This is a genomic window from Methylobacterium sp. J-092, assembly GCF_022829325.1.
Lineage (GTDB): Bacteria > Pseudomonadota > Alphaproteobacteria > Rhizobiales > Beijerinckiaceae > Methylobacterium.
Genome location: NZ_JAKSXU010000082.1, coordinates 1 through 55,271, shown reverse-complemented (window position 1 = coordinate 55,271; position 55,271 = coordinate 1). Strand labels below are relative to the sequence as shown.

Annotated in this window: 51 protein-coding genes (1 of these 51 running past the window's edge); 24 read left to right on the top strand and 27 right to left on the bottom strand. The window is 72.0% G+C overall.

The annotated features are described in order from the left end of the window. The 9 genes in view from puhB to bchF are tightly spaced (at most 31 nt apart) and all read right to left on the bottom strand, a layout consistent with a single transcriptional unit that may run on beyond the window. Positions 1 to 520 carry the 5' portion of a photosynthetic complex putative assembly protein PuhB gene (gene puhB / locus MKK60_RS09785; protein ID WP_243933291.1) on the bottom strand. Its footprint begins 182 nt before the window's first position, so only the first 520 of its 702 coding nucleotides appear in the window; its start codon is at positions 518 to 520; its stop codon lies beyond the left edge, outside the window. Next, positions 517 to 1,293, bottom strand: a complete 777-nt coding sequence (puhA, locus tag MKK60_RS09780) for a photosynthetic reaction center subunit H (RefSeq protein WP_147728032.1) — start codon at positions 1,291 to 1,293, stop codon at positions 517 to 519. Before puhA ends, puhB begins: the two co-directional genes overlap by 4 nt. 31 nt (positions 1,294 to 1,324) lie before the next feature. Beyond that, complete coding sequence (locus MKK60_RS09775) at positions 1,325 to 2,755, bottom strand: BCD family MFS transporter (protein WP_243985375.1); 1,431 nt, start codon at positions 2,753 to 2,755, stop codon at positions 1,325 to 1,327. Then, positions 2,752 to 3,459, bottom strand: coding sequence for a magnesium protoporphyrin IX methyltransferase (gene bchM, locus MKK60_RS09770; RefSeq protein ID WP_147727571.1), 708 nt, complete (start codon positions 3,457 to 3,459; stop codon positions 2,752 to 2,754). Before bchM ends, MKK60_RS09775 begins: the two co-directional genes overlap by 4 nt. Before the next feature lie 11 nt (positions 3,460 to 3,470). Beyond that, positions 3,471 to 4,364: a ferredoxin:protochlorophyllide reductase (ATP-dependent) iron-sulfur ATP-binding protein gene (gene bchL / locus MKK60_RS09765; protein WP_147727570.1), complete on the bottom strand. Its 894-nt coding sequence runs from the start codon at positions 4,362 to 4,364 to the stop codon at positions 3,471 to 3,473. Continuing rightward, the gene (locus MKK60_RS09760; RefSeq protein WP_243985373.1) at positions 4,361 to 8,080 is read right to left on the bottom strand and encodes a magnesium chelatase subunit H; all 3,720 of its coding nucleotides are present in this window, start codon (positions 8,078 to 8,080) and stop codon (positions 4,361 to 4,363) included. The genes bchL and MKK60_RS09760 overlap by 4 nt, the downstream gene beginning before the upstream one ends. Continuing rightward, complete coding sequence (bchB, locus tag MKK60_RS09755) at positions 8,055 to 9,617, bottom strand: ferredoxin:protochlorophyllide reductase (ATP-dependent) subunit B (RefSeq protein WP_243985365.1); 1,563 nt, start codon at positions 9,615 to 9,617, stop codon at positions 8,055 to 8,057. The genes MKK60_RS09760 and bchB overlap by 26 nt, the downstream gene beginning before the upstream one ends. Positions 9,618 to 9,621: 4 nt before the next feature. Next, the gene (locus MKK60_RS09750) at positions 9,622 to 10,923 is read right to left on the bottom strand and encodes a ferredoxin:protochlorophyllide reductase (ATP-dependent) subunit N (RefSeq protein WP_243985364.1); all 1,302 of its coding nucleotides are present in this window, start codon (positions 10,921 to 10,923) and stop codon (positions 9,622 to 9,624) included. After that, positions 10,920 to 11,435: a 2-vinyl bacteriochlorophyllide hydratase gene (bchF, locus tag MKK60_RS09745; protein WP_147841440.1), complete on the bottom strand. Its 516-nt coding sequence runs from the start codon at positions 11,433 to 11,435 to the stop codon at positions 10,920 to 10,922. Before bchF ends, MKK60_RS09750 begins: the two co-directional genes overlap by 4 nt. Before the next feature lie 278 nt (positions 11,436 to 11,713). On the opposite strand from bchF, the gene MKK60_RS09740 reads away from it, so the two are divergent. From MKK60_RS09740 to MKK60_RS09690, 11 genes are all read left to right on the top strand, one after another. Next, positions 11,714 to 12,601, top strand: coding sequence for a B12-binding domain-containing protein (locus tag MKK60_RS09740; protein WP_243933281.1), 888 nt, complete (start codon positions 11,714 to 11,716; stop codon positions 12,599 to 12,601). Positions 12,602 to 12,636: 35 nt separating this feature from the next. Continuing rightward, positions 12,637 to 14,085: a transcriptional regulator PpsR gene (gene ppsR / locus MKK60_RS09735; RefSeq protein ID WP_243985363.1), complete on the top strand. Its 1,449-nt coding sequence runs from the start codon at positions 12,637 to 12,639 to the stop codon at positions 14,083 to 14,085. Positions 14,086 to 14,288: 203 nt separating this feature from the next. Beyond that, the gene (chlG, locus tag MKK60_RS09730) at positions 14,289 to 15,170 is read left to right on the top strand and encodes a chlorophyll synthase ChlG (RefSeq protein ID WP_147728498.1); all 882 of its coding nucleotides are present in this window, start codon (positions 14,289 to 14,291) and stop codon (positions 15,168 to 15,170) included. Next, the gene (locus MKK60_RS09725) at positions 15,170 to 16,537 is read left to right on the top strand and encodes a BCD family MFS transporter (protein ID WP_243985362.1); all 1,368 of its coding nucleotides are present in this window, start codon (positions 15,170 to 15,172) and stop codon (positions 16,535 to 16,537) included. The genes chlG and MKK60_RS09725 overlap by 1 nt, the downstream gene beginning before the upstream one ends. 136 nt (positions 16,538 to 16,673) lie before the next feature. Beyond that, positions 16,674 to 17,858 (top strand): geranylgeranyl diphosphate reductase, encoded by a 1,185-nt coding sequence (locus MKK60_RS09720; RefSeq protein WP_243985361.1) that lies wholly within the window; start codon positions 16,674 to 16,676, stop codon positions 17,856 to 17,858. 11 nt (positions 17,859 to 17,869) lie between these two features. Further along, positions 17,870 to 18,337, top strand: a complete 468-nt coding sequence (locus tag MKK60_RS09715) for a TspO/MBR family protein (RefSeq protein ID WP_147728829.1) — start codon at positions 17,870 to 17,872, stop codon at positions 18,335 to 18,337. Further along, positions 18,337 to 18,693, top strand: coding sequence for a hypothetical protein (locus tag MKK60_RS09710; RefSeq protein WP_243932079.1), 357 nt, complete (start codon positions 18,337 to 18,339; stop codon positions 18,691 to 18,693). The genes MKK60_RS09715 and MKK60_RS09710 overlap by 1 nt, the downstream gene beginning before the upstream one ends. Positions 18,694 to 18,735: 42 nt before the next feature. Then, positions 18,736 to 20,325, top strand: a complete 1,590-nt coding sequence (locus MKK60_RS09705; RefSeq protein ID WP_147841444.1) for a c-type cytochrome — start codon at positions 18,736 to 18,738, stop codon at positions 20,323 to 20,325. A 124-nt stretch (positions 20,326 to 20,449) separates the two neighbouring features. Further along, positions 20,450 to 21,844: a dihydrolipoyl dehydrogenase gene (locus tag MKK60_RS09700; RefSeq protein ID WP_243985357.1), complete on the top strand. Its 1,395-nt coding sequence runs from the start codon at positions 20,450 to 20,452 to the stop codon at positions 21,842 to 21,844. A 115-nt stretch (positions 21,845 to 21,959) separates the two neighbouring features. Continuing rightward, positions 21,960 to 24,569 (top strand): histidine kinase dimerization/phosphoacceptor domain -containing protein, encoded by a 2,610-nt coding sequence (locus MKK60_RS09695; protein WP_243985355.1) that lies wholly within the window; start codon positions 21,960 to 21,962, stop codon positions 24,567 to 24,569. Beyond that, positions 24,566 to 25,153 carry a biliverdin-producing heme oxygenase gene (locus MKK60_RS09690; RefSeq protein ID WP_147841447.1) on the top strand — a complete coding sequence of 196 codons (588 nt, stop codon included), beginning with the start codon at positions 24,566 to 24,568 and terminating at the stop codon, positions 25,151 to 25,153. The genes MKK60_RS09695 and MKK60_RS09690 overlap by 4 nt, the downstream gene beginning before the upstream one ends. 13 nt (positions 25,154 to 25,166) lie before the next feature. Here the strand turns inward: MKK60_RS09690 and gmk are convergent, their stop codons facing one another. The 5 genes from gmk to mutM form a co-directional block, all read right to left on the bottom strand. Beyond that, positions 25,167 to 25,838, bottom strand: a complete 672-nt coding sequence (gene gmk / locus MKK60_RS09685) for a guanylate kinase (RefSeq protein ID WP_147728705.1) — start codon at positions 25,836 to 25,838, stop codon at positions 25,167 to 25,169. A gap of 45 nt (positions 25,839 to 25,883) precedes the next feature. Next, positions 25,884 to 26,747: a YicC/YloC family endoribonuclease gene (locus MKK60_RS09680; RefSeq protein ID WP_243985352.1), complete on the bottom strand. Its 864-nt coding sequence runs from the start codon at positions 26,745 to 26,747 to the stop codon at positions 25,884 to 25,886. 63 nt (positions 26,748 to 26,810) lie between these two features. After that, complete coding sequence (locus tag MKK60_RS09675) at positions 26,811 to 27,161, bottom strand: VOC family protein (protein ID WP_243985350.1); 351 nt, start codon at positions 27,159 to 27,161, stop codon at positions 26,811 to 26,813. 49 nt (positions 27,162 to 27,210) lie between these two features. Beyond that, the gene (mltG, locus tag MKK60_RS09670; RefSeq protein WP_243985348.1) at positions 27,211 to 28,593 is read right to left on the bottom strand and encodes an endolytic transglycosylase MltG; all 1,383 of its coding nucleotides are present in this window, start codon (positions 28,591 to 28,593) and stop codon (positions 27,211 to 27,213) included. Between the two features lie 173 nt (positions 28,594 to 28,766). Next, the gene (mutM, locus tag MKK60_RS09665; RefSeq protein ID WP_243985340.1) at positions 28,767 to 29,693 is read right to left on the bottom strand and encodes a bifunctional DNA-formamidopyrimidine glycosylase/DNA-(apurinic or apyrimidinic site) lyase; all 927 of its coding nucleotides are present in this window, start codon (positions 29,691 to 29,693) and stop codon (positions 28,767 to 28,769) included. A gap of 206 nt (positions 29,694 to 29,899) precedes the next feature. Between mutM and ubiE the strand changes: the two genes are divergently transcribed. After that, positions 29,900 to 30,694: a bifunctional demethylmenaquinone methyltransferase/2-methoxy-6-polyprenyl-1,4-benzoquinol methylase UbiE gene (gene ubiE, locus MKK60_RS09660; RefSeq protein WP_147729355.1), complete on the top strand. Its 795-nt coding sequence runs from the start codon at positions 29,900 to 29,902 to the stop codon at positions 30,692 to 30,694. A 25-nt stretch (positions 30,695 to 30,719) separates the two neighbouring features. Beyond that, positions 30,720 to 32,276, top strand: coding sequence for a 2-polyprenylphenol 6-hydroxylase (gene ubiB / locus MKK60_RS09655; protein WP_243985334.1), 1,557 nt, complete (start codon positions 30,720 to 30,722; stop codon positions 32,274 to 32,276). Positions 32,277 to 32,313: 37 nt separating this feature from the next. Here the strand turns inward: ubiB and MKK60_RS28445 are convergent, their stop codons facing one another. Next, positions 32,314 to 34,707, bottom strand: a complete 2,394-nt coding sequence (locus tag MKK60_RS28445; RefSeq protein WP_279604045.1) for an EAL domain-containing protein — start codon at positions 34,705 to 34,707, stop codon at positions 32,314 to 32,316. 310 nt (positions 34,708 to 35,017) lie between these two features. After that, the gene (senA, locus tag MKK60_RS09635; protein ID WP_243985326.1) at positions 35,018 to 36,307 is read right to left on the bottom strand and encodes a selenoneine synthase SenA; all 1,290 of its coding nucleotides are present in this window, start codon (positions 36,305 to 36,307) and stop codon (positions 35,018 to 35,020) included. Positions 36,308 to 36,334: 27 nt separating this feature from the next. Here senA and senB point away from each other — a divergent pair, with 27 nt between their 5' ends. Continuing rightward, positions 36,335 to 37,357 carry a selenoneine biosynthesis selenosugar synthase SenB gene (gene senB / locus MKK60_RS09630; RefSeq protein WP_243985324.1) on the top strand — a complete coding sequence of 341 codons (1,023 nt, stop codon included), beginning with the start codon at positions 36,335 to 36,337 and terminating at the stop codon, positions 37,355 to 37,357. Then, a complete protein-coding gene (gene coaBC, locus MKK60_RS09625) occupies positions 37,354 to 38,628 on the top strand; it encodes a bifunctional phosphopantothenoylcysteine decarboxylase/phosphopantothenate--cysteine ligase CoaBC (RefSeq protein WP_243985321.1) in 1,275 nt (424 codons plus the stop codon). Before senB ends, coaBC begins: the two co-directional genes overlap by 4 nt. 16 nt (positions 38,629 to 38,644) lie before the next feature. Here the strand turns inward: coaBC and MKK60_RS09620 are convergent, their stop codons facing one another. Both MKK60_RS09620 and MKK60_RS09615 read right to left on the bottom strand, forming a co-directional pair. Next, complete coding sequence (locus MKK60_RS09620) at positions 38,645 to 39,289, bottom strand: glutathione S-transferase family protein (RefSeq protein ID WP_243985317.1); 645 nt, start codon at positions 39,287 to 39,289, stop codon at positions 38,645 to 38,647. An 85-nt stretch (positions 39,290 to 39,374) separates the two neighbouring features. Beyond that, on the bottom strand, positions 39,375 to 40,019 hold the full coding sequence (locus MKK60_RS09615; protein WP_147727392.1) for a L,D-transpeptidase: 645 nt from the start codon (positions 40,017 to 40,019) through the stop codon (positions 39,375 to 39,377). A 177-nt stretch (positions 40,020 to 40,196) separates the two neighbouring features. Here MKK60_RS09615 and MKK60_RS09610 point away from each other — a divergent pair, with 177 nt between their 5' ends. Next, positions 40,197 to 40,640, top strand: a complete 444-nt coding sequence (locus MKK60_RS09610; RefSeq protein ID WP_243985316.1) for a VOC family protein — start codon at positions 40,197 to 40,199, stop codon at positions 40,638 to 40,640. Between the two features lie 17 nt (positions 40,641 to 40,657). Here MKK60_RS09610 and MKK60_RS09605 read toward each other — a convergent pair whose 3' ends face one another. Then, positions 40,658 to 41,101 (bottom strand): cyclic nucleotide-binding domain-containing protein, encoded by a 444-nt coding sequence (locus tag MKK60_RS09605; RefSeq protein WP_147727394.1) that lies wholly within the window; start codon positions 41,099 to 41,101, stop codon positions 40,658 to 40,660. Positions 41,102 to 41,268: 167 nt separating this feature from the next. On the opposite strand from MKK60_RS09605, the gene MKK60_RS09600 reads away from it, so the two are divergent. Further along, positions 41,269 to 42,063, top strand: a complete 795-nt coding sequence (locus MKK60_RS09600; RefSeq protein WP_243933263.1) for an SCO family protein — start codon at positions 41,269 to 41,271, stop codon at positions 42,061 to 42,063. Between the two features lie 6 nt (positions 42,064 to 42,069). On the opposite strand, the gene MKK60_RS09595 is transcribed toward MKK60_RS09600, so the two are convergent. Then, a complete protein-coding gene (locus MKK60_RS09595; RefSeq protein WP_243932093.1) occupies positions 42,070 to 42,282 on the bottom strand; it encodes a hypothetical protein in 213 nt (70 codons plus the stop codon). A 173-nt stretch (positions 42,283 to 42,455) separates the two neighbouring features. On the opposite strand from MKK60_RS09595, the gene MKK60_RS09590 reads away from it, so the two are divergent. Then, a complete protein-coding gene (locus MKK60_RS09590) occupies positions 42,456 to 42,650 on the top strand; it encodes a general stress protein (RefSeq protein WP_147727396.1) in 195 nt (64 codons plus the stop codon). Positions 42,651 to 42,806: 156 nt separating this feature from the next. Here the strand turns inward: MKK60_RS09590 and MKK60_RS09585 are convergent, their stop codons facing one another. Continuing rightward, positions 42,807 to 43,184, bottom strand: a complete 378-nt coding sequence (locus tag MKK60_RS09585) for a hypothetical protein (protein ID WP_243932095.1) — start codon at positions 43,182 to 43,184, stop codon at positions 42,807 to 42,809. A 425-nt stretch (positions 43,185 to 43,609) separates the two neighbouring features. Then, complete coding sequence (locus MKK60_RS09580) at positions 43,610 to 44,413, bottom strand: response regulator (RefSeq protein WP_147727398.1); 804 nt, start codon at positions 44,411 to 44,413, stop codon at positions 43,610 to 43,612. Positions 44,414 to 44,608: 195 nt separating this feature from the next. Between MKK60_RS09580 and MKK60_RS09575 the strand changes: the two genes are divergently transcribed. After that, positions 44,609 to 44,857, top strand: coding sequence for a NepR family anti-sigma factor (locus MKK60_RS09575; RefSeq protein WP_313901118.1), 249 nt, complete (start codon positions 44,609 to 44,611; stop codon positions 44,855 to 44,857). Positions 44,858 to 44,924: 67 nt separating this feature from the next. Here MKK60_RS09575 and MKK60_RS09570 read toward each other — a convergent pair whose 3' ends face one another. Further along, entirely contained in the window at positions 44,925 to 45,101 is a 177-nt protein-coding gene (locus MKK60_RS09570; protein WP_003599466.1) for a DUF1328 domain-containing protein, read from the bottom strand. An 851-nt stretch (positions 45,102 to 45,952) separates the two neighbouring features. Between MKK60_RS09570 and MKK60_RS09565 the strand changes: the two genes are divergently transcribed. Both MKK60_RS09565 and MKK60_RS09560 read left to right on the top strand, forming a co-directional pair. After that, positions 45,953 to 46,873 carry a DUF2865 domain-containing protein gene (locus MKK60_RS09565; RefSeq protein ID WP_243932097.1) on the top strand — a complete coding sequence of 307 codons (921 nt, stop codon included), beginning with the start codon at positions 45,953 to 45,955 and terminating at the stop codon, positions 46,871 to 46,873. 85 nt (positions 46,874 to 46,958) lie between these two features. Continuing rightward, the gene (locus MKK60_RS09560) at positions 46,959 to 47,900 is read left to right on the top strand and encodes an MBL fold metallo-hydrolase (protein ID WP_243985315.1); all 942 of its coding nucleotides are present in this window, start codon (positions 46,959 to 46,961) and stop codon (positions 47,898 to 47,900) included. 36 nt (positions 47,901 to 47,936) lie between these two features. Here the strand turns inward: MKK60_RS09560 and MKK60_RS09555 are convergent, their stop codons facing one another. Then, positions 47,937 to 48,716, bottom strand: coding sequence for a DUF1499 domain-containing protein (locus MKK60_RS09555; RefSeq protein WP_243985313.1), 780 nt, complete (start codon positions 48,714 to 48,716; stop codon positions 47,937 to 47,939). Positions 48,717 to 48,814: 98 nt separating this feature from the next. On the opposite strand from MKK60_RS09555, the gene MKK60_RS09550 reads away from it, so the two are divergent. Beyond that, on the top strand, positions 48,815 to 49,315 hold the full coding sequence (locus MKK60_RS09550; protein ID WP_147844407.1) for a MarR family winged helix-turn-helix transcriptional regulator: 501 nt from the start codon (positions 48,815 to 48,817) through the stop codon (positions 49,313 to 49,315). 42 nt (positions 49,316 to 49,357) lie between these two features. Here MKK60_RS09550 and MKK60_RS09545 read toward each other — a convergent pair whose 3' ends face one another. Continuing rightward, positions 49,358 to 51,310, bottom strand: a complete 1,953-nt coding sequence (locus MKK60_RS09545; RefSeq protein WP_243985311.1) for an AsmA family protein — start codon at positions 51,308 to 51,310, stop codon at positions 49,358 to 49,360. Between the two features lie 217 nt (positions 51,311 to 51,527). Between MKK60_RS09545 and MKK60_RS09540 the strand changes: the two genes are divergently transcribed. Together MKK60_RS09540 and MKK60_RS09535 are read left to right on the top strand one after the other, a co-directional pair. After that, positions 51,528 to 52,265, top strand: coding sequence for a CoA transferase subunit A (locus tag MKK60_RS09540; RefSeq protein WP_243985308.1), 738 nt, complete (start codon positions 51,528 to 51,530; stop codon positions 52,263 to 52,265). Positions 52,266 to 52,439: 174 nt separating this feature from the next. Then, positions 52,440 to 53,099 (top strand): 3-oxoacid CoA-transferase subunit B, encoded by a 660-nt coding sequence (locus MKK60_RS09535; RefSeq protein WP_147729342.1) that lies wholly within the window; start codon positions 52,440 to 52,442, stop codon positions 53,097 to 53,099. A 3-nt stretch (positions 53,100 to 53,102) separates the two neighbouring features. On the opposite strand, the gene MKK60_RS09530 is transcribed toward MKK60_RS09535, so the two are convergent. Together MKK60_RS09530 and MKK60_RS09525 are read right to left on the bottom strand one after the other, a co-directional pair. Next, positions 53,103 to 53,900, bottom strand: a complete 798-nt coding sequence (locus MKK60_RS09530) for an ABC transporter permease (protein WP_243985307.1) — start codon at positions 53,898 to 53,900, stop codon at positions 53,103 to 53,105. Beyond that, positions 53,897 to 54,817 carry an ABC transporter permease subunit gene (locus MKK60_RS09525; RefSeq protein WP_243985305.1) on the bottom strand — a complete coding sequence of 307 codons (921 nt, stop codon included), beginning with the start codon at positions 54,815 to 54,817 and terminating at the stop codon, positions 53,897 to 53,899. Before MKK60_RS09525 ends, MKK60_RS09530 begins: the two co-directional genes overlap by 4 nt. Between the last annotated feature and the right edge of the window lie 454 nt (positions 54,818 to 55,271).

The following is a 55,271-nucleotide window of genomic DNA, read 5'->3' as shown; positions in this document are numbered from 1 at the left end:
GCCAGGGGCGGGCATGCGGCCACAGGTGCAGGTAGGCGACGCGGGTGCCGGCGCTCAGCCGGAGCGGCAGGTCGCCGGTGCCGTCGGCGAAGCTGTGCAGGGCGGCATCCTCCACCTGCGCCAGCGGCAGGTTGAAGGTGACCGGCAGCGCGATGCCGATCCGCATCACCACGCGGCGGTTGGTGATGGTGTAGGTCGTGGTCCAGGAGGCGAGCCAGCCGAGGCCGCCGACGACGGCCAGCGCGGCGGCGCAGGCGGCGAAGGTCGGCCACGAGGCCTCGAGGCCCGCCAGCACCGCGCCGTCGAGGGCCGCCGGCAGGATGGTCCAGGCGGCCAGCACGCCGAACCACAGCACCACGAACCCGCCGTGCATCGGGCGGGCGGCCATGCCGAAGGCGGCCGGCCGGCCCTGCCACAGGATGTGCTCGCCCGGCGGCAGCGCCTCGGGCAGGCCCTCGGGGATCCGGTCGTCGCGGACGGTGTCGTCCGAGGGCGTATCGTGGGTCCGGCGGCCGCTCATAGCAGGGTCTCCGCGCGCTGGGGCGTGGCGTACAGGGTGCCGGCGCCGAAATAGGCGATGATCTTCTCCTCCTCGAGGAGGGTCACCGCGTCGGGGTCGGCGTGGGGCGGGATGTCCGAGAACTGCCGGGCGAGCAGCGCCTCGGTCTTCACGGTGCGCGAGAACCGCCCCGTTCGGCAGAAGGTGACCGGCATCAGCACGCGGCGTCCGCCGGCGCCGAGATCGACCTCGTAGTAGCGGGCGAAGCTTTCGCCGCGGTCGACCCAGATGTCGGACACCGTTCCGGCGATCTGGCTGTCGGCGCCGAACACGCTCATGCCGATCGGGTTGGGGCCGTCCTCGTGGACCATGAAATGCGTCGCGACGCGCAAGGGGACGATCCGCTTCTGGCCGTCGAAGGTGTGATCGAACGCGTCGTCGCGGCTGACCCAGGAGCCGGGGCCGACATGGGCGAACATCGGGTCGGCGCCGGTCGGCTCCAGCGGGGCGCCCGGCCAGGGCTCGCGCTTGCTGCCGAGGTAGTTGCGGTCGGGCCTGGTGTCGGCCTGCGGCGCCTGCTTGATCTTGCCGTCGGCGAGGTGGAACAGCTTCGGCGTCGGGATCAGGATCGGGTCGGGGCGCTTGAGGGTGCCCGTCACCTCGGCCTCGAGGGGATAGCCCTCGCGCCGGTCCTCGCGCCGGAGCCAGAAGACCAGGCCGAAGAAGAACAGGAAGAAGGCGTACAGGACGATCTGCGCGACGTCGACGTAGCCGGTGAGTGCTCCCGTGGGCAGTGCTCCTGGTGGCATGGCGATCTCCCGAGCTTCAGGTGGAGGAGGTGGACAGGGCGACGCGGGGCCTGCCCCGCGCCGCCGCTTGCTGGCTGCGGTCCCGGACCAGCGGGCCGATCGCGACCAGCGTCGCGAACAGCAGCGCGATCTCGATGTGGTAGACGACGAGGTAGCCGATCGAGGGATCGCTCATGCCCTCGCCGAGCGCCCCCGAGACGGCGAGCGCCGAGCCGACGTCCCGCACGATGCCGCTGCCGGCGATGGCGAGGCCAGCCGCCGACGCCTGGACCGCGCCCCAGGCGCCGAGCGCGAGCCCGGTATCCTCCGGCCCGGCCTTCGCCATGGAGGCGGTGAGCGTGCCGTGGGCGAACAGGCCGCCGCCGCAGCCGATCAGGCTGACGCCGGCCGCGAAGACCTGCGTCGAGCCGAGCGGGGCCGCGAACACGACGCAGGAAAAGGCAAGGATGCCGATCACGGCACCCGCCGCCGCCACCCGGAACGGGTCGCCGCCCCGGTTGAGCCAGCGCGCCGCCGCCAGCAGCCCGAGGCCGCCGCCGGCCGCCAGCATCGCGGTCAGCGCCGTGGTCGCGCCGACCGAGAGGTGCAGGATCTGCCCGCCATAGGGTTCCAGCAGGATGTCCTGCATCGAGAAGGCGGCGGTGCCGAGCCCGGTGGCGACGAGGCGGCGCCGCGCCAGCCCCTGCCCCGCATAGGCCGCCCAGGATTCGGAGAAGCTCGGCTGCGCCGCGTCGCGGGCGCGGTCGGGGTCGCGCGCCTCCTGCTTCCACAGGGCCAGCCCGTTGAGCACGATGGTGACGAGGGCCGTGCCCTGGATTACCTGGATCAGCCGCACCTTCGAGAAGTCGGCGAGCAGCAGGCCGAAGGCGACCGCGCTGACCATCATCCCGACGAGCAGCATGACGCAGAGCAGCGCGACGACCTTGGGCCTTGCATGGGCCGGTGCGAGGTCGGTGGCGAGGGCGAGCCCCACCGTCTGCGTGGTGTGGAGGCCGGCGCCGACCAGGACGAAGGCGAGCGCGGCGGCGACCTGCCCGGCCCACATCGGGCCGGTGGTGTCGCCCGACAGCAGCAGCAGCGCGAACGGCATGATGGCGAGCCCGCCGAACTGCAGCAGCGTGCCGAACCAGATGTAGGGGACGCGGCGCCAGCCGAGCACCGACCGGTGCGTGTCCGAGCGGAAGCCGATCAGCGCCCGCAAGGGGGCGAAGATCAGCGGCAGGGACAGCATCAGCGCGACGACCCAGGCCGGCACCTCCAGCTCGACGATCATGACGCGGTTGAGCGTGCCGATCAGCAGCACCGCGGCCATGCCGACGGTGACCTGGAACAGCGACAGCCGCATCAGCCGCCCGAGCGGCAGCTCCTTCGTCGCCGCGTCGGCGAAGGGGAGGATCGACGGCCCGAGGGCCGCGACGTGCCGGATCAGGCGGAGGCCGAGCTTCATCGGCGGCCCCGCGCCAGCTCGATCGCGTTCGAGAGGTAGAAGCCGCTGTTGACGCGCTGCGTGCGCGTCAGCGCGAACTCGGCCAGTGCCGGCTCCCGGCCGATCCGCTTGGCCAGCGCGCCCAGCGTGATCGGCACGATCGCCGGCGCCCGGTCGGCCCTCGGGAACAGCGTGCCGGCGGCGTGCATCGCGGTGAGCAGGGCGGTGCGGGGCGCCACCGTGAATACCACCGACCCGTCCGTGCGCGCGCCGAGCGCAGCGAGCGCCCGGGCGATGTCGGCGGCGCCGTAATGGATCAGCGAATCCATCGCCACGACGTGGTCGAAGCGGCCGAGGCTCGGATCGAGCATGTCGCCGACCCGGAAGTCGATCGACCCGCCGCCCGCGATCGGCCCGGCGCGCTCGGCCGCGAGGCCGACCAGCGTCGCCGACACGTCGATGGCGACGACCTCGGCGCCGCGGCGCGCGGCCTCCAGGCTGAGCGCCCCAGTGCCGCAGCCGGCATCGAGGATGCGCCGGCCGGTCAGGTCGTCGGGCAGCCAGGACAGAAGCTGAGCCCGCATCGTGTCGCGACCCGCCCGCACCGTCGCGCGGATCTTCGAGACCGGTGCGTCGGAGGTGAGCCGCGCCCAGGCCTCGACCGCGGTGCGGTCGAAGTAGGTGGTGAGCTGCGAGCGGCGCTCGGCGTAGGATGCGCTGGTCATCACGAGACCCCTCAATCAAATCCCAGGAACTCGAAGAGGTCGCGGTCCTTCATCGGGATCGCGGAGAGCGGCTTTCCGCCGGCGTAGAGGTAGGCGGCCAGCCGCATGTACTCGGCCTTCACGGCCTCCAGCTCCGGCGTCTCGTCCATCTCGAACAGGGTCGACTTCTTCAGGCGCGAGCGCCGCACGACGTCGAGGTCGGGGAAGTGGGCGATGCGCTCCAGGCCGACGGCGGCGTTGAAGCGGTCGATCTCGTCGGTCTTGGCCGAGCGGTTGGCGATGACGCCGCCGAGCCGCACGGGGTAGTTCTTCGCCTTGGCGTGGATCGCGGCGACGATGCGGTTCATCGCGAAGATCGAGTCGAAGTCGTTGGCGGTGACGACCAGCGCCTGTTCGGCGTGCTGGAGCGGCGAGGCAAAGCCGCCGCAGACCACGTCGCCGAGCACGTCGAAGATCACCACGTCGGTGTCCTCCAAGAGGTGATGCTCCTTGAGGAGCTTCACCGTCTGGCCGACGACGTAGCCGCCGCAGCCTGTGCCGGCCGGCGGCCCGCCGGCCTCGACGCACATCACGCCGTTGTAGCCCTCGGCGACGAAGTCCTCGACGCGCAGCTCCTCGGAGTGGAACTGCACCGCCTCCAGCGCATCGATCACGGTGGGCGCCAGGCGCTTGGTGAGGGTGAAGGTCGAGTCGTGCTTCGGGTCGCAGCCGATCTGCAGCACCCGCTTGCCGAGCTTCGAGAAGGCGACCGACAGGTTCGACGAGGTCGTCGACTTGCCGATGCCGCCCTTGCCGTAGACGGCGAAGACCTTCGCCGTCGTGCCGATGGCGACGTCCAGCGAGACCTGGACGCTGCCTTCCGGCTCGCGGCGGGCGGCGACGGGGTTTCGAATCGCGATGTTCATGCCGCAACCTCCGCGGTGATGCCTTCGAGACGGTCCTCGAGCTCCTCCTCGGCGCGGGCGAGCGCGTCGCGCGTCGCCGCATCGGGAGTCCAAAAGCCGCGCTGGTGCGCCTCGATCAGCCGGTGCGCGACCTTGGCCGAGGCGGTGGGGTTGAGGGCGGCCATGCGCTCGCGCATGGCGGGGTCGAGGACGTAGGTCTCGGTGATGCGCTGGTAGATCCAGGGCGCGACGCCGTCGCTCGTGGCCGACCAGCCCATGGTGTTGGTGAGGTGCGCCTCGATCTGGCGGACGCCCTCGTAGCCGTGGCCGAGCATACCCTCGGTCCATTTCGGGTTGAGCATGCGGGTGCGGGTCTCGAGCGAGACCTGCTCGGAAAGCGAGCGCACGGTGCCCTCGCCGCGGGTCTGGTCGCTGATGAAGATCGGCACCGCGGCGCCGCGGGCCTCGGCCACCGCCCGGCCCATGCCGCCGAGCCCGTCGAAGTAGTGGTCGACGCTCGTCACCCCGACCTCGACCGAATCGAGGTTCTGGTAGGCGAGGTCGACCTTGGCCAGCACGCTGCGCATCAGCGCGCGCTGCGGTGCCGGCTGGCCGGTGCGGCCGTAGGCGAAGCTCTTGCGGCGCGAGAAGGTCTCGGCGATCTCGTCCTCGTCCTCCCAGCGGCCGGACTCGACCAGCCCGTTGACGTTGGCGCCGTAGGTGCCCTCGGCGTTCGAGAACACCCGCAGCGCCGCGGTCTCGAGGTCGATGCTGTGCTCGGCCTGATGCGCGAGGGCGTGCTTGCGGACGAAGTTGCACTCCACCGGCTCGTCGGCGGTGGCGGCGAGGTACGAGGCCTCGGCGAGGAGCTTCGTCTGGAGCGGCAGCAGGTCGCGAAAGATGCCGGAGAGGGTGACGACCACGTCGATGCGCGGGCGGCCGAGCGTCTCCAGCGGGATCAGGGTCGCGCCGCAGAGCCGGCCGTAGCCGTCGAAGCGCGGCGCCGCGCCGATGAGCGCCAGGGCCTGGGCGATCGGGCCGCCCTCGCTCTTGAGGTTGTCGGTCCCCCACAGCACCAGGGCGACGCTCTCGGGCAGCGCCGCGCCCTCGTCGCGGTGACGGGCGAGGATCCGGGCGACCTGCCGCGCGCCGTCGGCGACCGCGAAGGCCGAGGGCAGGCGGTAGGGATCGAAACCGTGCAGGTTGCGTCCCGTCGGCAGCACGGCCGGGTTGCGCAGCAGGTCGCCGCCGGCCACCGGCGCGATGAAGCGCCCGTCCAGCGCCTTGAGCAGGCCGGCGACCTCGTGGTCGCGGGCGAGCAGCGCGTCGGTCTCGGCCAGCGACCGGAAGGCAGCGCGGTGGGTCTCGTCGAGGGGCAGGCCCGCGGCGGCGAGCGCCGCGTCGACCCCCTCGCCCGCCACGAGCGCCGCGATCCCGGCCCGCTCCGGCACGAGGCCGGCGGAGGCTTCGGCCAATGCCAGCAGCAGGTCGACCCGCTCCTCGGGCGGCGTGCCCTGCCCCACCACGTGCATCCCGTGCGGGATCAGGGTGTGCTCCAGCTCGTGCACCGCCTGGCCCAGCGCCTGGATGCGGGCGGCGAGGTCGTCCCAGGCCGGCTCGGCCGGCGCGAGGTCGAGGGCGGCGGCCTGGGCCTGGACGAGCAGGCCGAGGTCGCGCCGCTCGGCTTCCGCCTCGGGCTCCAGGGCGCGCCAGCGCTCGATCGAGGCCTTGAGGTCGATCAGCCCGCGGTACAGCCCGGCCTGGGCGAGGCTCGGGGTCAGGTAGCTGACCAGGGTCGCGGCCGAGCGGCGCTTGGCGATCATCCCCTCGGAGGGGTTGTTGGCGGCGTAGAGGTAGACGTTCGGCAGCGGCCCGATCAGCCGCTCCGGCCAGCACGATTCGGACAGGCCGGTCTGCTTGCCGGGCATGAATTCGAGCGCGCCGTGGGTGCCGAAATGCAGCACCGCGTCGGCGCGGAAGTCGTCGCGCAGGTAGCGGTAGAAGGCCGAGAAGGCGTGGGTCGGCGCGAAGCCGCGCTCGAACAGCAGGCGCATCGGGTCGCCCTCGTAGCCGAAGCCGGGCTGCACGCCGACGAAGACGTTGCCGAACTGCGCGCCGAGGACGAAGAGGGCCGAACCGTTGCTGTTCTGGCGCCCCGGCGCGGGCCCCCACTGCGCCTCGATCTCGGACAGGTGCCGCTCGCGCCGGACGTGCTCCTCGGCGGGGATGCGGTGATGGACGTTGGCGGGCGTGCCGTAGCGGGCCGAGTTGCCGGCGAGCACCGCGTTGCGCAGGTCGTCGACCGTGTCGGGCACCGCGACGTCGTAGCCGTCCGCCTTCATCGCCGTCAGGGTGTTGTGCAGCGACTGGTACACCGACAGGAACGCCGCCGTGCCGATCGAGCCGGCGTTCGGCGGGAAGCCGAACAGCACGATCGCCACCTTGCGCGCGGCCCGCGCGGTCGACCGCAGGGCGACGAGGCGCTCGATGCGGGCGGCGAGCATGTCGGCGCGCTCCGGGTGAACGCGCATGTCGCGGGCGTTCTCGCCCATCGACGCGCCGGAGCGGCCGCCGAACACCATCGGCGCGGTGGCGCCGTCGAGCTCGGGGATCGCGACCATCATCGTGGCCTCGACCGGCGAGAGGCCGCGGTCGGAGCCCTCCCACTGCTCCAGGGTCTGGAACTCCAGCGCGTGGGCGGCGAGGTAGGGCACGTCGAGGTCGGCGAGCGCCGTCTCGGCCGCCGCGGCGTCGTTGTACGCGGGCCCGCCGACCAGCGAGAACCCGGTGAGCGAGACCAGCGCGTCGATGGCCGGCCGGCCGTCGCGGCGGAAGAAGGCGTCCACCGCCGGGCGGTTGTCGAGGCCCGAGGCGAAGGCCGGCACCACCGCGAGGCCGCGGCCTTCGAGCGCCGCGATCACGCCGTCGTAATGGGCGGTGTTCCCGGCCAGCACGTAGGAGCGCATCACCAGCAGGCCGACCCGACCCTTCGCAGGGCCGCTCGAAGGCCCCTTGGGCATGGGGAGCGCGGCGAGCGACTCGCCGATGCGGCCCTTCATGCGCGGGTGGTAGAGGCCGGTCTCGGGATAGCTCAGCGGCGCGGGTGCGGCCGCGATCTCGCGCCAGGCGAGGCGCGGGCCGGCGGCGTAGCGCCCGACCAGGAAGCGCACGAGGTTGGCGATGTTCTCGTCCGAGCCCGAGAGCCAGTATTGCAGGGTGAGGAAGTAGGCGCGCACGTCCTGCGCCGAGCCGGGGATGAAGCGCAGGATCTTCGGCAGCTTGCGGATCATCGCCATCTGGCGGGCGCCGTTGCCCTGGGCGCCCGGCTTGCCGCGCAGCTTCTTCAGGAAGTCGAGGGCGCCGCGCTTGGTGCCGTCCATGTCGAACCGGTTGAGGCGGGTGGTCTTCACCACCTCGCCGGCCGAGAGGCAGCCGATCATCGCGTCGCAGTGCGGGCGACGGGCCAGCAGCGCCGGCAGCACGGCGCGGACGTGCTCGTCCATGAACAGCATCGTCGCGAGCACGATGTCGGCCCGGGCGATGTCGGCCTTGCAGGCGGACAGGCTCGCGGGCGCGGTGTCCCACTCGGCGGCGGCGTGGAAGTCGAGGACGAGGCCGGGCATCTCGCTGCGCAGCCGGAGGCGGGCGCGCTCGAGGGCGCTCGCCATGTGGTTGTCCATCGTCACGACGACGATGCGGAGCTCGGGCCGTTCAGCGACCGAAATGCGCTTTGGCATCGTACAAGGTCTCGACGGTGATGAGCGGCAGCGCCCGCTCCCTGGCGAAGGTTTCCGTGTTGGTGCGGGCTTTTCCTCGGACGAAGAACGGGATCTTCCGCAGCTCCTTCTCGGCCTCCACGGCCCAGGTCGGAGCGGTCGGGCCGGCGAGCGTCACCGAGGTGACGGGCTCGGGAACCGGCGGGGCGGGCGCGGGCGCCCCGGCGGGGGCCTTGCCGCCGAGATGGGACGGGGCGCGGTCGTTGAACTCGGGGTCCTCGCGGAACATCCCGAGCAGGTGCTCCTCCAGGCCCATCATCAGCGGGTGGACCCAGGTGTCGAACAGGACGTTGGCGCCCTCGAAGCCCATCTGCGGCGAGTAGCGCGCCGGGAAGTCCTGGACGTGGACCGGCGCCGAGATCACCGCGCAGGGCAACCCGAGCCGCTTGGCGATGTGACGCTCCATCTGCGTGCCGAGCACCAGCTCGGGGCCGGCCGCCTGGATCGCCGCCTCGACGTCGAGGTAGTCGTCGGAGATCAGCGCCTCGATGCCGTGGAGCGTGGCCTCCGCTCGGACCTCGCGGGCGAACTCGCGGCCGTAGGTGCCGAGGCCGACGACCCGGAAGCCGAGCTCGGCCTTCGCGACGCGGGCGGCGGCGATCGCGTGGGTGGCGTCGCCGAAGATGAAGACGCGCTTGCCGGTGAGGTAGGTCGAGTCGACCGAGCGCGAATACCAGGGCGCGCGCGACGGCGCCCCGGCGAGCACCGGCGCCGGGTCGATTCCGGCCAGCGCCGCGACCTCCTCGACGAAGCGGATCGTCGCGCCGACGCCGATCGGCACCGTCTCGACCATCGGCTGGCCGAAGGTCTTCTGCAGATACTGCGCGGCCGCGCGCGCCACCTCCGGGTAGAGCACGACGTTGAAGTCGGCGTCCTTCAGGCGGCCGAGGTCGGCCGGGCTTGCGCCCATCGGCGCCACGACGTTGACGGCGATGCCGAGCCGCCCGAGCAGTCCGGTGATCTCGGCGAGGTCGTCGCGATGGCGGAAGCCCAGCGCCGTCGGCCCGAGGATGTTGCAGGACGGACGCCGGCCCTCCGGCTTCGGCTCCGGGGACGGCGAGCCGGAAAGCCCGCGGACCAGCCGGTAGAAGGTCTCCGACGCGCCCCAGTTCTCCTTCTTCTGGTAGGCCGGCAGCTCCAGCGCGATCACCGGGATCGGCAGGTTCAGCGCCTTGGCGAGGCCGCCCGGATCGTCCTGGATCAGCTCCGCCGTGCACGAGGCGCCGACGATCATCGCCTGCGGCCGGAAGCGCTCGTAGGCGGCGGCGGCCGCGTCCTTGAAGATCTCGGCGGTGTCGGAGCCGAGGTCGCGGGCCTGGAAGGTGGTGTAGGTGACCGGCGGGCGGGCGTCGCGCCGCTCGATCATCGTGAACAGCAGGTCGGCGTAGGTGTCGCCCTGCGGCGCGTGCAGCACGTAGTGCAGCCCCTCCATCGCGGTGGCGATGCGCATGGCGCCGATATGCGGCGGTCCTTCGTAGGTCCAGAGGGTGAGCTGCATCGCCTCAGACCTCCAGCCGGGTGCGGCGGACGAGCGGGCGGGCGAACAGCTCGGCGAGGTCGCCGGCTTGGTCGTAGCCCTGGATCGGCGTGAACAGCAACTCGATCGACCACTTGGTCGCGAGCCCTTCCGCCTCCAGCGGGTTGGCGAGGCCGAGGCCGCAGACCGTCAGGTCGGGCCTCTCGGCCCGGGCCCGGTCCATCTGCGCGTCGAGGCTCTGGCCCTCGACGATGTCCGTGCCGTCGGGCAGCAGGGCGAGGTCTTCCGCGAGGTGCCCGCGGTGCAGGTAGGGCGTCCCGACCTCGCACAGGCCCATGCCCAATTCCCGCGACAGGAACCGGGCGAGCGGCACCTCGAGCTGCGAATCGGGGAAGAAGAACACCCACTTGCCGGCAAGCGTCTCGCGGTGGTGATCGAGCGCGCGGGCGGCGCGGGCCCGGCCCGGCGCGGTCGCCGCCTCGAAGCGGCCCTCAGGCACCCCCCACGCGTCGGCCGCGGCCCTGAGCCAGCGCGTCGTGCCCTCCACGCCGAGCGGGAACGGGGCCGACAGGCGCTTGGCGCCGCGGGCCTCCAGGGCTTTGGCGGTGTCGGTCAGGAACGGCTGCGCCAGCAGGAACGTCGTGTTCGGGCCGACGGCCGGCAGCGCGCCGGCCCGGCGCGCCGGCAGGAACGCGACGTTCGCGATGCCGAGCTCGGAGAACAGCCGAAGGAACTGGTCTTCGACCACGTCGGCGAGCGCGCCCGCCACCAGCAGCGACGGGGCGGCGTCGGGCGCTTCCCGCGGCATCTCGGGCACCAGGGCCGCGAGGCAGGCATCCTCGCCCTGCGTGAACGTGGTCTCGATGCCGCTGCCGGAATAGCTCAGCACCCGCACGTCCGGCGAGAAGGTGGTCGAGAGCCGCTGCGCCGCGCGGCCGAGATCGAGCTTGATCACCTCGGAGGGGCACGAGCCGACCAGGAACAGCAGCCGGATGTCGGGGCGGCGCTCGATCAGGCGGCGCACCACCCGGTCGAGCTCCTCGTTCATGTCGGCGATGCCGGCGAGGTCCCGCTCGTCGATGATCGCGGTGGCGAAGCGCGGCTCGGCGAAGATCATCACCCCGGCGGCCGACTGGATCAGGTGGGCGCAGGTGCGCGAGCCGACGACGAGGAAGAACGCGTCCTGGATCTTGCGGTGCAGCCAGACGATGCCGGTCAGCCCGCAGAACACCGCGCGCTGGCCACGCTCCTGCCGGATCGCCACGTCGCCGCAGCCGGGTTCGGCGGTGGCTGCGACGGTCCTCGGCGGGAGGAAGGGCGCGTTCATCGCGCCACCATCGCGGTGCCGGCGACGGGGCGCGGACGCCGTGGCGCCTGCAGCCGCGCCGCCCGCAGCTTCAGCAGGAATTGCGTCGCGTTGACCGCGTAGGAGGCGTAGGCCGCGAGCGCGAGCCACATGAGGCCGGCCGTGCCGAGGAGCCCGAAGCCGAGGGCGCCGAGATAGGCGGTGTGCAGGGCCAGCACGAGCATGCTGACCACGTCTTCCCAGTAGAAGGCCGGGGCGAACAGGTATCGCCCGAACACCGCCTTCTCCCAGATCGAGCCGGTGACCATGATCGCGTAGAGCAGGAAGGTCTTGGCCAGCACCGAGAGGTTGGCCGCGGCCTCGCCCTCCCCGGTGGACAGCGTCCGCAGGACCAGCCCCAGGCTGACGAGGAACACGAGGAATTGAAGCGGGGCCAGAAGGCCCTGGACCAGGGTCCAGCGGGTCGCGTCGCGCCGGGCGCGCTCGGCCGACGTGTAGAGTGGTGGTCGTGCCGTCCGGTCGCTGGGACCCATAGCCTCACCCCATCCCTGCTGCGGCGGGCCGCCTCTCGGGAGGGCGGCTTGGGGGAAGCCTAGAAACCGTGCCAAAAAGTGTCAATCTCGCTTTACGTCAAAACCGTATGACAATGACGTGGAAGCATTCTTATTCGATTCGACCATTGCCAAGCCGCCTCGAAAGCGTATCGTCTAGGTCAAGTCGTCCCGGAGAGGGCGACGGCGCGGGGAATCCTAACCCCGGCCAAGCTATATTTTGAATACAATTAAGCCGTCAGCGACATTGGAGTTGGCCAATGGATGACTTGAGGCGCTCCGAGGGGCGAAACGCCATCCTAGCGCTCGCTCGCGAGATGGCGTCAGCCTGCGAGATCGACCAGCAGGCGCCGCCGCGCCGGCAGCAATTGTCCGATCGCTGGCACGGTCACCTCTCCCGCGTGGTCGAGGCCGAGATCATCCCCCGCCTGATGCTCGCACACCGGATGGAGGCGTCGACGCGCGGCCCGGGGCCGAGAAAGCCGACCGCCGAGGACATCGAGGCCTTCGCCTCCCTCGTGCTGGCGCCGGCCGGCGAGGTGGTGGAGGCGCGCATCGCCGCGCTCGTCGACGACGGCCTCGCCCTCGACAGCCTGCTCCTCGACCTCCTGGCGCCGACCGCGCGGCACCTCGGCGTGCTCTGGGAGGAGGACCTCTGCGACTTCGCCGAGCTGACGATCGCGATGGGCCGCCTGCAGCGGATCATGCACGACCTCGCGCGCCGCTACGGCGGCGAAACAGGAGGGCACCGGGACGGGCACAGCATCCTCCTGAGCCTTTGTCCCGGCGAGACCCACATGTTCGGGCTGTCGATGATCGAGCAGTTCTTTCGCGACGCGGGCTGGGACGTCACGAGCACGGCGCTCGCGCCGGTGGGCGAGATCCTGAACCAGGCACGGACCGCCTGGTTCGATGTGATCGGCCTGTCGCTCGGCTGCGAGGTGCTTCTGCCGACCCTGACCAAGACCGTCCACGAGCTGCGCCGGGTCTCGTTCAATCCCGGCGTGCGCATCCTCGTCGGCGGCCCGATCTTCGTCGACAATCCGGGGCATATCGAGCGCGTGGGTGCTGATGCCACGGCCACGGATGCGCGTCGTGCTGTGGCCGCCGCCGAGTTCATGCTTGATCTCAGGGCGGGAGCCTGCTGAAAGACCCGATCGACGACTTCACGAAGCGGTGAGACTTGACCAGCTTGGCCACCCACGCTGCGCAGAACCCCTCCGCAGCCCTGAGCAAGACCCTGTCGGCCCTCGGGGGAGAGGCGGCGGGCCTTCTCGTCGCGGCCGCGACCGACCTGTCCCTGGTGGTGGATGCCGACGGCATCATCCGCGACGCGGCCTTCGCCGCCCCGGACCTCGCGGGCCAGGGCTGCGACACGTGGCTCGGCCGGCGCTGGATCGACACCGTCACCGTCGAGAGCCGCCCGAAGATCGATGCGCTGCTGCGCGACGCCGCGCCGGACGGGGTGACGCGCTGGCGGCAGGTCAACCACCCGTCCGTCTCCGGCGACGACCTGCCGATCCGCTACGCCGCGATGCGCCTCGGCACGGACGGCTCGATCATCGCGATCGGCCGCAACCTGCTCGCCATGGCCTCGCTCCAGCGCAAGCTCGTCGAGACGCAGCAGGCGCTGGAGCGCGACTATCTCCGCCTGCGCGGCGCCGAGACCCGCTACCGCATGCTGTTCCAGCTCGGCAGCGAGCCGGTGCTCGTGGTCGACGCGGCCACGCGCCGGGTCACCGAGGTCAACCCCGCCGCGGTCCGGCTCCTCGGGCGCACCGAGAAGCGGATCCTCGGGCTGGACGTGGTCGAGCTGTTCGAGGCGGCGAGCGGGCGCGAGATCGAGCTGCTGTTCTCCGGCCTGCGCGCCACCGGTAAGGCCGAGGATCTCGAGACCCGGCTCGCCGGAAGCCGCGGGCAGGCGCGGATCTCGGCATCGCTGTTCCGGCAAGGCAGCTCGGCGAGCGCGCTGCTGCGGCTGACCGATTCCGCGATCGGCGACGCCGCGTCGCCCGAGCGGCGCGGCCCGCTCCTCGACGTCATCGAGGGCATTCCCGAAGGGTTCGTCGTCACCGACCTGTCGCGGCGGATCCTCACCGCCAACGGGGCCTTCCTCGACCTCGCCCAGGTCGCGACCGTGGAGCAGGCGCGCGGCGAGCTGATCGACCGCTGGATCGGCCGCGAGGAGACCGAGGCCGCGACCCTGTTCGCGACGCTGGCCGAGCACGGCTCGGTCCGCCACTTCGCCACCGGCCTGCGCGGCCTTCTCGGATCCGTCGAGGAGGTCGAGATCGCCGCCGTCGCCGTGCCGAACGCCCGCCCGCCCTGCCTCGGCTTCACCATTCGCGGCACGCCGCGCCGTGCGGTCGCGACGGCGGTGTCGGGCGGGCACGAGCTGCCGCGCTCGGTCGAGCAGATGACCGAGCTGGTCGGCCGCGTCTCGATGAAGAACCTCGTGCGCGAGACCACCGACCTGATCGAGCGTCTCTGTATCGAGGCGGCCCTGCGGATCACCCGCGACAACCGGGCCTCGGCCGCCGAGATGCTCGGGCTCAGTCGCCAGGGCCTCTACGCGAAGTTGCGCCGCTACGGCATCGGCGATCTCGACGGGCCCGACTATCCCGACGCCTGAGCGCGATCCGCTCGGCCTGCCTGCACCCGCGAATCGCGACGTCCGCCGCCGGAACGATCGTGAATGGACCGTCAGTCGGCATTCGACCTCGCCCGCTTGGTTTCAGCTAGGCACTAGTTTTACCTTCGTGTGTCCAAGATTTCGATCATCTGTCGTGTCATCTCTGCTTGACACTTCGTAGGGCGAGATCCTAGCCTCGCACCATGGCGACACCGGCTCCCAGCGCACTCGTCGAACTGCTCAAGCCGATCACGTGGTTCGCGCCGATGTGGGCCTTCGCCTGCGGCGTGGTCTCGTCGGGGCAATCCACCCACGGGCAATGGCCGGTGATCATGGCCGGCGTCGTGCTCGCCGGGCCGCTGGTCTGCGCCACCAGCCAGGCGGTCAACGACTGGTACGATCGCCACGTCGACGCGATCAACGAGCCGAACCGCCCGATCCCGTCCGGCCGCATGCCCGGCCGCTGGGGGCTCTACGTCGCCGGGGCCTGGACCGGGCTTTCGCTCCTCGTCGCCGCCGCGCTCGGGCCCTGGATCCTCGGCGCGGCGATCTTCGGCCTCGTCCTGGCATGGCTCTACAGCGCGCCGCCGATGCGCCTGAAGAGCAACGGTTGGTGGGGCAATTCCGCCGTGGCGATCTGCTACGAGGGACTGCCGTGGTTCACCGGCGCCGCCGTGATGGCCGCCACCGTGCCCGACCGCCGCGTCCTGATCGTCGCGGCGCTGTACTCGATCGGCGCCCACGGGATCATGACCTTGAACGACTTCAAGTCGGTGGAGGGCGACACCCTCACCGGCATCCGCTCGCTGCCGGTCCAGCTCGGCATCCCCGGGGCCGCCCGCTTCGCCTGCCTCGTGATGACCGTGCCGCAGGTGGCCGTGATCGCGTTCCTCTACGGCTGGAGCCGGGGGTGGCACGCCGCGATCGTTGCGCTGCTGCTCGTCGGGCAGATCGCGCTGATGCGCCGGCTGCTCGCCGCGCCGCGGGCGAAGGCCGCCTGGTACAACGGCACCGGCACCACCCTCTACGTGCTCGGCATGCTGGTTTCCGCCTTCGCGCTCCGCCCGCTCGTGGGAGCCCCGTGATGGCCGCGCCCGCCTCATCGTCATTCACATCTTCGTTCTCTTGGGCGCAGATCGTCCGTCTCGGCCTCGTCCATACCGCGCTGGGCTCCGTCGTCGTGCTGATGACCTCGACCATCAACCGGGTGATGGTGGTGGAGCTGGCGCTGCCCGCCATCGTCCCGGGCGCGCTGGTCGCTTTGCACTACGCGGTGCAGGTGCTGCGTCCGCGCTGGGGCTACGGCTCGGATGTCGGCGGCCGCCGCACGCCGTGGATCGTCGGCGGCATGGCCGCCCTGGCGCTCGGCGGCTTCCTCGCCGCGGCGGCGACGGCGCTCGCCGAGACGAACCTCGCCGCCGGCCTTTCGCTCGCGATCCTCGCCTTCTTCTCCGTCGGCATCGGCGCGGGCGCGGCGGGAACCTCGCTCCTCGTCCTGCTCGCCACCGGCGTCGAGGATCGGCGCCGGGGTGCCGCTGCCACCATCGTCTGGGTGATGATGATCGCCGGCTTCGCGGTCACGGCGCCGCTGGCCGGGCACTTCCTCGATCCGTTCTCCGGCGCGCGCCTGGTCGCGGTCTCCGGCACCGTCTCGCTCGCGGCGTTCGTCCTCGCGTGCCTGGCCGTGCGCGGGGTCGAGCCAACCGTCGCGCCGGTGCGATCGGAGACCGCCGGCTCTGCGAAGGCGCCGTTCCGGGCGGTGCTCGCCAAGGTCTGGTCCGAGCCGGCCTCGCGCCGCTTCACCGTGTTCATCTTCGTGGCGATGCTGGCCTACAGCGCCCAGGAGCTGATCCTCGAGCCGTTCGCCGGCCTCGTCTTCGCGATGACGCCGGGCACCACCACCAAGCTCGCCGGCCTCCAGCACGGCGGCGTGCTCGCCGGGATGCTGCTGGTCGCGGGTCTCACCATGGGCGTCGGCGGACCCTGGCTCGGCTCGCTCAAGCTCTGGACGGCCTTGGGCTGCGCCGGCTCCGGCGCGATGCTCGTCGGGATCGCGGCCGGCGGCCTCGTCGGGCCGGAGTTTCCCTTACGCGCCGTGGTCTTCGGCCTCGGCCTGTTCAACGGCGTCTTCGCGGTCGCCGCGATCGGCTCGATGATGGGGCTCGCGGGCGCCGGCGGCGAGGCCGAGCGCGGCACGCGCATGGGCGTGTGGGGCGCGGCGCAGGGCGTGGCCTTCGGCGCCGGCGGCTTCCTCGGCACCGTCGCGGTCGACCTCGCCCGCCTCGTCACCCCGGAAGCCGTCCACGCCTACGCCGCCGTCTTCCTGGCGGAGGCGCTGCTGTTCGTGCTCGCCACCCTGATCGCGCTGCGGATCGAGCATGCGGGCGCCACCCGCGTGCCGCGCGCGCAACGCCGGGCGGCGCTCGATCTCAGGTTCGAGCCGCGGTTCTAGGGCGTCTTCAAGCGAGGTGGATGCCGGCTCGCGTGAAGGACATCCGACCCGACGACGAGAGAGCGTTTTTTTGATCCGGCGATCTGTGAAGACGCTCCAAGCGCCGCCCGCCGAAACCAACGCCAGGGAGCACAGCATGTCCGAAGCCCCCGAATTCTTCGATTGCGTCGTGGTCGGCGGCGGTCCCGCCGGCGCGACGGCGGCGACCGACCTGGCGCGGATGGGCCGCAGCGTGCTGCTCCTCGACAAGCCGGGGCGGATCAAGCCCTGCGGCGGCGCGATCCCCCCGCGGGCGATCCGCGATTTCGCCATCCCCGACGCGCAGATCGTCGCCCGCATCAAGCTCGCGCGGATGATCGCGCCCTCTGACACGGCCGTCGACATGCTGGTCGGCGACGGCTTCGTCGGCATGGTCGACCGCGAGCATTTCGATCCGTGGTTGCGCGACCGGGCCTCGCTCGCCGGCGCCGACCACCGCCCCGGCACCTACGAACGCATCGTCCGCGACGGTGCCGGCACCACGGTGCATTACCGCGTCGGCGACGCGGCGCGCACGGTGCGGACCAAGCTGGTGATCGGTGCCGACGGGGCCTCGTCCCCGGTCGGCCGGGCCGAGATCCCGGGCCATGCCGGGATGCGCCAGGTCTTCGCCTACCACGAGATCGTCCGGCCGCCGGCCGACGGCAGCGGAGCCTACGCGGCCACGCGCTGCGACGTGTTCTACCAGGGCAAGCACTCGCCCGATTTCTACGCCTGGATCTTCCCGCACGGCGAGACGATCAGCATCGGCACCGGCTCGGCGCGGAAGGGCTTCTCGCTCCGCACCGCGATCCGCAACCTGCGCGAGTCGACGGGGCTGGCGGCGGGCGAGACGGTCCGCCGCGAGGGTGCGCCCCTGCCGCTCAAGCCGCTGAGGAAGTGGGACAACGGCCGCGACGTCCTGCTCACGGGGGATGCCGCCGGCATCGTCGCCCCCGCATCCGGCGAGGGCATCTACTACGCGATGCTCGGCGGCCGGCTCGCCGCCGACGCGGCCGACGCGTTCCTCAGGACGGGCGATGCCCGCGCCCTCGCCCAGGCCCGCCGCCGCTTCATGAAGCTGCACGGGCGGGTGTTCCTGATCCTGCGGATCATGCAGGCGGTCTGGTACCGCAACGACGCCCTGCGCGAGCGCTTCGTCTCGATCTGCCGCGACAAGGACGTGCAGCAGCTCACCTGGGAAAGCTACATGAACAAGGAGCTGGTGCGGAAGAAGCCGATGGCGCACGTGAAGATCTTCTTCAAGGACATGGCGCACCTGTTCCGCTGGGTTTCGCCTTGAGCGAGGTCTGAATGCCGGCGGCGATCGCCACCCTGTCCGCGCTCGTGGTGGCCCTGGCCGGCGGCGTGCTGACCACCACCGGCCCGTGGTACCGCGCCCTGCGCAACCCGGCCTGGAAGCCGCCGGACTGGGCGTTCGGCCCGGTCTGGGCGACGATCTTCGCGCTCTGCGTCGTCTCCGCCGTGATCGCCTGGAGCGAGGCCGACGAGCCGCAGCGCGTCGTGCTGCTCGCGGCCTACGCCGTGAATGCCGTGCTCAACATCGCCTGGAGCGCGCTGTTCTTCCGCGCCGAGCGGCCGGACTGGGCATTCTTCGAGCTCGTCCTGCTCTGGCTCTCGGTGGCGGCGCTGATCGCCGTCACGCTGCCGGTCTCGGGCGTCGCGGCAGTGCTGCTGGCGCCCTACCTCCTCTGGGTGACGATCGCCGGCTTCCTCAACCGCGCCATCGTGCGGCTCAACGGCCCGTTCGGAGCCGCGTGATGGCGGAGTGGTTCGCGACCGGCCGGATCGTCGACGCGATCCTCGTTCTCGTCGCCGCCGAGGCCGCGATCCTGCTCGCGTTCCGGTGGCGGACGGGTCGCGGGCCGGCGCCGGTGCCGCTCCTGTGCAACCTCGTCTCCGGGGCGGCGCTGATGCTGGCCGTGCGTGCGGCCCTGGTCCAGTCGCCCTGGCCGGTCGTCGCCGGCTGGATGCTGGTCTCGCTCGGCGCCCATCTCGGGGACCTCGTGCCGCGCCTGCGCAACCCGGCCGGCCTGACGCTTGGTCGCACCGGCGCCCCTGGCGTGCCAGGAACTTCCGACGCGGCGGCCGCGTTCAACGCGCGGCCGCGAAGCTGAATTATTATGCTTCTCACCTGCCACAACCGGAGATTAGGCATCATGCGTGGCTTCCTCGCTCTGGCCGCGACCTCCGGTTTTCTGCTGGGTTCCAGCCTGCCGATCGCGGCCTTCGCGCAGGAGGCTGCCGGGGGCGCGAGCCAGGATCTGGTGAAGCGCGGCGAGTATCTCGTCACCGCCGGCGATTGCGTCGCCTGCCATACCGGCCCGAGCGGCAAGCGGCTGGCCGGCAACTACGTCCTCAACACGCCGATCGGAAAGATCCGCACCCCCAACCTGACGCCCGACGACGAGACCGGCCTCGGCAAGTGGACGGAAGCGGACTTCGTCAAGGCGATGCACGAGGGCATCGACAACGAGGGGCACTACCTCTACCCGGCCTTCCCCTTCGCCTGGTACACCAAGGTGACGACCGACGACGTCAAGGCGATCTGGGCCTACCTGCGCTCGCTCGAGCCGGTGAAGGAGCCGCGCAAGGACAGCGAGATCCCGTTCCCGTTCAACATCCGCACCGCCCTGATCACCTGGCGTACCGCCTTCTTCACGCCGGGCGAGTGGAAGCCCGATCCGAACGCCACCGCCGAGGTCAACCGCGGCGGCTACCTCGTCGAGGGGCTCGGCCACTGCGGCATGTGCCACAACGAGAATAAGATTGTCGGCAACAGCAGCCTCGCGGGCAAGCTCGGCGGTGGCGTGATCGACGGCTGGTACGCCCCGAACATCACCCCCGACGGCCACCAGGGCATCGGCGCCTGGACCGAGGAGCAGGTGGTGACCTACCTCAAGACCGGCACCGCCCCGGGCGACAAGCCCGGCGTCGCCGCCGGGCCGATGCGCCAGACCATCGAGGAATCGCTCTCGAAGATGACGGACGCCGACCTCAAGGCCATGGTCGCGTATCTCCGGACCTACCAGGCCAAGCAGACCTACAAGTCCAAGGACCTGCAGGCCTACGACACCACCGGCGCGCCGGGCGCGGGCGTCTACCTCAGCTACTGCTCGTCCTGCCACCAGCCCGACGGCAAGGGCGTCGAGGGTGCGATCCCGGCGCTCGCCGGCAACACCTCGGTCCAGTCGGCCGGCCCGGAGACGGTGCTGCGCGTGATCTACGGCGGGCTCGGCGCGCAGAGCGGCTACGCGCCGATGACCGCGATCGGCCAGGGCATGACCGACCAGCAGGTCGCCGACGTCACCGACTACATCCGCAACTCCTGGGGCAACAGCGCTCCCGTCCTGAAGTCCGGCGTCGCCGCCGACGCGCGCAAGGCGACGAGCACCATGCTCGCCGGCAATGCGCCCTGCGCCGAGATCGAGCAGCCGGACGTGGCCAAGGCCGTGGCCGACGCCGGTGCCGCGGAACAGCTGAAGGGCCTCAAGCAGGAGGACTTCATCCCGCGCATCGATGCGCTCCTGCCGAAGATCAAGTCGGCGCTCCCCGCAGGACGGGACGACGACATCGTCAACGGGCTGACCACGGCATTCTGCAAGGCCGCCAAGCCGGAGACCGACGACGTGAAGCTGCCCTGGCACGCGACAATCGGCAGCTTCAGCAACCTCGTCTACAGCCAGCTCAAGCACCCCGAGCGGCAGGCCAGCACGATGCCGGCTCCGGCGATGCCGAAGCCGAACTGAGCCACGGGCAACCGGTCGCGGGCGGCCTGACGAACCAGCGCGCGATTGGCGCGTTGGCCGGCCGCGCCGACGAGGGGGATGTCGCGGTGTCGCTCGATTCCGCAATCCCGGTCTTTTCAAAACCATGACGCATCAGACCTGTGACGTGGCCGTCATCGGGGCCGGCACGGCGGGGATCGCCGCGTTCCGTGCCGCCGAGGCGGCGGGCGCCGACGCCGTGCTGATCGAGCGCGGCCCCGGCGGCACCACCTGCGCACGCGTCGGCTGCATGCCTTCGAAGCTGCTCGTCGCGGCCGCGGCGGCGGCCCACGACGCGCGCCGCGCCAGCCTGTTCGGCGTCGCGGTGTCGGGCGTATCGATCGACGGCCCCGCGGTGATGGCGCGTGTGCGGGCCGAGCGCGACCGCTTCGTCGCCGGGGTGCGCGACGGGCTCGACGCGATCCCGTCGGCCAAGCGGCTCGCCGGCGAGGCGCGGTTCCTCGACGCCCGGACGCTCGCGCTCGGCGACGACCGCCGCGTCGCGTTTCGGGCGGCGGTGATCGCCACGGGATCGAGCCCGAGCATCCCGAAGCCGCTCGCGCCGCTGGGCGACGCCGTCCTGACCACCGACACCGTGTTCGAGCTTCCCGACCTTCCGGCGTCGCTGGCGGTGATCGGCGGAGGGCCCGTCGGCATCGAGATCGCCCAGGCGATGGCGCGCCTCGGCGTGCGCGTCGACCTCTTCGACACCGGGTCGGGCCTGGCCGGCCTGAGCGAACCCGGCCTTCGGAAGGACGCGGCCGCGATCTTCTCCGACGAGATGGCCTTGCATCTCGGGTCCGAACTCGTCTCGGCCGAGCCCGTCGACGGCGGAGCGCAGCTGACCTGGGCGGAGGCCGACGGCACCCGTCGCACCGGCACCTTCGCCCGCGTGCTCGCAGCCGCCGGCCGCCCGCCCAACGTCCGAGGCCTCGACCTCGCGCAGGCCGGGCTTCGTCTCGACGAGAAGGGCATGCCGGCCTTCGACGCCCGGACCCTGCTCTGTGCGGGGGCGCCCGTGCTGATCGCGGGCGACGCCAACGCGGTGCGACCGGTCCTGCACGAGGCGAGCCGCCAGGGCGGGATCGCCGGGCGGAACGCGGCGGCCCTCGCCGCGGGCCGAGCCCTCGCGGCGCCGGAGCCCTGGCCGGCGCTCGCCATGGTGTTCACCCACCCGCAGGCGGCGAGCATCGGTGCGCCGTTCGATCCCGAGGCGGGCGACGGGCGCGTGGTCGGCGGGATGTCGTTCGACAACCAGGGCCGGGCGCGGGTCGAGGGCGTCAACCGGGGCGGCATCCGGCTCTGGGCGGATCGGGACGGGCGCCTGCTCGGCGGCGAAATGCTCGGGCCGTCCTGCGAGCACCTCGCCCATCTCGTGGCGCACGCGATCGGCGACGGACGGACCGTCGACGACCTTCTGGCGCGGCCGATCTACCATCCCACCGTCGAAGAGGGACTTGCGAGCGCATTGTCCGATCTTATACAACCGCTGAAGGGATGATCGCCGGACGCCGGACGGTCGTGACCGATCCTTCATCTTGCCGCATCGCGGATACCATTGCGCCCGCCCGTCCCACGGGTCATACCGGGCCGCAAATGACGCGGTCCCATTCCTGATGTCCACGATCGTTGCCGCGGGCAATGCGATCGACCTCGACGCCCTGACGGCGGAAGAGCGCGATGGCCTCGATATCGGGGTGATCGGGCTCGACGCCGCCGGGACGATCGTGTCGTTCAGCGAGGGAGCGAGCGCGCTCTCGGGCCTCGCCAGCGCCGCCGTGATCGGCCGCAACTACTTCCGCGAGGTGGTGCCGAGCACCAACGTCCCCGGGTTCTTCGGCCGCTTCCTCGCGGGCACCCGCCGCGGGCACCTCGACGAGAGCTTCGACTTCGTGTTCGGGCGCATGCCGCAGCCCCTGCGCGCCCGCGTGCGGATGCGGAGCGGCAAAGGTGTCACCTGGCTCACGATCACCCCGGTGGAGACCCTCGGCGCGGGCCAGTCGCGCGAGGCGGTGATGGCCGCCATCGGCCGCCGCGTCCGGGCCGAGCCGGTCGATCCCCAGCTCTGCGAGCGCGAGCCGATCCACATCCCGGGCTCGATCCAGCCGAACGCGGTGATGCTGGCGGCCGATGCCGGCACGCTCGAGATCCTGGCCCACAGCACCAACGTCCGCGACGTGCTCAGCCGCGCGCCGGAGCGGATCGCCGGCCTGCCCCTGGCCGAGGTCCTGCCGACCGCCTTCGTCGAGACGATCCGCCAGCGCCTCGCCAGCGCCACCCTCGACGACGGGCGCTCGATCCGCCGCACGATCAAGCTCGCGGGCGACGACCATGCCAGCTACTACGCCATCGTCCACGCCCATTCCGGCCGGGTCATCGTCGAGCTGGAGCTCGAGCCCGAGCATCCCGAGGACTTCCGGGTCGCGACCCAGACCGATTCGGAACTCGCCGTCACCCGCCTCCGGGCCGCCGAGACGCTGAGCGGGGCCGCCCGCATCGCCGCGCTCGAGGTCCGGGCGCTCACCGGCTTCGAGTGCGTGCTGGTCTACCGCTTCGACGCGGACTGGAACGGCGAGGCGATCGCCGAGGACAAGGTGCCGGATTGGTCGCGCGCCCTGCTCGGGCTGCGGTTCCCGGCCTCCGACATCCCGGCCCAGGCGCGCGCGCTCTACACCAAGGCCAAGAGCCGCTTCGTGATCGATCGCGATTCGGTGCCCGTGCCCCTGGTCGCGGCGCCGGCGGCCGGCAACGGCCCGATCGACCTCACCTTCGCGCAGCACCGCACGCTCTCGCCGATCCACCTTGAGTACCAGCGCAACCTCGGCGTGAACGGCTCGATGTCGATCTCGATCATGGTCGAGGGGCGGCTGTGGGGCCTGATGATCGGCCATCACCGCCACCCGCACTACGTCGCGCCCGAGACCCGCGCCGCCGCGACCGTGCTCACCGACGCCTTTGCCATGCGCGTGCAGGAGATCGAGGCGCGCCGGCTCTGGACCGAGCGCAAGGCCCATCTCGACACCGAAGGACGCCTGGTCCGCGGCCTGACCCGGTCGGACGACTTCGTCGCGGCGCTGACCGGCGGCTCGACCACCCTCCTCGACCTGTTCGGGTCGACCGGCGCGGCGATCGTCTCCGGCGCGCGCGCGACCCTGATCGGCACGACGCCCCCGGACGAGGCCGTCCGCGCGATCGGCGACTGGCTGAAGGAGATCCTGGCGCCGGGCGAGACCACCTATGCCAGCGCCAACTTCTCCGCACAGTGTCCCGCCGCCGCCCCGCACCGCGAGATCGCGAGCGGCGTGCTCGCCGCGTTCGTCGACGAATCCCGCGAGAACCTGCTGCTCTGGTTCCGCCCGGAGGTGTCGAGCACGGTGACGTGGAGCGGCGATCCGCGGAAACCGGTGCTCGCCGGCAACGGGCCCGTCGCGGTGCTGCCGCGGCGCTCGTTCGAGCGCTGGGTCGAGGAGCGCACGGGCTTCGCCAGCCCCTGGGCCGACTGGCAGGTGTCGCTGGCCGGCTCCCTCGCCCACGCGGTGGAGGGCGTCGTCCTGCGCCAGCGCCGCAAGATCGACGAGCTCACCGGCCTCCTCGCCGAGAAGGAGCGCCTGCTCGCCCAGAAGGATCTCCTGACCCGCGAGATCGACCACCGGGTGAAGAACTCGTTGCAGATCGTCTCGGCCTTCCTGCAGATGCAGCGGCGTCAGGTCTCCGATCCGGCCGCCCGGCAGGCCTTCGCCGACACCTCCGCCCGGGTGATGAGCGTCGCCCGCGTCCACGACAGCCTGTATCAGGCGGAGAACGTCGAGGAGGTCGACCTCGGCCAGACCATCGAGGCGCTCTGCACCGACCTCGCCGGCATGGCGGGCGGCGGCCATGCCGTCGACCTCATCGCCGAGCCCGGCCTGATGGTGCCCTACCGCAAGGCGGTGGCGCTCTCGCTGATCGCCACCGAGCTCGTCACCAACGCCTTCAAGTACGCCGCCAAGCCCGAGGGCGTCGGCCGCGTGGCGGTCACCGTTTCGGGCCACGGCCCCGGCAGCGTGCGGCTGCGCGTCTGCGACGACGGCGAGGGCCTGCCCGAGGGCTGGTCGGAGACCAAGCCCCGCGCCAACGGCACCGGCGTCGGGCTCGGGATGAAGCTGATCCGGGCGATGCTCGACCAGATCAACGCCCGCCTCGACGTCGACAACGCGCCCGGCGCCTGCTTCACGATCACGGCGTGAGCCTGCACCAGCGGCTGCGCGCCGCAACCGCCTCGTCGCATCAGGGTCTCGAGGACGCGCTCGACTGGCGGGCGCGCGTCGCGACGCTGCCCGGGTATCGCGCCCTGCTCGCCCGCTTCCATGGATTCCATGCGGCCTACGAGCCGGCGATCGGGCTTGCGCTCGCCGACGAGGCGTTCTGGGGCCCGCGCCGGCGCTTCGCCGCGCTGGCGGCGGACCTCGCCCATCTCGGGATGCCGGACGCCGAGATCGCCACCCTGCCCCGGCCTTCGGCCGTGACGTTCGCGGACGAAGCCGCGGCGATGGGGGCGCTCTACGTGCTCGAAGGCTCCACGCTCGGCGGCCAGGTCATCGGCCGGCACATCGGCGCGGTGCACGGGCTGACGCAGGCGGGCCTCGCCTATTACCGCGCCCATGGCCGGCAGACCGGCGTGATGTGGAACGCCTTCCGCGCGCGGCTCGATCGCCTGTCGGGCGATCCGGAGGCGGAGGCGGCCGCCCTGGCGACCGGCACCGCGACGTTCGACGCGCTTCGGATCTGGCTGTGCGCGCCGGATTCGTCCGCCGCGTGCGGGGCCGGCTGAGGCGCAGGCCGCCTCAGCCCTCGCGATCCCGCCCGAGCAGCCCGTCGACGAAGGCTTCGAGGCCGATCCGCCGCGTGCGCTTGAGGCGCTCGGCGGCCAGGATGCCGCGCAGGGCGTCGAAGGCGTTCTGCAGGTCGTCGTTGACGATGACGTAGTCGTACTCGCTCCAGCGCTGGATCTCGACGCGGGCGTTGGCGAGCCGCTTCTCGATGGTCTCCGGGCTGTCCTCGGCGCGGCGCTCCAGGCGGTGGCGCAGCTCCTCCAGGCTCGGCGGCAGGATGAACACCGTCACCACGTCGTCGGCGAGCTTGGAGCGGACCTGGCGGGTGCCCTGGTAGTCGATGTCGAAGATCATGTCCCGGCCGGCGCTGAGCACCTTCTCCACCGGGCGGCGCGGCGTGCCGTAGAAGTTTCCGTGGACCTCGGCCCATTCGAGCAGGTCGTCGCGGCTGCGCAGGTCGTCGAAGGCCTCGCGCGCGATGAAATGGTAGTGGCGCCCGGCGATCTCGGACGGGCGCCGGGCGCGGGTCGTCACCGAGATCGACAGGTCGAGACCCCAGCCGCCGTCATCGGCAATGGCGCGCGTCAGGGTGGTCTTGCCGGCGCCCGACGGCGAGGACAGGATCAGGATCAGCCCGCGGCGGGCGATCGAGTCCGAGACCGATGGGGAGGGGGCGTCCGTCATCCGCGTGCCCCGGCCGTGTCTCGCGCGCCCATCGCCTCAGTCCCGCTACTCGACGTTCTGAACCTGCTCGCGGAATTGCTCCACCACGGCCTTCAAGTCGAGTCCGATTCGCGACAGCGCCACGTCGTTGGCCTTGGCGCACAGGGTGTTGGCCTCGCGCCCGAGCTCCTGGGCCAGGAAATCGAGGCGCCGCCCGATCGCGCCGCCCGCCGCCAGGAGCTCGGACACCGCTTCGAGGTGGGCGCGCAGGCGGTCGAGCTCCTCGCGGACGTCGGCCTTGGCCGCCATCATCACCGCCTCCTGATGCAGGCGCTCGGGATCGAGGCCGCCGGCGTCCAGCAGGCCCGCGACGGAGGCCGCGAGACGGGCGCGGATCGCCTCGGGCTTGCGCGCCGGGCAATCCTCCGCAGCCTGCGTCAGCACGCCCATCCGCGCGACCTGCGCCGCGACGATCTCCGCGAGCGCCCGGCCCTCGGCGCGGCGCGCCTCGATGAGGTCGGCCACCAGCCGCACGACGCCCTCCGCGAGGTCGCGCGCCAGCGCGTCCGGCTCGGTGGCGGCCTCGTCCTCGGCCTCGACGACGCCGCGGATCGACAGCAGCCCGTCCATCGTCGCGGGCGCGATCCCCTCCGGCACCGGCACGCGGGCGACGGCCTCGGCGAGCCGCGCCAGCAACGCCTCGTCGATCCGCACCCGCGCCTTGCTCTCCGGCTTCGTCAGGTTGAGCGAGAGCTGGCACTGGCCGCGGGCGAGCGTCTTCTGCAGGGCGGTGCGCGCGACCTCGCCGACGGAATCGTATCCGTTCGGCACCCGGAGCCGCACGTCGAGCCCGCGGCCGTTGACGCTGCGGACCTCCCAGGCCCACTGCACCGGCCCGGTGGTGCCGGCGGCCCGGGCGAACCCGGTCATGCTCGCGATCATGGTCTTGCGATGCCCTGCGTTGCGGCGCCGAGGTTTCGTCGTGCGGGACGCCTACACGAAGGCGTTGACCTCTACCGTGAACCCGCCCGGCGCCTGGAAATAGAACGTCACCCGCCCGTGCTCCTCGCGCGGGGTCTCCGGGGCGAAGCCGCCTTCGGTCAGCCGTGCGTGGATCGCGTGGACCTGCTCCACCCGCTCCTGGATGAAGCCGATGTGGAAGATCTTGGGGTAGGTCGCATCCTTCACGCGGAACAGGCTGAGGATGCCGCCGCCGTCGTCGGCGAGGAAGGCCATCTTGTCGTTGACCAGCATCGCGGTGCGGCGCAGCCCGAAATAGGTCTCCAACATCGCGACCGTGGCCGGGACCTCGGTGACGCCGAGGTTGACGTGGTTCAGGTGCATCGGCTCGTCCTGATGGCGCGTGCGAGCGGCGCCGCAGCGCCGGGGACGATCACGGTTGCTTCAGCACCGGCACGGTCTTGGGCGAGCCGAGGTCGTAGGTCTTGTTCTTCAGCGGATCGAGCTTGGTGCCCTCCGAGGCGTCGAAGGCCTTCGGCCGCGGCCCGCCCGCCCCGACGGTCGCCCCGTCCAGCGCGTAGGCGTTCGTCGGCGGGGCGAAGGCCGAGGCCCGGTTCGGCACCGCGGCGGGATCGGCGGCCGGCTCGGCCTTGTCGACGCCGGCGGCATCCGGCGTCGTGGCCAGGCGGGCCTTCTCGACCTGGCGCCAGCGCGCGACGTTCTTCTGGTGGCCGTCGAGGCTCTCGGCGAAGGCGTGCCCGCCGGTGCCGTCGGCGACGAAGAACAGGTCCTTGGTCCGCGACGGATTGGCGACCGCCTCCAGGGCGGCGCGGCCGGGATTGGCGATCGGGCCGGGCGGCAGGCCCTCGATCACGTAGGTGTTGTAGGGCGTCGCCCGGTCGATCTCGGACCGCTGGATGCCGCGCCCGAGGGTGCCGCGCCCGCCGACCAGCCCGTAGACGATGGTCGGGTCCGATTGCAGCTTCATCCGCTTGTTCAGGCGGTTGACGAACACGCCGGCCACCCGCGGCCGCTCGTCGGCGCGCCCGGTCTCCTTCTCGACGATCGAGGCCAGCGTCACCATCTCGGCCGGCGTCCGCACCGGCACGTCGGCGCTGCGGCGCAGCCAGATGTCGTTGAGGACCTTGCGCTGCTTCTCGCGCATCAGGTTGACGATCTGCTGACGGCTCGCGCCGCGCTCGAACTTGTAGGTGTCGGGCAGCAGCGAGCCCTCGGGCGGGATCTCGCCGACCTCGCCGGTGAGCACGTCGTTCTCGTTGAGGCGCATCACGATCTGCTCGGAGGTGAGCCCCTCGGGGAAGGTGATCGCGTGCTGGACCTGCCGGCCCGTGGTCACGGTGTCGATCGCATCGCTGATGCTGGCATGGGCCTTGAAGGTGTACTCGCCGGCCTTCAGCGGCGGGCGCCCGCCGAAGCGGGCGGCGAACTCGAACAGCCCGACATGGTCGATCACGCCCTCGCGCTTCAGGATCTCGGCGATCTCGCCGGTGCCGCTGCGGGACGGGATCACGACCACCTTGTCGGCGGCGAGCGGGCCGGGCTCCTGCACCTGCCGCTGGAACAGCGTCAGCCCGAGCATCACGGCGATGGCGATCACCACCGCGAAGGTGAGCAACCCGCTGATGGTGGCGAGGAGCCCGCCGCGGCGGCGCTCGGGCCGCTCGGGCGGCGGCGGGGCCGCGGTCGGCTTGATCGCCTCGTTCGGCGAGCGGGGGGAGAGGCGCTGCGGCTGGGCCGGCTCGTCGAAGGTGAGCGGCTGCGGCGGCACGTGCGTCTGGCGTCGACGGAAGAACATCGGGATCCTGCTCGGGCTCGCGCCGGCGACGAGGGCGGTGCCGGGCGCGCATGCGCGACGGGGCGGCGATCACGAAGGATCGCCGCAGGGTACCGGAAACTACGCCGGTTTGTGGCGAAATTGCCGTTGCGCGCTGCACGCGCCCCGGCTGGTCGACAGACAGGCCGATCTGGTCAGCGCGGTTTCAGGGGCGTCGGCGCGATCCGCGTCCCAGAAGGCTGGCAGGTCGCGCAGAAGAAGGTCGAGCGGCCGGATTGCACGATCCGGCCGACGGTCCCGCCGCAGCCCTTGGTGCGGCAGGCCTCGCCGACCCGGTCGTAGACGCGGAACGCCTGCTGGAAGGCGCCCGACGTGCCGTCGGTGTGGGCGTAGTCGCGCAGCGTCGAGCCGCCGGCGGCGACCGCCTCGGTGAGCACCTCGCCGATCACCCTGGCCAGCAACCGGGCCTTCGGCGTCGGCGCGCCGTCGGCCTTTGCCAGCGTGCCCGCGGCGGCCTCGGGATGGAGGCCGGCCCGGTGCAGAGCCTCGCAGACGTAGATGTTGCCCAGGCCCGCGATCAGGCGCTGGTCGAGGAGCGCGGCCTTCAGCGGCGTGATCTTGTGGCGAAAGAGCCGCGCGATGGTCTCGGCCGTCAGATCCGCGCTCAGGGGCTCGATGCCCATGCCGGCGAAGTGCCGGCACGCGGCGAGCGTGTCGGTGGGCACGAGGTCCATGAAGCCGAAGCGGCGGGCGTCGTTGTAGGTGACGGTGGCGCCGTTCCCCATCGCCATCACCACGTGGTCGTGCTTGGGCGTGCCGAGCGCCCCGTCGAGGTAGAAGTCGCCGGGCGACGTGTTGCTGCCGTCGGGCATCGCCACGTCGAAGCGGCCGCTCATGCCGAGATGCATGATCAGCGTCTCGCCCGAATCGAGGCCGGCCGTGAGGTACTTCGCCCGCCGCGCGAGGCCGGTGACCCGGCGGCCCTCCAGGCGCGCGCAGAAGCGCTCGGGGAACGGGAAGCGCAGGTTCGGCCGGCGCAGGGTGACGCGGCTGAAGGTGGCCCCGACCATCGCCGGCGCGAGGCCGCGCCGCACCGTCTCGACCTCTGGAAGCTCGGGCATCGTCCTGTGGCCGTCCCTCGGCAAATCGGATGGTGGAAGGCGGATCGTGGAGGCCGGGTATCGGCCCGGGCCGCCGCCGCCGCAATCCCGGCCGACGGGCGAGGCTTCGCCGCCCACGGCCGGCCGTCCCCACCGCGTCTTACGACGCATGGCGGATCGCGTCCGGCTTCGCTATGAGGCGCGAGGGCGCAGACGGGCAGGACTTCATGACGGTGGCGGACGAGACGACGGGCGCGCGGGACGGCACGACGGGGGCGCAGGAGACCGATTTCGGCTTCGAGCGTGTGGCCCTGGCCGAGAAGCAGGCGCGCGTCGACGACGTGTTCCGCTCGGTCGCCAAGCGCTACGACCTGATGAACGACCTGATGTCCGGCGGCCTGCACCGGGCCTGGAAGGCGCAGCTCATCGCGATGCTGCGCCCGTCGCGCACGCGGCCGTTCCGCCATCTCGACGTGGCCGGCGGCACCGGCGACGTCGCCTTCCGCGTCCTCGAGGCCGGCGGCCCGCAGGCCTCGGTCACCGTGCTCGACATCAACGAGGCGATGCTGCGGGTCGGCGCCGAGCGCGCCGGGGCGCGCTTCGACGGGCGCATCGACTTCGTCACCGGCAACGCCGAGACCTTGCCCCTGCCGGACGCGACCTTCGACGCCTACACCATCGCCTTCGGCATCCGGAACGTGCCGCGGATCGAGCTGGCCCTGCAGGAGGCCCGCCGCGTACTGAAGCCCGGCGGCCGCTTCCTGTGCCTGGAATTCTCCAAGGTCGACCTGCCGGTGCTCGACAAGATCTACGACGCCTACTCCTTCCACGTGATCCCGCGGCTCGGCGCGCGGGTCGCGGGCGACGCGGAATCCTACCGCTACCTCGTGGAATCGATCCGGAAGTTCCCCTCCCCCGGGCTGTTCGCCGGGATGATCGAGCAGGCCGGCTTCCGCCACGTCACGCACCGGCCGCTCTCGGGCGGCATCGTCGCGATCCATTCCGGCTGGAAGGTCTCGTGACCGACCCGAGCCGCCGGGCGGCGCGATGATCGCCGCCGCGGTCAACCTCTTCCGCGGGGCCCATGTCGGCTTCGTGCTAGCGCGCGAGGGCGCGCTGGCGCTCGTCGACGCCTCCGAGCTGCCGCCGCACCTGCGGCTCGGGCTGCGGATCGTCCGGTTGCTGGAGCGGCCGGGCCTCGGTACCGGCGCGGCCCGGCTCTCGGCCGGCCTGACCCGGCTCGGCCCGTCCTACGTCAAGTTCGGGCAGTTCCTCGCCACCCGCCCCGACATCGTCGGGATGAGCGCGGCCCGCGACCTCGAGATGCTGCAGGACCGGGTGCCGCCCTTCCCGCAGGCGGTGGCCGTGAAGGTGGTCGAGGCCGCCTTCGGCAAGCCGATCTCCGCCCTGTTCGTCGCCTTCGGCGAGCCGGTGGCCGCGGCCTCGATCGCGCAGGTCCACAAGGCGGTGGTCCACGATGCCGACGGCACCCAGCGCACGCTCGCCGTGAAGATCATGCGGCCGGGCGTGCGCGAGCGCTTCCAGCGCGACGTGGAGGTGATGCGCCTCCTCGCGCGCATCGTCCACGTGCTGTCTCCGCAAGCCGAGCGCCTGCGCCCGCGCGACGTGGTCGAGATCCTGGCCCGCTCCGTGACCATGGAGATGGACTTCCGGCTCGAGGCCGCCGCCGCCTCGGAGCTCGCGCAGAACACCGCGGAGGACGACGATTTTCGCGTGCCGAGGCCCGAATGGGAGCTGATCGCGCGCGACGTGCTCACCTGCGAATGGATCGACGGCACCCGCCTCCACAGCGCCGCCGCGCTTCGGGAAGCCGGCCACGACCCGCACGCGATCGGGCGCACGGTGATCCAGAGCTTCCTGCGCCAGGCGATCCGCGACGGGTTCTTCCACGCGGACATGCACCAGGGGAACCTGTTCGTGGACGCCGCCGGCAAGCTCGTCGCGGTGGATTTCGGCATCATGGGCCGGCTCGGGCGCAAGGAACGGCGGTTCCTCGCCGAGATCCTGCTCGGCTTCATCATGCGCGACTACCGCCGCGTGGCGCAGGTCCACTTCGAGGCGGGCTACGTGCCGGCGCACCACTCGGTCGACGACTTCGCCCAGGCGATCCGCGCCATCGGCGAGCCGATCCACCAGCGCCGCGCCGACGAGATCTCGATGGCGAAGGTGCTGACGCTGCTGTTCGACATCACCGCCCTGTTCGACATGAGCACGCGCACCGAGCTGGTGATGCTGCAGAAGACCATGGTGGTGGTGGAAGGCGTCGCCCGCAGCCTCGATCCCAAGCTCGACATGTGGACCTCGGCCGAGCCGGTGGTCCGCAGCTGGATCACCCGCAACCTCGGCCCGGCCGGGCGCCTGGAAGGGGCGGCCCACGCCGCGCGCACCCTCACCGACATCGTCGCCGACGTGCCGGACCTCGCCCTGCGGCTCCGGCGCCTGATCGTCCATGCCGACGAGGCGGGCACGGGCGACGCACGCCGCCTGGAGCGCATCGCCCGCAACGAGCGCCGCGACGCGCTGTGGCAGACGCTGGCCCTGTGGGCGATCGCGGCGGGCGTGCTGGTGGCGGCCTTGCGATAGGCCGGGACGGCGAAGCCGCCCGCTTCGGAGCGTTCCGTCAGGCGGCGCGACCCTGTCGCGGCGCATCTGCGACGGCGGCTGCGCAGGGGGTGATCCCGTGCGTGTCGACGGGGCCCGGGCGACCGAACAGGTAGCCCTGCACCTCGGCGCACCCGGCTGCTCTCAGGAACGCGAGTTCCGCGACGGTCTCGACGCCCTCGGCGACCACCGGCAGGCCGAGCCCGCAGCCGAGCCCGAGGACGGCGCGCACGATCGCCGCCGTCTGGGCGTTGGTGTCGACGTTGCGCACGAAGGACCGGTCGATCTTGATCCGGTCGAAGGGGAACGCCCGGAGGTTGGCCAGCGACGAGTAGCCCGTCCCAAAATCGTCCATGGCGATGCCGACGCCGAGCGTCCGCAGCTGGCGCAGCGTCGCCACCGCACGGTCGAAGTTGCGGATCAGCGCGGTCTCGGTGATCTCCAGCTCCAGCCGCGCGGCCGGCAGCCCGGTCTCGACCAGAACCGCGTGCACCTGCGCGGCGAAGGCCGGATCGTGGACCTGGACCGCCGAGACGTTCACCGCCACCCGCAGGGGCGACGTCCAGGCCGCGGCCTCGCGACAGGCGGTGCGAAGCACCCACATCCCGATCGCCGAGATCGTTCCGCGCTCCTCGGCCACCGGGATGAAGACGTCGGGCGGGACGAGCCCTCGTGTCGGATGGGTCCAGCGCAGCAGGGCCTCGAAGCCGAGCAGGGCGCCGCCCGCGGCCGCGACCTGCTTCTGGTACTCGAGGTGGAACTCGCCGCGCGCCAGGGCCTGTTCGAGGTCGCGTTCCAAGGCGTGACGCTCGCGCACGGCGATGCCCATCTGGGGCTCGAAGAAGCGGTAGGTCCCCCGGCCCTCGGCCTTGGCGCGGTAGAGCGCCGTATCGGCATGGCCCATTAGGCCCTGGCGCTCCACGGCGTCCTGCGGGCACAGGGCGATGCCGATGCTGACCCCGACGATCGCGTCGGCGGGCCCGCCCGAGGCCTGCGCAGCGAGGGCCGCGAGAATGGTCTTCGCCAGGCGCTCGGCAGCGTCCGGCCCGGTCCGTCCGGCCATGAGGATGGCGAACTCGTCGCCGCCGAGGCGTGCCAGGATCTGGTCGGGGCCGAGCAGCCCGGTGACGCGGCGGGCGACCCTATTCAGCGTCGCGTCGCCGGCCGTATGGCCGAACAGGTCGTTGACCGCCTTGAACCGGTCGAGGTCGAGGCAGAGCACCGCGATCGGAACGCCGGTCGCAACTGCCGCGCCCACGGCGCGATCGAGGCGCGCGTTGAAGGCGGAGCGGTTGAGCAGGCCCGTCAGGGCATCGTGGTGGGCGAGGTACCGGATGTGCCGCTCGGCGTGCTTGCGCTGCCGGATGTCGCGGACCGCCAGGGCATGATGCGGCTTGCCCGCGAAATCGATCCGCCGAAGGATCACCTCCGCCTCGATGACCGCGCCGGCGCCGTCGCGCAGGCTCAGCTCGACCGGCTGCCCGATGACGTAGGGGAGCCGATCCCAGGTCCGGGGCTCGTCGAGGAAGGCGGTGACCGACAGGCCCGTCATCGCTTCGTGCGAGAGGCCGACGAGCCGGCTGAAGCTGATGTTGGCCGTGACGATCCGGCACCGGTCCAGGACGATCAGACCCTCGACCGCCGCGTTGGCGAGGCCGCGCATGCGCACCATCTCCGCGCGCGCGCGACGCTGCTCGCGAAGGCTGAGCGCGTAGGCCGTCGCCGTGAGGACAAACACGATGAGGCTGGCCACCGCGACGGCGCCGGCGAGCCAGCCCGGCGGCATCGCCTGGGGCGACAGGGTCGCCAGCGGGTTCTCGGTGATCGTCACCCCGGCCATGCCCACCCCGTGATGCGCGCCGATCGCCAGCGCGAGCAGGCCTGCGCTGCCGAACAGGGAGGTGAGCGAACGGGCATGCACGGCGATGGAGACGGCGACGGCGGAAAGGAGCTCACCGATCAGGATCGACGCGAACACGAAGGCCGGATCCCAGCGCAGACGTCCCGTGACCTCGAAGGCCGCCATGCCGGTGTAGTGCATCGCGGCGATGCCGAAGCCGACCACGACCCCCCCGAGCCAGGACGCCCGCGGCGTCTCGGACAGGGCGATCCGCAGGCCCAGGCCGGTGAGGCCGATCGCGAAGACCAGCGAGAGGACGGTCAACCCGGAATCGTAGGCGCTCGGGATGCTCGGCTCGAACGCCAGCATCGCGATGAAGTGGGTCGCGAAGATGCCCGACCCGCTGGAGATCGCCGCGACCACGAGCCAGGTCGATCGCACGCGGCCGCTGACGGTGCCGGCGTGGCGGAGAAGCCGGATCGCGGTCAGCGCCGCGATCGCGCAGATCACGCCCGCCAGGACGACGAGGCGGAGGTCGTGCCGGGCCGTGAAGCAACCGAGGACGGTCAACATGCGCGCAGGTCCGAAATCGCCTCGGCCGAGCCCCGGGCGGCGCGGTCCGATCCTCCGGCCTCTCCCGAACGGATGGAGCCTGTGAGACGACGACGCTGCGTGGTGCGACCTTGGGGCGGTTCGAGTAGCAGGTTGCGATAATTTTCTTAAAGATGTCTTGCCGCTCAGATTTCGTGCGTGAGGCGCAAGTTGAGGACGTTGACCGCGGTTTCCGCGTGCGGCGTTCCACTTCCTGTCATCTGCGGTGTAAGGAACGAGTACCCATAGGGTGAGGTCAGAAGTTGTAATTCAACTCCTGAGAAGTACGATCCTACACGGCCGCCGTGCGAAAGCCCGCGAAGATGTCGCGGCGATCCGGCCCGAAGAAGTTGCGGTAGGCGTTGTCGACCATCCGCCCGCGGGTGATCCAGGCACCGCCGCGCAGCACCTTCCGCGTGCCGAAGGCGGGCTCGGAATACTCGCGGTAGGCATCGGGCGAGAAACCCGGATAGGGCAGGAAGTCGCTCGCGGTCCATTCCCAGACGTTGCCGATCATCTGGCGGCAGCCCCAGGCGCTGTCGCCCGCTTCGTGGGCGGCCACGTCGACGCAGCCGAGGCGGCCGCCGTCGAGGTTGGCGCGGGTCGCATCCGGTGCCGCCTCGCCCCAGGGATAGCGGCGTTTCACCTGCCCCATCGCCCCGCCCGAGGTCGGGGCGGTGGAGGCCGCGACCTCCCATTCGGCCTCGGTCGGCAGGCGGCGGCCGGCGAAGGCGCAGTAGGCGGCGGCCTCGTACCAGCCGACATGGACCACCGGCTGGTGCGGGGCGAGGTCGGAGACGCCGTCGAAGCGGCGGACCCGCCAGCCCGCCCCGTCCGGCTGCCAATGCGCGGGGTGCTCCGCACCGCTCCGGCAGCGCCAGCGCCATCCCTCCGCGTCCCAGAACGACGGCTCGCGATAGCCGCCGGCGGCGACGAAGGCGGCGAACTCCGCGTTGGTCACCGGCGCCCGCGCGATGCGGAACGGCGCGACCTCGACCGGGTGCGCCCACTTCTCGTTGTCGAACACGAACGCCTCGCCCGGCTCGGCGCCAAGCCGGAAGGTGCCGCCGGGGATCGCCGCGTCGCCCGGCCACGGCCCCTCCGCGACCGGGGCGAGACCGGCCGAGGCGGCGAAGGACGGCGCCGGGTATCCGAGCGTCTGGCGCGAATAGGTGAAGGCCTCGCCGTGCATGTCCTCGTGGTAGGTGGTCAGCCGGTAGCGGTAGGCTTCCTCGGCGGTCGGCGGGCCGTCGAGGCGCCGGACCAGCGCGTCGTGGACGCGGCCCATGTATCCGAGCGTGACGTCGAGCGGCGGCAGCGCGCGCACCCAGCGGTCGTCGTGGGCGAGCACCGCGGAATTGTAGACCGCGTCGGCATCCGCGATCGCGGGTTCCGCCCCGTCGAGGGCGCGCAGGATGAAGTGCTCGTGGAACCAGGCGAGGTGCCCGATCTCCCACAGCAGCGGGTTGACGATGTCGAGCCGCGGCCCGATCAGCCGCTCGGCATCGAGCCCGGCCACCAGCTCGAGGGTCCGGGCGCGGCTGTCCTCCAGCATCGCGATGAGTTGTGTGGCGTCGGTCATGGCACCCATCCGATAAGCGATCGACCCATGGACATCATCCTGATCACGCCGGCGCCGAAACGTTCGCGGGCCGGCAACCGCACGACGGCCCTGCGCTGGGCCGGCATCCTGCGCCGGCTCGGCCACCGCGTCGTCGTGGCGACCGCCTACGCCGACGCGCCCTGCGACCTGATGATCGCGCTGCACGCCTGGAAGAGCGCCCCGGCGATCGCGCGATACCGGCGCTTATACCCGGAGCGCCCCCTCGTCGTCGCGCTGACCGGGACCGACATCAATCACGATCTCGCCGCCGATCCCGGCACCACCCTGCGCTCGCTCGATCTCGCCGACGTGCTCGTCGGCCTGCACGACCTCGTCGCCGACGCGATCCCGGAATCCTACCGCGACAAGCTCGCGGTGATCGTGCAGTCGGTGCCGGCGAGCGAGGAGCGCCTGCCGCCCACGACGCGCACCTTCGAGATCCTCGTCGTCGGCCACCTGCGCGCCGAGAAGGACCCGTTGCGTGCCGCGCTCGCCGCCCGCACCCTGCCGCCCGCCTCCCGCATCCGCGTCGTCCATCTCGGCGGCGCGCCCGACCCGGCGTGGGCGGATCGCGCGCGGGCCGAGATGCAAACCAACCCGCGCTACGATTGGCGCGGCGAGGTCTCCGGCGCGCGGGTGCGGCGGTTCCTGCGGCGCGCGCGGCTGATGGTGCTGAGCTCGCTGAACGAGGGCGGCGCCAACGTGATCTCCGAGGCGATCGCGGCCGGGCTGCCGATCCTGGCCTCCGAGATCCCGGGCAATGTCGGCCTGCTCGGCGCCGACCACCCGGGCTACTTCCCGGCCGGAGACCAGGCTGCGCTCGCGCGCCTGATGCTGCGCGCGGAACAGGACCCGGCCTTCCTCGAGCGCCTGCGCGCGCACGGTGCGGCGCGTGCGGCGGCGTTCGACCCGGCGCACGAGCGGGAGGCCTGGGCCGTCCTCGTCGCGCGCGCGGCCGGCGCGGCGAGAGCGCGGGCCGCGGCCGGGATTGACGCGGCCCGCCCCGCACCGGCACTCCTTCTGCCATGACCGCAGCCCCCACGTTGCCGCTCGCGAACCGGCGCATCCTCCTCGTCATCGGCGGGGGCATCGCGGCCTACAAGGCGCTCGACCTGATCCGCCGCCTGCGCGAGCGCGGCGCCTCCGTCCGACCGCTGCTGACCAAGGGCGCGCAGGAATTCGTCACCCCGCTCGCGGCCGCGGCGCTCGCCGGCCAGCCCGCCCATACCGACCTGTTCGACCGGGCCGACGAGGCGGAGATCGGCCATATCAAGCTGGCCCGGGACGCCGACGCGGTGGTGGTGGCGCCGGCCACCGCCAACCTGATGGCGCGGATGGCCACCGGCCACGCCCCCGACCTCGCCTCCACGGTGCTGCTCGCCACCACCCTGCCGATCCTGATCGCGCCGGCGATGAACGTGGCGATGTGGGCGCATCCCGCAACGCGGCGCAACCTCGCGACGCTGCTCGCCGACGGCGTCCGGGTCGTCGGCCCCAATGCCGGCCCGATGGCCGAGCCCGAGACAGGGCCGGGCCGCATGGCCGAGCCGGCCGAGATCGCCGACGCCGCGGCCGCGATGCTCGGGGAGGCCGAGGCGAAGCCCGCCGGGTTCGGCTTCCTCGCGGGTCGCGCCAAGGCCGCCGGGCCGCTCGGCGGCCACCGCGTGCTCGTCACCTCCGGGCCGACCCATGAGCCGATCGACCCGGTGCGGTTCATCGCCAACCGCTCGTCGGGGCGCCAGGGCCACGCCATCGCCGCCGCCGCCGCCGCCGCCGGCGCGACGGTCACGCTGGTCTCCGGGCCGGTGGCGATCCCCGATCCCGAGGGCGCCGCCGTGGTGCGGGTCGAGACCGCGCGCGAGATGCTGGCGGCGGTCGAGGCGGCGCTTCCCGCCAGCATCGCGGTGTTCACGGCCGCGGTCGCCGACTGGCGGCCCGCCACCGAGACCGGCTCCAAGATCAAGAAGGCCGGCGCGGCGCCCGCCCCGCTGACGCTAGTCGAGAACCCCGACATCCTCGCCACCATCGCCGGACGGACGGAGAACCGCCCCGCCCTCGTCGTCGGCTTCGCCGCCGAGACCGACACGGTGATCGCGCACGCCCAGGCGAAGATCGCCCGAAAGGGCTGCGACCTGATCGTCGCCAACGACGTCTCGGCTGCGGGCGGCGTGATGGGCGGCGCGACCAACACGGTCCACCTGATCGCGCGCGACGGGTCGGTCGAGACCTGGCCGACGCTCGACAAGGACGAGGTCGCGCGCCGGCTGGTGGCACGGTTTTTGGAGTTGCTTCGGGGTTAGGGCCGGTTCGGGTGCCCTACCCTGCCGCCGCCTGCTGCGCCGCCGCGAGGCGCGCGTCGTCGGCGGCGATCGCCTGGTAGGCCGGACGCGCCCGGAAGCGCGCGAGGTAGGCCATGATCGCCGGCTCCTCGGGGACGAGCTTGAACGCGGTGGTCCAGCCGAGCGCCGAGCCCCATAGGACGTCGGCGGCGGAGAAGCGCTCGCCGAGGATCCAGGGGCCGGGCGTCAGCATCGCGAGCACCTGGGCCAGCACCGTGTCGTAATCGCCGTAGGCCGACATCATCCGGGGCGGCGGCGCGCGCTCCATCGCCCGGTCGATCACGGCCGGCTCGAAGCACGAGCCGTAGAAGACCATCCAGCGCAGGTAGGCGCCGCGGGCCGGATCGGTCGTGCCGGGCGCGAGGCCGGCCTCGGGAAACAGGTCCGCGAGGTAGAGGTAGCAGGCGGCCTGCTCGGCCACCGTCGCGCCGCCGTGGCGGATCGCCGGGACCTTGCCCATCGGATTGACGGCGAGGTGCGCGCTGCCCTGCTGCTCGCCCGCCTTGAGGTTGATGACGTGCAGCTCGTGCGGCGCGTGAAGTTCCTCGAGCAGCACCCGCACGCCCGTCGAGCGGGTGTTCGGGGCGTGGTGCAGGACGAGTCCGTCGGTCGTGGTCGGCATCGTCGTCTCCAGGGCCTGAACGCTTCGGGCGCACGCTCTGCCGGAGGCCGGCTCCGGTCAAGCCGGCCGTTCGGACCGGATCGGCTCAGACCCGGTACTTGCCGTTGCGCTTGATCAGCACCTGCGTCCCCACCGGCACGCGCTCGTAGAGGTCGACGATGTCCTCGTTGAGCATGCGGACGCAGCCCGACGACATCTGCTCGCCGATGCTCCAGGGCTCGTTGGTGCCGTGGATGCGGAACAGGATGTCGCGGTTGCCCTGGTAGAGGTAGAGCGCGCGGGCGCCGAGCGGGTTGTCGACGCCGCCCTTGCGCTGGCGGTCGATCTCCGGATGGAGGGCGACCATGGTCGTCGTCGGGCTCCAGTCCGGCCAGACGCCCTTGCGGCCGACCCGGGCCTCGCCCTTCCACGAGAAGCCGAGCTTGCCCACGCCGACGCCGTACTGCATCGCCGTGCCGTCGGCCTGGACGAGGGCGAGCTGGCGCTTGTCGATGTCGACGACGATGGTGCCCGGCCGCTCGGGGCCGGAATAGCTCACGACCTGCCGGCGGTACTTCGGATCGAGGCGGTTGGTGTCGACCAGCGGCACGTCGAACGGCTTGTCGGGCATCGAGCCGACATACCACGCCGCCTCCTCGTCGTTGGCGGCGAGGTTCACGGGCCCGCGCTGGTTGCAGGCTGCGAGCGGCGCGATGAGGACCGCAGCGAGGAGGATCCGGCGGAGGGGCATGGGGCCTCACGAGGCGAAGAAGCGTTCGGATCATGCCTACCGCCTCGCCGCCCCCCACGATGTGACTTTTGCGTCTCAGGTTGGATGAAGCGCCCGGCACGATTGCCCGGATTTCGCCTCGTTCGGCCGTGGCTTGCGCCCTAACTCTCTCGGATCGGTTCCGAGACGAGGCGCATCATGGCCGACACGCTCACCCTTCCCGAGATGCAAGGCGCATTGCCCGAGACGCCGCTGCGCCCGGCGATCCACCTCGACCATTGCGTGATCCACGTCAGGGACTGGACGCGCGCGAACGCCTTCTACGGCGACGTGGTCGGCGCCGAGATCGTCCCGGCCGGCGCGGGCTTCGCGTACCGGCTCGGCGGGGTGCAGCTGAACTGCCACGGCCCCGGGCTGTCCCCGGAGCCGCTCGCCGAGAAGCCGGTGATGCCGGGCGGCAGCGACCTGTGCTTCCGCTGGTCCGGCACGATCGAGGAGGCGATGGCGCACCTGGCCGCGCACGGCGTCCCCGTCGAGCTCGGCCCGGTGGAGCGCCACGGCGCGGCCGGGCCCGGGACCAGCATCTACTTCCGCGATCCGGACGGGTCGCTGATGGAGTTCATCACCTACCCGGCGCCGTGACGCCCGATCGCGCGATCTCAGGCGCGGCTCTGCGCGAGCGCCTGGTTCGTTTGCTCGAGGCGCAGGGCCAGCTCGCGCATCAGCGCGATGCTGATCTGGGGAAACTGCGCCAGCAGCTCGAGGAACACGCCGCGGTCGATGCGCAGGGCGGTGGCCGCCGTCTCGGCCGTGACGGTGGCCGAGCGCGGCTGGTCGGCCAGAATGCCCATCTCGCCGACCAGGGCGTTGGCCCCGAGCAGGGCGAGACGCACCGGCCCCGCGGCCCCGTCGATGGTCACGGCGGCGCTGCCCTCCAGGATGAGGTAGGCGGCATCCGCGACGTCGCCGCGGGTGAAGAATTGCTGGCCCGCCTCGAAATGCACCCGCTCGCTGGTGAAGGCGAGCAGCTTCAGCCGCGACGGCTCGACCTCGCGGAACAGCGGCACCTGCCGAAGGGAGGTAACCTCCGTATCGAGGGTCATGGGTGGAACTCCGCACCGCGCCGGATCTCGTGATGGCGCCGGCCGCCTCATCCATGCGGCTTGCGGCGATCTTGTCCAGCCCTCCCGTCCCGGCGGCACGCTGCGACGGCGTGCCCCGGATGCCCCGTCGAACGCGATCGGGCATGCAGGCCCCCACCGGAGGTGCCATGCGCCGCGCCCGCCATCCTCGCCTCGCCGCGCTCCTCGTCGGGATCGCGTTCGCCGCCACGCCGGCCGCCGCCCGCCTGAACCGGACCGAGCTCGCGCGCGTCGCGGTCGTGCCGCCTCCGGGCGCCCGTGTTCCCCTCGATCTGGCCTGGAACGATGCCGCGGGCGACCGGCCGACCACGCTGGGCGAGGCGCTCGGTGGCCGGCCGACCCTGCTGCTGCCGGTGGACTACACCTGCGGCAACGTCTGCGACCCGATGCTGTCGATGTCCGGGGCGGCCTTGGCCGCAACCGGCCTCGTCGCCGGCCGCGACGTCAGCCTCGTCCTCGTCGGGATCGACCCGCGCGACGACGCGGCCGCGGCGCGGCACATGCTCGACACCGAGCTCGGGAACCCGGGGCTTTCGGCGCAGGCGGCCGCGCTGGTGGGCGACGCCGCCGCCGTCGATCGGCTGACGCAGGCGCTCGGCTACCGTTTCGTCTACGACGCCGGCACCGACAGCTTCGCCCACCCCGCCGCCGCGATCCTGCTCACCGGCGACGGCCGCGTCGCCCGCGTCCTGTCGCCGCTGGCGCTGAACGGCAGCGACCTGCGGCTCGCCCTCGTCGAGGCCGGCGAGGGCCGGACCGGCAGCCTCGCCGACCGCCTCGTCCTGCTCTGCTACGGGTACGATGCCGCGACCGGCGTCTACACGCCGATGATCCGCCGCGTCCTCAGTTTCGCCGCCGCCGGGACGATCCTTGCGATGGCGATCGGGATCGTCCTGCTCAGCCGCCGGCCGCGGCAGGTCTGAGGCCGCTCAGCGCTTCGTCGCCAAGCCGGATTTCTCGGCGCTCGGCGGCTCGCGGCCGGCGCTGGCGTTCGGTTGGGGCGAATCGATCGGCTCGACCTGCGTCGTCGGCGTCGCGCTGCCCTCGTCCGCGGGCATCGGCGGAAGCGCCCGCGTGTTCGGCTTCGGCGCGGCCTCCGGCGAAACCTTGGCCGCACCGGAGACCATCTCGCGATTCGTCATGCTCGAAAAAACCTCGTTCGAGGCAGGCGCTGGATTGTCGTTTGCCCCACCGCTGTCTTCCAACGCCAGCGCACCGACGTGGTTGCGGCTAAGCTTGTCGCGGAAGCGTGAGAGGAACCTTCGGATACTGGCGAAGGTTGTGAAAGGGTGAAGAGAAGCCTGAGGAGGAGCTGATGGCATCCGGTAATTCAACCTCGAAGCGAGGTTTTGCGTCGATGGATCTCGAGCGCCAGCGCGAGATCGCCAGCAAGGGTGGTCGCAGCGTGCCGGCTGAGAAGCGTTCGTTCTCGCAGGACCGCGAACTGGCCTCGACGGCCGGCCGCAAGGGCGGTCAGGCCACCGGTACGGGCCGCGACGGCGCCGAGTGATCGACCGCCCTTCGAGACGCGCGGCGTCTGCCCTTCGCTGGGCAGGCGCCTTTTTTTATGTCCGCCTCCATGCCGCACAACGCGAAGGCCCGCCCCAGAGCATGGAGCGGGCCTTCGCGTTGTGCGCCGTAAGCCGGTAGGCTGATCGGCGTCGCCTCAGGAGATGCAGCGGCCGGGGATCATGCGGCGGGCTTCGGGGCCGACCAGCGAGCTGAGCGCCGCCTCGCAGCCCTCGCGCATCATCCGACGCGGCTTGAGCGGCGGCTTGGTTCCCATCTCCTGCGCCGTGTCCGACGCGGCCGGGACGGCGCGGTTCGGCTCGGATTGCAGGCTCGCCACCCGGCTCGGCCGGATCGCGATCGAGACCGGGCGCATGCCCGGCAGGGGGCGGGCTTCGAACGCGGCCGGACCGGGGGCGGCGACCGTGGTCGTGGGGACCCATTGGTCCGCGCTCGCCTGGACCATCGGGTGGACGAGCAACGTCAGGATGGCGGCCGGTGCGCTCACGCCGAGAAGGAAGCCTGACCGAAGCATCGTCGTGGTCTCCGAATGGGAGCTTGACAGGATGAACGGAAAACGCGTCTTCCATGATCCGGTTCCGTCACGGCCTCGCTTTTGACGAAATCAGTATTCGGCAACAGTTTCTCGCGGTGGTGCCGGGCACGAGGAACCTTGTCCACAGCGACCCGGAGTGGCGCGGACGCCACAGGCGTCGAAAAACGGTTCGCGCCCGGAACCTGGTTCGCGCACGCCCGTTGATCGAGCACCCGGCCACCTGGTCCTCCCCGCATTCCCCTTGTGCATCGGCCGGAACCTCATCCACGGGTCGGAGATTTCTCCGGCCCGTTTTTTTATGCCTGGACCGATGTCCTTGGCGGGCAACAAAAAACCCCGGCTCGTCGCCGGGGTTTCTTTCGTTCTGCGGATTGGTGCGGAGGCGGTTGCGGACCGCCTCGCGGTCAGGCCGACTTGGCTTCACGCCGGCGTGCCGTCTGCTGGAAGAACAGCGCCTGGCTGATGACGGCGGAGACGTTGGCGGGCTGGAACGGCTTGGCGATGAGGAAGGCCGGCTCCGGGCGCTCGCCCGTGAGGAATCGCTCCGGGTAGGCGGTGATGAAGATCACCGGGACCTCGAAGGTCTTCAGCAGGTCGTTGACGGCATCGAGGCCGGACGAGCCGTCCGCGAGCTGGATGTCGGCAAGGATCAGGCCCGGGCGCTTGCTTTCGGAGGCGATCTTGACGGCCTCGGTGCGCGTGCGGGCGACGCCGATGACGTTGTGGCCCAGGCCCTCGACCAGCGCTTCAAGGTCCATCGCGATCAGCGGCTCGTCCTCGATGATGAGGATGTCGGTGGCCATGTCCGCAGCGAGCTCGCGTCCCGCCTCGTCGACCAGGTCGCGCACCTGGCTGACGTCGACGTCGAGGATGATCGCCGCGTCCTCCTCCGAGAAGCCTTCGAGGCAGGAGAGCAGGAAGGCCTGGCGCGGCAGCGGCGTGATCTGGCCGAGCCGCACCTCGGCGGGGAGATCGTGCTGCACCTGTTCGCTGCGGCCGTTCACTGATAGCGAATTCCAGATGCGGGTGAACACCCGGAACAGGTCGGCCTTCACGTTCGTGCTGCGGCCGAGCGTATCCGGCTCGTTGACCAGCGTCTCCAGAGTTGCCGCGACGTAGGCGTCGCCCGCCACCTGGCTGCCCGTCAACGCGCGCGCGTAGCGCCGCAGGTACGGCAGGTGCTGCACCACGAGTTGCGATGTCGACATACGATCCCCTGTGCCTTGTCGGCCTGCTATTCAACCTGCCGCCCCAACGCGGGGCATCCGACTCCGTTCCGGCAGGGCGCGGAACCGCTTCTGGCCGGAGGCGTTGCTGGTGCAGCCATGGCGTATGTCGCGCGGCAAGACAATGCGCGTGTGCCTCATGCACAGATGCCGCGAACGGCACCGGGGGACGTGAGGATGACCGACGCTGCGAAGGCGGGGAGGCCGATCGGCAATGCCGGCCTGAGGCCCGTCGGGGAATCGGGGCCCGCGGGCTCGAAGGCCGAGAAGCGCGAGCATGGATCGTCGCGCCTCAGCGACCAGGCCCAGGCGCGCATCGGCCACAACCTCCGCAGCCTCTACGACGGTCTCGTCCAGCAACCCGTCCCGGATCGATTTCGCGAGCTCATCGAGCGTCTCGATGCGAAGGAGCCGAAGTCGCCCTGAGGCGCTCCGGGTCCATCTTCTGCAGTTCCTGTGGCGCGGGAAGCGCCCGCAGGACGCGAGCTCGGCGTCAGAGCGTGGGCGAGCGGCCGCGCATCAGGCCGATCACGGCCGAGATGGCGAACAGCACGATCGCGACGAAGAACACCAGCTTGGCGGCTTCCATCGCCGTGCCGGCGATGCCACCGAAGCCGAGCAGAGCGGCCACGAGGGCCACGACGAGGAACGTAACGGCCCAACCGAGCATCTGCGTTATCCTTGACAACATGGACGCGGGCTTGGCCGCGACCTTCTGACATCCCAAACGTCAAGTCGTTGTTTCGGTTCCGCCGCTTCGAATGCCTGCACACACGAAAAATCGAGCGTCGCGGATCCGGTGCCGATCGATCGCCGAAATCGTCGCCCGCCCCCTCGCGCCGGTGCGCATGTCACGCCATATTGCTCTTTGTTGGACACGAGGCCGCAGCCGGAACGGAGCCGTTCCGAACGGCGTTCCTCAGTCCAGGTCCGAAACCAGAGAACAGCGATGAGAAAAGCGTCCGCCCTCGTCCAGCGCCTCACCGATATCGTCAGCTCCGCCGCAGGTGCCGCGGCACGCGGCGTCGAGGAGGTCCTGGGTGCGCTGGCCCCGAGGCCCGAGCCGCGCCTGGTTCCGATCCGGGTCCGGCCGAACGGTCCCGCTCATCGGCATTGATCGCCGCCGGAGTCGATCCGTCGCTGAGCAAGCCGCCCTCCGGGGCGGCTTTTTTCATGCGCCGTCCACCGGAATCCCGCGGCGGAGGCTCGAACGCGCCGCGCACCGCCCACCGGGCAAAGCCGACGAGCATGGCCTCGCGACAGGTCCGCCAAGTCGAGCCGCCTGCTGGTGTCCTCATAATAGGCCGCTCGAGGGGCCAATACCTGTGCCTGATCGCTGCGATGTTATGATCGTGTCGGTTGTCTTCCGCACTTGCCGCCCCGCTTAACGAACCTTTAAGCCGGCCTCGCTCGCCCAGGCCACCGCCGGGCCGGCATGCCGCATGGGCGGGGACCTGACGAGACATGGCGTTCTGGGCGCGCTGGCAGAGGTTTTACGGCTCCGGGGGAACGCGGCGGCAGATGATCGGGACCGCCGCGGCGGGGCTGATCCTCGGGCTCGGCAGCGTCACGATCGGATCGAGCCTCGTCCAGGCCTCCGAGCGCGGCGGCCTGCTCGACTTCTTCCAGGAACTCTTCGCGCCCGCCCGGCCGCAGCCCGCGCCGCCGGCGCACCGCCCCGGCCGCTACGCCAACCTGCCCGACGGCCGCCGCCTCGGCTATTCGCGCCCGGTCTATCATACCCCGCGTCCCGTGGCCGACCTCCCGCTCGGCCGGTCGCGTCGCAAGCGGGCCCGCGCGGAGCGCGTGACGCGGGTCGCCGTCGCCTCGACCGGGCGTCGCACGGTCTGCGTGCGGATGTGCGACGGCTATCTCTTCCCCCTCGGCAATCTCGGGGCACGGGCCGACATGCCGGTGCACGAGGCGGCCTGCGCCGCCGCCTGCCCGGGGGCGCCGACGAACGTCTACACCCTCGGCGCCCGCGAGACCGAGCTCGACCGCGCGATCAGCCCGCAGGGCCTGCCCTACCGGGCCTCGGCTCTGGCCAACATCTACCGCCAGCGGCGCGTCGAGAACTGTTCCTGCCAGGCCGCGCCCGGCACCCCGCCCCTGCCGCTCGCCGGCGATCTCACCCTGCGCAAGGGCGACGTCGTCGCCACCCGCGACAGCGCCGACGTGGTGACGCGGAACCGGTCGGGCTCGGTCGCCCTGGTCGACTTCCGGCAGGCCGCGATCACGCGGGGCCAGAGCCGGCGGATCGAGGCCAAGGTTGGCGCGATCCGCCGCGACGCCGAGGCGCACGCCTTCCGCCGGACGCTGCGCACGGCCGAGCGGGCGAGCCTCGTCCAGGTCGCCTCGGTCGGCGACGGCTTCCGCATCCCCGAGCGCGCCGCGATCAACCAGAACCCGATCCGCGTGGTCACGCCCTCCCCGTTCCGTTGACGTCCTCGCGCTTCGGATTGTCCGCCGCCGCGCGTTCGCGTAGCTCCGGGCCGACCGCGCCGGTCGGGATCGGAAGGAGCCTCGGATGGCGGACACGGATGCCGGTACCGATGCGCCCGACTTCGACACGGTGATGCCCGCGAGCGGCCGCCTGGAAACGTTGAGCCCCCTCGTCCGCCGCCGGGTCGCGCCGAACGGCGGCCCGTTCACCGCGAGCGGCACCTGCACCTACGTCGTCGGGCACGGACGCGTCGCGGTGATCGATCCGGGGCCGGCCGATGCCGGCCACGTCGAGGCCCTGCTCGCCGATCTCGGCCAAGAGTCGGTGGCGGCGATCGTCGTCACCCACACCCATCGCGACCACTCCCCGGGCGCCCGCCTGCTGCAGGCACGCACCGGCGCGCCGATCGCCGGCTGCCTGCCGCATCGGGCCGCCCGCGCGCTCGGCGCCGGCGAGATCGGCCATCTCGATGCCGCCGCCGACCGCGACCACGTCCCCGACCGGCCGATGCACGAGGGCGATGCGCTCTCCGGCGAAGGCTGGACCCTCGTCGCGGTCGAGACGCCCGGCCACACCATGAACCACCTCGCCTTCGCCCTGCCGGAGGAGGCGGCCTTGTTCTCCGGCGATCACGTCATGGCATGGTCGACCAGCATCGTCGCGCCGCCGGACGGTTCGATGCGCGCCTACATGGATTCGCTCGACAAGCTCAGGGGCCGCGACGAGACCATCTACTGGCCGGGCCATGGCGGCCCGGTGCGCGATCCCCGGCGCTTCGTGCGCGGGTTGGCCAACCACCGCCGCCACCGCGAGGCCTCGATCCGCGCGCGCATCGCCGCCGGCGACGACACCATCCCGGCGATCGTCGCGGCCACGTACCAGAACCTCGATCCGCGCCTGCGCGGCGCGGCGGCGCTGTCGGTGTTCGCCCACCTCGAGGATCTCGTCGCGCGCGGGCTGGTGGCGACGCAGGGCGCGCCGCGCCTCGACGGGATCTTCGCACCGGGCCCCTCGCCGGCCGGCTGAGGCGCGAGGCCGCCCGCCGCGCGCGGCCGCCCGACGCTACTTCACGGCGAGCGCGAGGTTCGCGACCTCGTCGAGATAGGCCCGGATGCGGTCGGCGTTGACGCCGAAATCCCGCGTGCCCAGCCGCGAGGCGGAGCGGACGTCGATGCGGGCGCCGTCGGCACGCGGCCGGACGCGGATGGTGACGTCGTCGGGCAGGTTGAGGATGAGGCTGCGCGAGACCGCCTCGATCCGGCCGTTGCCGGTCCGCCCGCCGGGGCGGATCGCCTCGACGATCTGCCACTTGCGGTTCACCGCCGCCTTGCGCGCCAGCTCGAACGCCTCGTCGGCGTCGATGTCGAGGGTCAGCGGCGCGATCTGCGGATAGGCGGCGCGCTGCCGTTCGCGGGTCGGGAGGTCGGGATCGGCGGGGTAGCGCCCGTTCCGGGCGGCGAACGCGGCGCGCGAGCGCGAGAAGGCCGGAGGGTTGTCGATGTCGGTGGTCACGTCGGTCAGCGCCGGCAGCCGGAAGCCCCGCAGCGCCGCGTAGGCCGGGTAGGCGAGCACCAGCATCGCGAGAACCAGCCCGCCGAGCGCCGCACCGAGGCCGCGGGCGCCTTCCCGCCAGACCCGGACGAAGGCGAACCCGGCGAGCGCGACGGCCAGCACCGCGACGCCGAGGCCCGCGGCCAGCGTCGCCAGCGCCGGCCCGGCCTCCGTACGGGGATCGCGGACCAGCACGATCGCGATGCCGGACACGATGAGCGAGAACAGGGCGGCCCACCGGGCCAGGGGGCCGGCGCGGGTGACGGGTTCCTCGACGAGAAGGCGGCGCATGGCTGGTGTCTGGCTTCGGGGTCGCGAACGCTATACCGGCCGGCGCGTGGCCGCGCCACTCGCCGGGATCGCCCGGTCTGCTATAGCTTGGCCCCGTGATGCCGCGTACCCGCCCCGTCCCCGATCCGGATCCTGCCGACGCCGCGGTCGATCCCCTGCGCGTCTGGTTCCGCTTCATCCGCCTCAACCGGCGGGTCACGGCGGCGATGAGCGGGACGCTGCGCGGCATCGGCCTGTCGATCCCGCAATTCGACGTGCTCTCGACGCTGACCGAGCGCGAGGGCCTGACCCAGCAGGACCTGGCGGCGCGCCTCTACGTCACGAAGGGCAACGTCTCCGGGCTGATCGACCGCCTGGTCGAGGCCGGGCTGGTCGAGCGCCGCCCGATCCCCGGCGACCGGCGCTCGCACGCGCTCCACCTCACGCCGGCCGGTGCCGACCTCGCCGCGCAGGGGCTCGCGGCGCAGGCGGCCTATGTGGGGCGGACGCTCGGGCGCCTCGGCGCCGACGACCTCGCCGCATTCGAGGGCCTCGTGCTGCGCTGGCGGGAGCTGGCCCGGTCCGAAGCCGAGAGGCCGGATCGTCCCAAGGCCGATTGATCGTCGCGGGATGGCGGATCTGAGCTTCGCCCGAACTCCGGATCAGGGGGCGTAGGCGCGCGCCGAGCCGGGAATCACGACCGAGGTCGGCACGTGCAGGGGCAGGGACGACGGCGCGTCCTCGCGTTGGTCCGGATCGGCGCCCTTCTGGCCGGTGCGGACGCGGATCCCGGCCCACGGGCCGTCGATGTCGAAGGCGAGGCTTGCGCGGGCGTTGTCGCCCCCGGCCTTCGGGCCGAGCTCCGCCCTGGCCCGGACGCTGCGCGCCGGCAGCGAGACCTGGCCGCGCAGGATGCCCGTGAGGTTGGCGGCCTTGAGGGTGCCCTCGCCGATCTCGCCGACCCCGTCGGCGAACTTCAACGTGATCGCGGCCCGCTCGAACGGGGTGCGGCCGTTGCGGCGGGCGAGCGCGCCGGGCGCGACCGCCCCGTTGCGATGCAGGACGTCGGCGAGGTCGATCCCGGCGAGCACGCCGCCGTCGATGGCGAAGGCGGCCCGTCCGGCGACGTGCGCGGTGAGGTCCGCCGCATCGCGCCCGGTGCTCTCCAGGGCGAACTGCCCTTGCGTGCCGCCGTGAACCCAGCGCGACTCGCCGAGGTCGAGCAGGAGGGCGCCGAGGTCGAGCCGGTCGAAGGCGCCCTGCGCCTTGACCTCGGTCTCGGCCCCGTCCGCGCCGGTCGCCGACAGGGCGACCCGGCCCTTCAGGGTCGCGCCCTGGAGCTCTGCGCGGTTGAGGGCGACCTCGACCGCCCCGGGCCGCACCAGCACGCTCGCCGCGAGATCGTTCAGGAGGACCGGCCCGATCCGGCTCTCGGCCGCCGAGATGCGCAGGTCGAGGTCTCCGCCCGTGAGCGGGCCCAGGGCGATCGCCTGAGCGCCCTGGGGGGCGCCGTCGACCGTCGATCCGCCGAAGATCTGCATCAGGCCGCCGAGCAGGGGCGCCAGGTTCAGGCTGTCGCTGGCGAGCGTGGCCTGGACCGCGGTGCGGGCCTCGCCGAGGCTCACGGACCCCGCGCCCTCGAGCACGTCGTCGCCGAAGGTGGCGCGCAGGCTGGAGAACGCCATCGTGCGGCCGGCGGCCTCGAAGCGTCCGTCGAGGGCCAGCGTCCGGATGAAGGGGGCCAAGGCCACGTCGCTGCCGATCCAGGCCATCGTCTCGGAAAGCGAACGTGTCTCGATCCGCCCCTGCCCCTGGATGGCGAGGCCTCCCGCGGTCCGAGCGCTGCCCTCGGCGGCCAAGTTCCCGGTGGGCCAGGCGGCATCGAGCCTGAACGGCGACGCGGCGCCGCTCAGCAGGTCGTTCGCGCGCAGGCCGATGAGCGCGACGCTGGTGCGCGCGCCGCGCCAGGTGAAGCTCGCCGCCGCGTCGAGGCCGGCGCTCCAGAGCGGCCAAGCGAGGGTGAGGTCGACCGCCTGCGCGCCGCCGCCGGGGCTCGCCGCGTCGAGGGTCGCGCCGGTCAGCGTGATCCGGCGCGGGTGATTCGTGCCGCCTTGGCCGAGCCGCGCGGCGGTCCGGCGCACCGGCTCGGCCCAGCGCGGATCGTCGGCGCTCTCCGGCATGTGGATCGTGGCGCCCCCCAGCGCGAGCGAGCCGAGGTCGGCCTGGCCCGAGAGCAGGGCGAGCGGGTTGAGGTCGAGATCGAGGCTGCCGCCCTCGATCAGCGCCGGGCCGCCGGCCTGCGCGGCGGTGATCCGGGTGCGGGTGAAGCTCAGGCGCGGCAGGGGCAGCAACGTCATCGTGGTCGCGCCCTCGGCGGTGAGCGCGAAGCCGAAATCGCGCAGGCCGCGGCTGACGAAGGCCGCCGCCGTCGGGGTGCCGACCGGCCAGGGCAGGGTCGCGAGGCCGGTCCCGAGGACGGCGAGCGACGCGAAGCCGACGGCGAGAAGGAGGCGGCGCGGCGACATTGCACTCCGGGCGGGCACGTCGCGGGCCGCCCGAGGGGCGGCGAGGTCGCGACGGGGGACGACGAGCGGCCCCGGATGTTTCAGGCTCACCCCGCCGTCATGCATCGGACCGTTCGGGTGATTCCCTTAAAGCGTCCGATCGGCTTTGTCTGCCCGCAGCGCCCGGCCGTCCCCGCCGCCGTCGTGCGGACGGCCGGGGCCGCGCTTCCCGACGCCGGGCGCCTTTACCGGCGCGCCGGAATCGGGGACAGCTTTCGCGGAACGAATGTCGGCGCGATCGCGCGCGGGCCGGAAGGGTTCAGTGTCCATGAAGAAGGTCTATGCGGATCCAACGTCGGCGCTCGCGGGGCTGCTCAAGAACGACATGATGGTGATGTGCGGCGGCTTCGGCCTCTGCGGCATCCCCGACGAGCTGATCGAGGCGGTGCGGGAATCGGGCGTGAAGGGGCTGACCATCGTCTCGAACAACGCCGGCATCGACGGCGTCGGCCTCGGCAAGCTGCTCGAGACCCGGCAGGTCGCGAAGATGATCTCGTCCTATGTCGGCGAGAACAAGGAGTTCGCCCGGCAGTACCTCGGCGGCGAGCTCCAGATCGAGTTCAATCCGCAGGGGACGCTGGCCGAGCGCATCCGCGCGGGCGGGGCCGGCATCCCGGCCTTCTTCACCAAGACCGGCGTCGGCACGAAGGTGGCCGAGGGCAAGGAGGTGCGCGAATTCGACGGCGAGCACTTCGTGATGGAGCGCGGGCTGTTCGCGGACCTCGCCATCGTCCACGCCCATACCGGCGACACCGAGGGCAACCTGCGCTACCGGAAGACCGCGCGGAACTTCAACCCGATGATGGCGACCGCCGCGACGATGACAGTGGCGCAGGTCGAGCACCTGGTGCAGCCCGGCGAGATCGACGCCGACGACATCCACACCCCCGGCATCTTCGTGAAGCGGATCATCCACGTTCCGGGGCGCAAGAAGCGGATCGAGCAGCGCACGGTGCGCAAGCGCGCCGAGGCCGCTCCGGCCGCGGCCGGCGGCGCCGCCGTCTGAGCCCGCGACGACCTCCGGCCGTGAGGCCGCAAGCGCGAAGTGCGTCGCCGCGGGTGCGGCGGACGGCGCGGGACGCGCCCCACAGGAACCCGGCCGGCAGGCCGCAAGCGCGAAGCGCGTCGCCGCGGGTGCGGCGGACGGCGCGGGACGCGCCCCACATCAGGAGATCGAAAAATGGCCTGGACCCGCGAGCAGATGGCGGCGCGTGCCGCGCGTGAGCTGGAAGACGGCTTCTACGTGAACCTCGGGATCGGCATCCCGACGCTGGTGTCGAACTACATTCCCGAGGGCATGTCGGTGCAGCTCCAGTCGGAGAACGGTATGCTCGGCATGGGGCCGTTCCCGTTCGAGGGCGAGGAGGACGCCGACCTGATCAATGCCGGCAAGCAGACGATCACGGCGCTGCCGACGACGAGCTACTTCTCTTCGGCCGATTCGTTCGGGATGATCCGCGGCGGGCACATCAACCTGTCGATCCTGGGCGCCATGCAGGTGGCCGGAAACGGCGATCTCGCCAACTGGATGATCCCCGGCAAGATGGTGAAGGGCATGGGCGGCGCCATGGACCTCGTGGCCGGCGTCAAGCGCGTCGTCGTCGTGATGGAGCACGTGGCGAAGAACAAGGACGGCACCGAGAGCCCGAAGCTGCTCAAGGAATGCGACCTGCCGCTCACCGGCACGCACGTGGTCGACCTCGTCATCACCGACCTCGGCGTGTTCACGATCGACAAGCACGGCGACGGCGGGATGCGGCTGATCGAGCTCGCCGACGGCGTCACCGAGGAGGAGATCCGCGGCAAGACCGAGGCGGCCTACACGGTGGCGCTCGCCTGAAACTTACACCGCGGCTCGGCCGCCCCGCCTGGCGCCGAGCCACGTCGCGGCGCCGACCGCGAGGCCGACCGCGGCGATGAGCAGCGTCGAGGCGGCGTTGATCTCGGGGTTCACGCCGAGCCGGACCTGGCTGTAGAGCCGCATCGGCAGGGTGGTCGCGCCGGGCCCCGAGACGAAGCTCGCGACGACGAGGTCGTCGAGCGACAGGGTGAAGGCGAGCAGGAACCCGGCGGCGATGCCGGGGGCGAGCAGCGGCAGCGTCACCGTCGCGAACACCCGGAACGGCCCGGCGCCGAGGTCGGCGGCGGCCTCCTCCAGGTCGCGGTCGAGCCCGCGCAGGCGGGCGGCGACCACGACCGCGACGAAGCCGGTGCCGAGGGTGGCGTGGGCGACGACGATCGCGCCGAGGCCGCGGTCGATGCCGACCCCGACGAACAGCAGCAGCAGCGACAGGCCGGTGATCACCTCCGGCATCACCATCGGCGCGGTGACGAGCCCGGTGAACGGCGTGCGCCCGCGGAAGCGTCCGTGCCGTGCGAGCGCGAGGGCGGCCAGCGTGCCCAGCGCCGTCGCGATGACGGCCGACAGCGTCGCAACGCGGAGCGATACCCAGGCGGCCTCGAGCAACGGCCCGTCGGCGAGCAGGACGCCGTACCACCGTGTCGAGAACCCGCCCCACACCGTGACCAGGGCCGAGGCGTTGAACGAGTAGACAACCAGCACCAGGATCGGCGCGTACAGGAAGCCGAGCCCGAGGATCAGCGCCGTGCGGGTGAGCGCGGTCGGACGATGCGCGGTCATGGTGCGCCCTCGCCGCTCGCGGCCTCGGCGGCGGCGTCGCGGAACAGCACCACCGGGCCGACGACGAGAATCAGCAGCAGGATCGCCACCGCCGAGGCGAGCGGCCAATCCCGGTTGGTGAAGAACTCGCTCCAGAGCACGCGCCCGAGCATCAGCGTCTCGGAGCCGCCGAGCAGGTCCGGGATCACGAACTCGCCGACCATGGGGATGAAGCACAGCGCCGCGCCCGCCAGCAGCCCGGGCAGGGCGAGCGGCAGCGTCACGGTCCAGAACACCCGCGTCGGCGAGGCGCCGAGGTCGGCCGCCGCCTCGCGCAACGCCGGATCGAGGCGGCTCAGCACCGCGTAGAGCGGCAGGACCATGAACGGCAGGTAGGCATAGACGAGGCCGATCAGCACCGCGGCGGGGGTGTTCAGGATCTCCAGCGGCTGCGCGATCAGCCCGAGGCGCAGCAGCCCGAGATTGAGCAGGCCCTCGGGCTTCAGGATCGCGATCCAGGCGTAGACCCGGATCAGGAAGCTCGTCCAGAACGGCACCACGACGAGCGCGACGAGCAGCGGCTGGCGCGCCGCCGGGCTCCGGGCGATGGCGTAGGCGAGCGGCGTGGCGATGCCCGCCAGGATCGCGGTCGCCGCGAGCGCGTAGGCCAGCGACGTCAGGGCCGCGTCGCGATAGAGCGCGTCGGTGGCGAGCGTGACGTAGTTCTCGAAATTGAGCGCCCTGAGGAAGTCCGACCAATCCCCCGCGCCGCCCCGCCAGTCGAGCACCGGCAGGTACGGCGGCATCGCGGTCGCCGGCTCCGACAGGCTGATCTTTAAGGTGATGACGAACGGCACCAGGAAGAAGGCGCCAAGCCAGAGCCAGACCGGCAGGCGGAGAAGGGCTGCAAGAGCGCGCGCACGCGACGGTGCGGTCATCGCATCGACCTCTTTCCTTTTCCGGCCACCGAGGCGCCGATATTCTCACATCGCGCGAGCGGAGCCGTCCGGCCATCCCTCCCCCCTCCGCGGGGAAGGGTGGGCCTCGCGTGAGCGAGGGTCGGGAGAGGGGAGCGCCGGATCCGGCATCGTCGCTCCCCTCTCCCGACCCGCTTCGCGGCCCACCCTCCCCCGCAGAGGGGGGGGGGAAGGGGTGGCGACGTCGACGCGCGAGGAATGACGATGATGGTGGGGATCGCTCGTCCTTGCATGCCGGCAGGATGTTCGCTGCATCGGGGGGGAAGCGGACGGCGACGGCTTGGCCCACGGCCGCGGCGCCTCGCCCGGCCGCGTTTGTTGGGGGCAGGCAGGTGCGGGCGGCGGGGCGGACAACGCGGCGGGTGCGGTCGCCGAGGAAGGTCTCCTCGATCAGCGTCCCGGGCACGCCCTCCCC

Bases quoted from the DNA above. Each gene is read 5' to 3' on its own strand.
- mutM (WP_243985340.1), bottom strand. From the start codon at position 29,693: ATGCCCGAGCTTCCAGAGGTCGAGACGGTGCGGCGCGGCCTCGCGCCG.
- MKK60_RS28445 (WP_279604045.1), bottom strand. From the start codon at position 34,707: ATGTTGACCGTCCTCGGTTGCTTCACGGCCCGGCACGACCTCCGCCTC.
- MKK60_RS09540 (WP_243985308.1), top strand. From the start codon at position 51,528: ATGAAGAAGGTCTATGCGGATCCAACGTCGGCGCTCGCGGGGCTGCTC.
- coaBC (WP_243985321.1), top strand. From the start codon at position 37,354: ATGACCGCAGCCCCCACGTTGCCGCTCGCGAACCGGCGCATCCTCCTC.
- ubiB (WP_243985334.1), top strand. From the start codon at position 30,720: ATGATCGCCGCCGCGGTCAACCTCTTCCGCGGGGCCCATGTCGGCTTC.
- senA (WP_243985326.1), bottom strand. From the start codon at position 36,307: ATGACCGACGCCACACAACTCATCGCGATGCTGGAGGACAGCCGCGCC.
- MKK60_RS09710 (WP_243932079.1), top strand. From the start codon at position 18,337: ATGGCGGAGTGGTTCGCGACCGGCCGGATCGTCGACGCGATCCTCGTT.
- MKK60_RS09525 (WP_243985305.1), bottom strand. From the start codon at position 54,817: ATGACCGCACCGTCGCGTGCGCGCGCTCTTGCAGCCCTTCTCCGCCTG.
- MKK60_RS09620 (WP_243985317.1), bottom strand. From the start codon at position 39,289: ATGCCGACCACGACCGACGGACTCGTCCTGCACCACGCCCCGAACACC.
- MKK60_RS09530 (WP_243985307.1), bottom strand. From the start codon at position 53,900: ATGACCGCGCATCGTCCGACCGCGCTCACCCGCACGGCGCTGATCCTC.
- MKK60_RS09700 (WP_243985357.1), top strand. From the start codon at position 20,450: ATGACGCATCAGACCTGTGACGTGGCCGTCATCGGGGCCGGCACGGCG.
- MKK60_RS09775 (WP_243985375.1), bottom strand. From the start codon at position 2,755: ATGAAGCTCGGCCTCCGCCTGATCCGGCACGTCGCGGCCCTCGGGCCG.
- bchB (WP_243985365.1), bottom strand. From the start codon at position 9,617: ATGCAGCTCACCCTCTGGACCTACGAAGGACCGCCGCATATCGGCGCC.
- MKK60_RS09725 (WP_243985362.1), top strand. From the start codon at position 15,170: ATGGCCGCGCCCGCCTCATCGTCATTCACATCTTCGTTCTCTTGGGCG.
- bchL (WP_147727570.1), bottom strand. From the start codon at position 4,364: ATGAACATCGCGATTCGAAACCCCGTCGCCGCCCGCCGCGAGCCGGAA.
- MKK60_RS09760 (WP_243985373.1), bottom strand. From the start codon at position 8,080: ATGCCAAAGCGCATTTCGGTCGCTGAACGGCCCGAGCTCCGCATCGTC.
- MKK60_RS09705 (WP_147841444.1), top strand. From the start codon at position 18,736: ATGCGTGGCTTCCTCGCTCTGGCCGCGACCTCCGGTTTTCTGCTGGGT.
- MKK60_RS09580 (WP_147727398.1), bottom strand. From the start codon at position 44,413: ATGTCGACATCGCAACTCGTGGTGCAGCACCTGCCGTACCTGCGGCGC.
- MKK60_RS09585 (WP_243932095.1), bottom strand. From the start codon at position 43,184: ATGCTTCGGTCAGGCTTCCTTCTCGGCGTGAGCGCACCGGCCGCCATC.
- MKK60_RS09605 (WP_147727394.1), bottom strand. From the start codon at position 41,101: ATGACCCTCGATACGGAGGTTACCTCCCTTCGGCAGGTGCCGCTGTTC.
- ubiE (WP_147729355.1), top strand. From the start codon at position 29,900: ATGACGGTGGCGGACGAGACGACGGGCGCGCGGGACGGCACGACGGGG.
- MKK60_RS09610 (WP_243985316.1), top strand. From the start codon at position 40,197: ATGGCCGACACGCTCACCCTTCCCGAGATGCAAGGCGCATTGCCCGAG.
- MKK60_RS09565 (WP_243932097.1), top strand. From the start codon at position 45,953: ATGATCGGGACCGCCGCGGCGGGGCTGATCCTCGGGCTCGGCAGCGTC.
- MKK60_RS09560 (WP_243985315.1), top strand. From the start codon at position 46,959: ATGGCGGACACGGATGCCGGTACCGATGCGCCCGACTTCGACACGGTG.
- MKK60_RS09570 (WP_003599466.1), bottom strand. From the start codon at position 45,101: ATGCTCGGTTGGGCCGTTACGTTCCTCGTCGTGGCCCTCGTGGCCGCT.
- MKK60_RS09715 (WP_147728829.1), top strand. From the start codon at position 17,870: ATGCCGGCGGCGATCGCCACCCTGTCCGCGCTCGTGGTGGCCCTGGCC.
- MKK60_RS09550 (WP_147844407.1), top strand. From the start codon at position 48,815: ATGCCGCGTACCCGCCCCGTCCCCGATCCGGATCCTGCCGACGCCGCG.
- MKK60_RS09680 (WP_243985352.1), bottom strand. From the start codon at position 26,747: ATGACCGGGTTCGCCCGGGCCGCCGGCACCACCGGGCCGGTGCAGTGG.
- MKK60_RS09595 (WP_243932093.1), bottom strand. From the start codon at position 42,282: ATGACGAATCGCGAGATGGTCTCCGGTGCGGCCAAGGTTTCGCCGGAG.
- MKK60_RS09555 (WP_243985313.1), bottom strand. From the start codon at position 48,716: ATGCGCCGCCTTCTCGTCGAGGAACCCGTCACCCGCGCCGGCCCCCTG.
- chlG (WP_147728498.1), top strand. From the start codon at position 14,289: ATGGCGACACCGGCTCCCAGCGCACTCGTCGAACTGCTCAAGCCGATC.
- MKK60_RS09695 (WP_243985355.1), top strand. From the start codon at position 21,960: ATGTCCACGATCGTTGCCGCGGGCAATGCGATCGACCTCGACGCCCTG.
- senB (WP_243985324.1), top strand. From the start codon at position 36,335: ATGGACATCATCCTGATCACGCCGGCGCCGAAACGTTCGCGGGCCGGC.
- MKK60_RS09750 (WP_243985364.1), bottom strand. From the start codon at position 10,923: ATGAACGCGCCCTTCCTCCCGCCGAGGACCGTCGCAGCCACCGCCGAA.
- MKK60_RS09615 (WP_147727392.1), bottom strand. From the start codon at position 40,019: ATGCCCCTCCGCCGGATCCTCCTCGCTGCGGTCCTCATCGCGCCGCTC.
- MKK60_RS09600 (WP_243933263.1), top strand. From the start codon at position 41,269: ATGCGCCGCGCCCGCCATCCTCGCCTCGCCGCGCTCCTCGTCGGGATC.
- bchM (WP_147727571.1), bottom strand. From the start codon at position 3,459: ATGACCAGCGCATCCTACGCCGAGCGCCGCTCGCAGCTCACCACCTAC.
- bchF (WP_147841440.1), bottom strand. From the start codon at position 11,435: ATGGGTCCCAGCGACCGGACGGCACGACCACCACTCTACACGTCGGCC.
- MKK60_RS09590 (WP_147727396.1), top strand. From the start codon at position 42,456: ATGGCATCCGGTAATTCAACCTCGAAGCGAGGTTTTGCGTCGATGGAT.
- MKK60_RS09720 (WP_243985361.1), top strand. From the start codon at position 16,674: ATGTCCGAAGCCCCCGAATTCTTCGATTGCGTCGTGGTCGGCGGCGGT.
- MKK60_RS09535 (WP_147729342.1), top strand. From the start codon at position 52,440: ATGGCCTGGACCCGCGAGCAGATGGCGGCGCGTGCCGCGCGTGAGCTG.
- MKK60_RS09675 (WP_243985350.1), bottom strand. From the start codon at position 27,161: ATGCACCTGAACCACGTCAACCTCGGCGTCACCGAGGTCCCGGCCACG.
- MKK60_RS09575 (WP_313901118.1), top strand. From the start codon at position 44,609: ATGACCGACGCTGCGAAGGCGGGGAGGCCGATCGGCAATGCCGGCCTG.
- MKK60_RS09740 (WP_243933281.1), top strand. From the start codon at position 11,714: ATGGATGACTTGAGGCGCTCCGAGGGGCGAAACGCCATCCTAGCGCTC.
- gmk (WP_147728705.1), bottom strand. From the start codon at position 25,838: ATGACGGACGCCCCCTCCCCATCGGTCTCGGACTCGATCGCCCGCCGC.
- mltG (WP_243985348.1), bottom strand. From the start codon at position 28,593: ATGTTCTTCCGTCGACGCCAGACGCACGTGCCGCCGCAGCCGCTCACC.